The organism is Streptomyces sp. NPDC088147 (assembly GCF_044741565.1).
Taxonomy (GTDB): domain Bacteria; phylum Actinomycetota; class Actinomycetes; order Streptomycetales; family Streptomycetaceae; genus Streptomyces.
The window spans coordinates 1,084,258-1,141,928 of sequence record NZ_JBIUSY010000001.1 but is presented as its reverse complement, the minus strand read 5'-3'; the positions used below and the strand labels follow the sequence as shown (position 1 = coordinate 1,141,928).

At 71.0% G+C, this 57,671-nt stretch carries 42 protein-coding genes (2 of these 42 only partly in view); 20 read left to right on the top strand and 22 right to left on the bottom strand.

The features are described 5' to 3' along the window. A protein-coding gene (locus ACIOGX_RS04110; RefSeq protein ID WP_401910107.1) for an FAD-binding protein crosses the window boundary here: on the top strand, positions 1–1,013 show its 3' portion. 565 nt of this gene lie to the left of the window's left edge; 1,013 of the gene's 1,578 nt are visible here — the last part of the coding sequence; its start codon lies off the left edge, out of view; the stop codon is at positions 1,011–1,013. Between the two features lie 149 nt (positions 1,014–1,162). Here the strand turns inward: ACIOGX_RS04110 and ACIOGX_RS04105 are convergent, their stop codons facing one another. The 4 genes from ACIOGX_RS04105 to ACIOGX_RS04090 all read right to left on the bottom strand — a co-directional run bounded on the left by ACIOGX_RS04105 (position 1,163) and on the right by ACIOGX_RS04090 (position 5,173). Further along, positions 1,163–1,690, bottom strand: coding sequence for a DUF4142 domain-containing protein (locus ACIOGX_RS04105; protein ID WP_356510713.1), 528 nt, complete (start codon positions 1,688–1,690; stop codon positions 1,163–1,165). Between the two features lie 172 nt (positions 1,691–1,862). After that, positions 1,863–2,615, bottom strand: a complete 753-nt coding sequence (locus ACIOGX_RS04100) for an SDR family oxidoreductase (RefSeq protein ID WP_356510711.1) — start codon at positions 2,613–2,615, stop codon at positions 1,863–1,865. A 106-nt stretch (positions 2,616–2,721) separates the two neighbouring features. Then, positions 2,722–3,153: an Rrf2 family transcriptional regulator gene (locus ACIOGX_RS04095; RefSeq protein WP_383963519.1), complete on the bottom strand. Its 432-nt coding sequence runs from the start codon at positions 3,151–3,153 to the stop codon at positions 2,722–2,724. Positions 3,154–3,280: 127 nt separating this feature from the next. Then, positions 3,281–5,173: a helix-turn-helix domain-containing protein gene (locus ACIOGX_RS04090; protein WP_401910102.1), complete on the bottom strand. Its 1,893-nt coding sequence runs from the start codon at positions 5,171–5,173 to the stop codon at positions 3,281–3,283. Between the two features lie 214 nt (positions 5,174–5,387). Between ACIOGX_RS04090 and ACIOGX_RS04085 the strand changes: the two genes are divergently transcribed. Beyond that, positions 5,388–6,863, top strand: coding sequence for a TIGR00366 family protein (locus ACIOGX_RS04085; RefSeq protein WP_356510705.1), 1,476 nt, complete (start codon positions 5,388–5,390; stop codon positions 6,861–6,863). Positions 6,864–6,905: 42 nt separating this feature from the next. Here ACIOGX_RS04085 and ACIOGX_RS04080 read toward each other — a convergent pair whose 3' ends face one another. Then, on the bottom strand, positions 6,906–7,862 hold the full coding sequence (locus ACIOGX_RS04080) for a hypothetical protein (RefSeq protein WP_401910100.1): 957 nt from the start codon (positions 7,860–7,862) through the stop codon (positions 6,906–6,908). Positions 7,863–7,999: 137 nt separating this feature from the next. Between ACIOGX_RS04080 and ACIOGX_RS04075 the strand changes: the two genes are divergently transcribed. The 3 genes from ACIOGX_RS04075 to ACIOGX_RS04065 all read left to right on the top strand — a co-directional run bounded on the left by ACIOGX_RS04075 (position 8,000) and on the right by ACIOGX_RS04065 (position 12,061). Continuing rightward, on the top strand, positions 8,000–8,689 hold the full coding sequence (locus ACIOGX_RS04075) for a transcriptional regulator (protein ID WP_401910097.1): 690 nt from the start codon (positions 8,000–8,002) through the stop codon (positions 8,687–8,689). Then, complete coding sequence (locus ACIOGX_RS04070) at positions 8,686–9,819, top strand: aminotransferase class I/II-fold pyridoxal phosphate-dependent enzyme (protein ID WP_401910094.1); 1,134 nt, start codon at positions 8,686–8,688, stop codon at positions 9,817–9,819. The genes ACIOGX_RS04075 and ACIOGX_RS04070 overlap by 4 nt, the downstream gene beginning before the upstream one ends. A 196-nt stretch (positions 9,820–10,015) precedes the next feature. Next, a complete protein-coding gene (locus ACIOGX_RS04065) occupies positions 10,016–12,061 on the top strand; it encodes an ATP-binding protein (protein ID WP_384774997.1) in 2,046 nt (681 codons plus the stop codon). Between the two features lie 48 nt (positions 12,062–12,109). On the opposite strand, the gene ACIOGX_RS04060 is transcribed toward ACIOGX_RS04065, so the two are convergent. Then, the gene (locus tag ACIOGX_RS04060) at positions 12,110–12,739 is read right to left on the bottom strand and encodes a hypothetical protein (RefSeq protein ID WP_356510697.1); all 630 of its coding nucleotides are present in this window, start codon (positions 12,737–12,739) and stop codon (positions 12,110–12,112) included. A gap of 143 nt (positions 12,740–12,882) precedes the next feature. After that, positions 12,883–13,317: a subtilase-type protease inhibitor gene (locus tag ACIOGX_RS04055; RefSeq protein ID WP_383963537.1), complete on the bottom strand. Its 435-nt coding sequence runs from the start codon at positions 13,315–13,317 to the stop codon at positions 12,883–12,885. A 360-nt stretch (positions 13,318–13,677) separates the two neighbouring features. On the opposite strand from ACIOGX_RS04055, the gene ACIOGX_RS04050 reads away from it, so the two are divergent. Both ACIOGX_RS04050 and ACIOGX_RS04045 read left to right on the top strand, forming a co-directional pair. Next, positions 13,678–14,841: a hypothetical protein gene (locus ACIOGX_RS04050; RefSeq protein WP_401910091.1), complete on the top strand. Its 1,164-nt coding sequence runs from the start codon at positions 13,678–13,680 to the stop codon at positions 14,839–14,841. After that, positions 14,838–16,031 carry a hypothetical protein gene (locus tag ACIOGX_RS04045; protein ID WP_401910088.1) on the top strand — a complete coding sequence of 398 codons (1,194 nt, stop codon included), beginning with the start codon at positions 14,838–14,840 and terminating at the stop codon, positions 16,029–16,031. The genes ACIOGX_RS04050 and ACIOGX_RS04045 overlap by 4 nt, the downstream gene beginning before the upstream one ends. Positions 16,032–16,136: 105 nt before the next feature. Here ACIOGX_RS04045 and ACIOGX_RS04040 read toward each other — a convergent pair whose 3' ends face one another. Next, positions 16,137–17,486 carry a M14 family metallopeptidase gene (locus ACIOGX_RS04040; protein WP_401910085.1) on the bottom strand — a complete coding sequence of 450 codons (1,350 nt, stop codon included), beginning with the start codon at positions 17,484–17,486 and terminating at the stop codon, positions 16,137–16,139. A 396-nt stretch (positions 17,487–17,882) separates the two neighbouring features. On the opposite strand from ACIOGX_RS04040, the gene ACIOGX_RS04035 reads away from it, so the two are divergent. From ACIOGX_RS04035 to ACIOGX_RS03990, 10 genes are all read left to right on the top strand, one after another. Further along, complete coding sequence (locus tag ACIOGX_RS04035) at positions 17,883–19,091, top strand: S8 family peptidase (RefSeq protein ID WP_356510687.1); 1,209 nt, start codon at positions 17,883–17,885, stop codon at positions 19,089–19,091. Positions 19,092–19,409: 318 nt separating this feature from the next. After that, complete coding sequence (locus ACIOGX_RS04030; protein ID WP_356510685.1) at positions 19,410–19,802, top strand: hypothetical protein; 393 nt, start codon at positions 19,410–19,412, stop codon at positions 19,800–19,802. Positions 19,803–19,935: 133 nt separating this feature from the next. Further along, on the top strand, positions 19,936–20,988 hold the full coding sequence (gene pstC / locus ACIOGX_RS04025; protein ID WP_401910082.1) for a phosphate ABC transporter permease subunit PstC: 1,053 nt from the start codon (positions 19,936–19,938) through the stop codon (positions 20,986–20,988). Positions 20,989–21,031: 43 nt separating this feature from the next. Next, positions 21,032–22,348, top strand: a complete 1,317-nt coding sequence (pstA, locus tag ACIOGX_RS04020) for a phosphate ABC transporter permease PstA (RefSeq protein WP_401910079.1) — start codon at positions 21,032–21,034, stop codon at positions 22,346–22,348. After that, entirely contained in the window at positions 22,345–24,075 is a 1,731-nt protein-coding gene (locus ACIOGX_RS04015; protein ID WP_356510679.1) for a phosphate ABC transporter substrate-binding protein PstS, read from the top strand. Before pstA ends, ACIOGX_RS04015 begins: the two co-directional genes overlap by 4 nt. Continuing rightward, on the top strand, positions 24,072–26,594 hold the full coding sequence (locus ACIOGX_RS04010; protein ID WP_401910076.1) for a hypothetical protein: 2,523 nt from the start codon (positions 24,072–24,074) through the stop codon (positions 26,592–26,594). The genes ACIOGX_RS04015 and ACIOGX_RS04010 overlap by 4 nt, the downstream gene beginning before the upstream one ends. Positions 26,595–26,871: 277 nt before the next feature. Continuing rightward, positions 26,872–27,873 carry a hypothetical protein gene (locus ACIOGX_RS04005; RefSeq protein WP_401759654.1) on the top strand — a complete coding sequence of 334 codons (1,002 nt, stop codon included), beginning with the start codon at positions 26,872–26,874 and terminating at the stop codon, positions 27,871–27,873. Between the two features lie 176 nt (positions 27,874–28,049). Continuing rightward, positions 28,050–29,510, top strand: coding sequence for an Ig-like domain-containing protein (locus tag ACIOGX_RS04000; RefSeq protein WP_401910074.1), 1,461 nt, complete (start codon positions 28,050–28,052; stop codon positions 29,508–29,510). A 116-nt stretch (positions 29,511–29,626) separates the two neighbouring features. Continuing rightward, on the top strand, positions 29,627–30,577 hold the full coding sequence (locus tag ACIOGX_RS03995; RefSeq protein ID WP_401910072.1) for a sortase: 951 nt from the start codon (positions 29,627–29,629) through the stop codon (positions 30,575–30,577). Positions 30,578–30,598: 21 nt separating this feature from the next. Beyond that, the gene (locus tag ACIOGX_RS03990; RefSeq protein ID WP_401910070.1) at positions 30,599–31,435 is read left to right on the top strand and encodes a phosphate ABC transporter ATP-binding protein; all 837 of its coding nucleotides are present in this window, start codon (positions 30,599–30,601) and stop codon (positions 31,433–31,435) included. A gap of 85 nt (positions 31,436–31,520) precedes the next feature. Here the strand turns inward: ACIOGX_RS03990 and ACIOGX_RS03985 are convergent, their stop codons facing one another. Further along, entirely contained in the window at positions 31,521–32,708 is a 1,188-nt protein-coding gene (locus tag ACIOGX_RS03985; RefSeq protein ID WP_401910067.1) for a serine hydrolase domain-containing protein, read from the bottom strand. A 143-nt stretch (positions 32,709–32,851) separates the two neighbouring features. On the opposite strand from ACIOGX_RS03985, the gene ACIOGX_RS03980 reads away from it, so the two are divergent. The 3 genes from ACIOGX_RS03980 to ACIOGX_RS03970 all read left to right on the top strand — a co-directional run bounded on the left by ACIOGX_RS03980 (position 32,852) and on the right by ACIOGX_RS03970 (position 36,289). Then, entirely contained in the window at positions 32,852–33,697 is an 846-nt protein-coding gene (locus ACIOGX_RS03980) for a GNAT family N-acetyltransferase (RefSeq protein ID WP_401910065.1), read from the top strand. 112 nt (positions 33,698–33,809) lie between these two features. Next, a complete protein-coding gene (locus tag ACIOGX_RS03975; RefSeq protein ID WP_401910063.1) occupies positions 33,810–35,723 on the top strand; it encodes an MFS transporter in 1,914 nt (637 codons plus the stop codon). After that, complete coding sequence (locus ACIOGX_RS03970) at positions 35,723–36,289, top strand: MarR family winged helix-turn-helix transcriptional regulator (protein ID WP_401910060.1); 567 nt, start codon at positions 35,723–35,725, stop codon at positions 36,287–36,289. Before ACIOGX_RS03975 ends, ACIOGX_RS03970 begins: the two co-directional genes overlap by 1 nt. Positions 36,290–36,505: 216 nt before the next feature. On the opposite strand, the gene ACIOGX_RS03965 is transcribed toward ACIOGX_RS03970, so the two are convergent. The 13 genes from ACIOGX_RS03965 to ACIOGX_RS03905 form a co-directional block, all read right to left on the bottom strand. Then, complete coding sequence (locus ACIOGX_RS03965; protein WP_383963579.1) at positions 36,506–37,387, bottom strand: peptidoglycan-binding protein; 882 nt, start codon at positions 37,385–37,387, stop codon at positions 36,506–36,508. Between the two features lie 31 nt (positions 37,388–37,418). Next, the gene (locus ACIOGX_RS03960; protein WP_401910056.1) at positions 37,419–39,029 is read right to left on the bottom strand and encodes a DUF6519 domain-containing protein; all 1,611 of its coding nucleotides are present in this window, start codon (positions 39,027–39,029) and stop codon (positions 37,419–37,421) included. A gap of 83 nt (positions 39,030–39,112) precedes the next feature. Continuing rightward, the gene (locus ACIOGX_RS03955; protein ID WP_401910053.1) at positions 39,113–41,305 is read right to left on the bottom strand and encodes a hypothetical protein; all 2,193 of its coding nucleotides are present in this window, start codon (positions 41,303–41,305) and stop codon (positions 39,113–39,115) included. Beyond that, entirely contained in the window at positions 41,302–45,120 is a 3,819-nt protein-coding gene (locus ACIOGX_RS03950) for a putative baseplate assembly protein (RefSeq protein ID WP_401910050.1), read from the bottom strand. Before ACIOGX_RS03950 ends, ACIOGX_RS03955 begins: the two co-directional genes overlap by 4 nt. Beyond that, entirely contained in the window at positions 45,117–48,314 is a 3,198-nt protein-coding gene (locus ACIOGX_RS03945) for a putative baseplate assembly protein (RefSeq protein WP_401910048.1), read from the bottom strand. Before ACIOGX_RS03945 ends, ACIOGX_RS03950 begins: the two co-directional genes overlap by 4 nt. Continuing rightward, positions 48,311–48,679: a GPW/gp25 family protein gene (locus ACIOGX_RS03940; RefSeq protein WP_356510649.1), complete on the bottom strand. Its 369-nt coding sequence runs from the start codon at positions 48,677–48,679 to the stop codon at positions 48,311–48,313. The genes ACIOGX_RS03945 and ACIOGX_RS03940 overlap by 4 nt, the downstream gene beginning before the upstream one ends. Continuing rightward, positions 48,676–49,011 (bottom strand): hypothetical protein, encoded by a 336-nt coding sequence (locus ACIOGX_RS03935; protein ID WP_401910045.1) that lies wholly within the window; start codon positions 49,009–49,011, stop codon positions 48,676–48,678. The genes ACIOGX_RS03940 and ACIOGX_RS03935 overlap by 4 nt, the downstream gene beginning before the upstream one ends. 86 nt (positions 49,012–49,097) lie before the next feature. Next, positions 49,098–49,622 carry a phage baseplate assembly protein V gene (locus tag ACIOGX_RS03930; protein ID WP_356510645.1) on the bottom strand — a complete coding sequence of 175 codons (525 nt, stop codon included), beginning with the start codon at positions 49,620–49,622 and terminating at the stop codon, positions 49,098–49,100. Positions 49,623–49,640: 18 nt separating this feature from the next. Beyond that, positions 49,641–50,780, bottom strand: a complete 1,140-nt coding sequence (locus ACIOGX_RS03925) for a hypothetical protein (protein WP_356510644.1) — start codon at positions 50,778–50,780, stop codon at positions 49,641–49,643. Then, positions 50,773–51,135, bottom strand: coding sequence for a hypothetical protein (locus tag ACIOGX_RS03920; protein WP_401910041.1), 363 nt, complete (start codon positions 51,133–51,135; stop codon positions 50,773–50,775). Before ACIOGX_RS03920 ends, ACIOGX_RS03925 begins: the two co-directional genes overlap by 8 nt. A gap of 6 nt (positions 51,136–51,141) precedes the next feature. Beyond that, positions 51,142–51,834, bottom strand: a complete 693-nt coding sequence (locus ACIOGX_RS03915) for a hypothetical protein (protein WP_401910038.1) — start codon at positions 51,832–51,834, stop codon at positions 51,142–51,144. Beyond that, a complete protein-coding gene (locus ACIOGX_RS03910; RefSeq protein ID WP_401759606.1) occupies positions 51,831–52,292 on the bottom strand; it encodes a HEAT repeat domain-containing protein in 462 nt (153 codons plus the stop codon). Before ACIOGX_RS03910 ends, ACIOGX_RS03915 begins: the two co-directional genes overlap by 4 nt. Positions 52,293–52,430: 138 nt before the next feature. Continuing rightward, positions 52,431–57,671, bottom strand: the 3' portion of a protein-coding gene (locus tag ACIOGX_RS03905) for a DUF4157 domain-containing protein (protein WP_401910035.1). The gene runs 1,413 nt beyond the window's last position; only the last 5,241 of its 6,654 coding nucleotides appear in the window; the start codon falls outside the window, past its right edge — the gene reads right to left on this strand; the stop codon is at positions 52,431–52,433.

Genomic DNA, 57,671 nt, shown 5'->3' with positions numbered 1-57,671 from the left:
GGCTGATCATCGAGGAGGGCCGCGTGATCGGTGTCGAGTACGCGGCCCTTCCCCCGGGGCGTGCGGCCCGCGTCCACAAGGTGGCCTCGGCGCGGCTCGCCAAGCTCAACAACTACTTCCCGCCGGGCGCCGCCCCGCTCAACCGCCTTGTGGAGCGTCTTGAGGCGAGGCATGCGAAGACCTATCGCGTCAGGGCGCGCAAGGGCGTGATCGTCGCGGCGGGTGGTTTCGTCTACAACGGACAGATGCTCGCGGAGCACGCCCCGGCCTACCTCGAGGGGCAGCCGCTGGGAACGATCGGCGACGACGGCTCCGGTATCCGTCTGGGCGTCGAGGCGGGCGGCGCGACCGGCCACCTCGACCGGGTCTCGGTATGGCGCTTCTATACGCCGCCGGCCTCTCTGGCACGCGGCGTCCTGGTGAACCGCGAAGGCGAACGCATCTGCAACGAGCTTCTGTACGGCGCGACGATCGGCAGCGAGATCGTCACCTCCCACAACGGACACGCCTATCTCGTCATCGACAAGGCACTCGTCGACACGGCGTGGAAGGAGATGCGCTCCCAGACCGTCTTCTTCCAGCGGGCGCAGATGAGTTACCTGTTGACGATCGGCCACAAAAAGGCGCGCACGATCGAGGCGCTGGCCCGCAAGACAGGCATCGACCCGGCGGGTCTGCGGGCGACGGTCGAGACGTACAACTCCCTTGGCACAGACCCCCTGGGCAAGCCCGATGCCTACCTTCACCAGCTCGGCCAGGGCTCCTACTACGCCTTCGACGTCTCTCTGCGGAGTCCCCTCTTCTTTCCCAGCCCAATGATCACGTTGGGCGGCCTGACGGTGCACGACGACACCGGCAACGTCCTCACCGAGGGCGGAGCGGCCATCGAGGGCCTGTACGCGGCGGGACGCAGTGCTGTGGGCGTCGCTTCCCACTCGTACGTCAGCGGGCTGTCGATCGCGGACTGCATCTTCTCCGGCCGTCGCGCGGGGGCTGCGGCCGCTGCTGCTTGAGCCCTCCCGCCACCGGCCGGCCCGTGTACGAGCGGCGCATCGGAAGGGCCGCGGGGCTGTCGTCGACTGCCCCGCGGCCCTCGCCGCCTGTCGCGGCCGGCGGCCGGGTCCCCGAGGCCGCCACCAGTCTCCGTCGCTGTCCGCGGGGGTCACGACGGGGTGACGCGCGCCTCGCAGGCACGGATCAGTTTCAGGTGCCTGGCCACGACGGGGCGTGCCGCTTTGGCCGCCGCCTTGACCTCGGCGTTGCCTCCCTTGGAGACCTCACGGTCGATCAGGGCCAGCGTCTCCTCATGGCTCTTGGCCTCCGTCTTCAGCCAGGAGGTGTTGTAGGCGCTCGTGCCCACCTGGCCCTGCAAGGCCGTCATCGTCTTCTCCTGCGCGGCGGACGGCGAGGACGGCAGTGTGACGTCCAGTTTCTTCGCCAACGCCTTGACGCCGACGTCCAGCTTCCTGTGGTCGCGCACCAGGGTGGCGCCGACCGTCTTCACGCACGTGGCCGTCGCGTTCTTGCGGGCGCTCTGTCCGGCCGCGATCTCTGCCAGGTTGCCCTGGTGAATCGCCTTCAGGAACGGCGCGTCATCGGTGGCCGCGGAGGCGGCGTATGCGGAAGGCGCGGATATGCCGGCCAGCGCCGCCAGCACCGCGGCAGCGGCTATGCGTCGCACAGCGATCATCTGCGTGGCTCCCTTCGCCCGGTCCGGACCGCACACAGGTCGGCATCGGACCGGTCGCTGGACGGGCACGCGAGTCGGTGCCCGGAGCCCATGCATTCCCAGGAGGAACGGGCCGGTCACACCATCGCTTCGGGTTCACACGAATGGCCGTCGACTCACGGGTGCGGGACGGTCAGATCTGGGCGAGGCCGCCGTCGACGAAGAGTTCCGCGCCGGTGGTGAAGGAGCTCTGATCCGAGGCGAGGAAGACGGCCATCGCGGCGACCTCGTCCGGGCGGCCGATCCGGCCCAGCGGGATCTGGGCCGAGAAGCTGTCCTTGAGCTTCTGCCTGGCCTGCGTGTTGTCGCCGGCCAGGCCCTCGATGCCGGGGGTCTCGATCGGCCCCGGGGCGATGGCGTTGACCCGGATCCCGCGGCCGGCCAGCTCCGCGGCCCAGGAGCGGGCGAGGTTGCGGATGGCGGCCTTGGTGGCGCTGTAGACGCTCATCGCCTCGATGCCGAGCGAGGCGTTGGTGGAGGAGAGCACGATCACGGACGCGCCGTCGGGCAGCAGCGGCAGGGCCTTCTGCACGGTGAAGATCAGCCCCTTGACGTTGGTGTCGAAGGTGGAGGCGTAGTGCTCCTCGGTGATCTTCCCGAGCCGTGCGAGTCCGCCGCCACCCGCGTTGGCGACGACGATGTCCAGCCGTCCGCTGCGGGTCCCGATCGTCTCGAAGAGCGTGTCGAGATCCCGGAGGTTCGACACATCGTTCTGTACGCCGACGGCCCGCTCCCCGATGGCTTCCACCGCGGCGTCGAGTTCGGGCTTGCGCCGCCCGGTCAGATAGACGGTGGCGCCTTCCTCGGCGAACCGGCGTGCGGTGGCGAACCCGATGCCCGTCGAGCCGCCGGTCACGAGGGCCACCTTGTTTTCCAGCTGTCCCATGACATCCATCCTTGAGGTAATGAGTTTTGTTACATTAAAGAGTGCGAAAAACGACATGTGCGCGCACTCGCGGTTCGACGCGCCGACAGCGCCTGTAGTGCCTGTCCTAGCGGGCGGTCAGCACGTTCTGGAGGACATCGGCCAGCGTGGTGCGGGCCAGTTCATCGCGCAGGACGACATCGATCCCGTCGTACACGTCCTGCATCGTCGGCCGGATCCCGAAGCCCACCGGACAGTCCAGGTTGGGTTCGGCGCGGTGCATGGCGAAGAGGGGGCTGGGCTCCACGGCGTCGTAGACGTCCAGCAGGGTGATGGCTTCGAGGCCGCGCGTCAGATTCCAGCCCGCGCCCGCGCCACGCCGCGATGCGACGATCCCGGCCTCGCGCAACTCTCCGAGCAGGCGCCGGATGACCACGGGGTTGGTGTTCACGCTTCCCGCGATCTGTTCCGAGGTGGCGATCTCGTGCCCCTGGCGCCGGTGGAGCTCCATCCAGGTCAGCGCGTGGGCCGCGATCGTCAGCCTGCTGTTCGCGCTCACTCGTCCGTCACCTCCCGTGTCCTCCCCTGCCCTGCCTCCCGCGCTCTTCGTGCCCCCGATAGTCGCAACGGTAAGTGTTACGACGCGTGGGGTCAATGGCCGGTCCGGTCCGGGGGAGGGCCGTCCGTCAGTGGCTCAGAACGCTCCTCAGCCGCAGGGCCAGCTGCGTCTCCAGCGCGTGCTGCGGGGTGTTCCACTGCTCGCCGAGTATCTGTCCGACACGCTCCAGCCGCTGCGTGACGGTGTTGACGTGCACGTGCAGCGCCGCACTCGTACGGGCCAGGCTCTGTCCGTGCCGGAAGTACGACTCGACGGTGTCCAGCAGGCTCGTACCCCTGCGGTCGTCGTAGTCCGTCAGAGGGCCGAGGGTGCGCCGTACGAAGCCGTACGCGTCGGCGTGCCTGCCGAGGACCAGCCCGAGGAAGCCGAGATCGCCCATGGCGGCGGCGGAGCCGGCGCGGCCCAGGGCCTGGAGGGCGCCGAGGCACTGGACCGCCTCGGCGTGGGCGTCTCGTACGGCCGTCCCGGACAGCGGACCCGCCGCGCCCACGGTCACCGGTCGCGTGAGCGCGGTACGCAGCCCCGCCTCGACCGCGCGCGCGACGGCGGAGGGATCGTCGCCCGGTACGAGCAGCACCGTACGGCCCTCGTGGCGGCCGGCCAGGCCCCGGCGGGCGCTCGCGTAGGCACCGGCGGCGGCGGACATCCGCTGCGTGGGGATGTCGTCGCCGGCGACGACCGCGACGACGTGCGGCTTGTCGAGGTCGGTGCCGAGACGGCGGGCCCGCTCCCGTACCGCGAGGGAACCGCCGTGGCGCTCGGTCAGCAGATCGGTGAGCAGGTCTCCGCGTACCCGCTCCTCGGCCTGGGCCAGTGAGGAACGGAAGAGCAGCAGCAGCGCGGTCACCAGGGCGCCCCGCTCCAGGATCAGCCGGCCGGTCTCGTCGAGCTCCTTCACACCGGATATCACCAGCGCGCCCAGCGGTTCCTGGTCGGCCGCCACGGCGGCGACCGTACAACCGCCGCAGTCGACCGCGCGGCCCTGCGCCCGGGAGCGGGCCATGGCCTCGGCCACGCTCCCCTCGCCGGGGTATCCGTCGGCCGGGCGCGTCGCCCCGGCCCGGCTGAGCGGACGGGCGTCGGGCCCGACGACGACCACGGAGCCGTCCAGCGCCTCGCCGATCGCGTGCGCGATGTCCTCCACGCCTCCGCCGCGTACGACGAGACCGGTGAACCGTTCGTACGCCGCCGCGGCCCGCTCGACGGACGCGCTGCGGCGCTCCACGAGACGGTTGGCGGCGTTGAGCTCCGCCAGGGCCGTGTGCGTCTCCTGGAGCAGCCGTGCGTTGTCGAGGGCGACGGCGGCGTGCGCGGCCAGCGAGCCGAGCAGACTGACCTCGTCGCGGGCGAAGCCGCGTTCGCTGCGGTCCGCCGCATACAGCACACCGATGACGTTCCCGCCGAGCCGCAGCGGGACGCCGAGGATGGCCACGAGGCCCTCCTCCGTCACCGCCTCGTCGATGTCGTGGGTGTGCCGGAACCGCGCGTCGCCCAGATAGCTGCTGCTGAAGTACGGCGAAGCGGTCTGCACCACGAGCCCGCCGAGCCCGGCGCCCAGCGGCATCAGCAGCTGCTGGAACTTGGCCGAGACCGAGCCGTTGGTCTCGCGCATGTACGCGCAGCCGCGCTCCGCGTCGTACAGGGCGAGATACGCGGTGTCGGTGCCGAGCAGCGTGCGCGCCCGGCGCACGATCGCCTGGAGCACGGCGTCGACATCACGCAGCGCCACCAGATCGCCCACCGTCTCGTACAGGGCCGACAGTTCGGTCTCCCGGCGACGGCTCCTGTCCAGCGCCGCCCGCACCCGCAGGGCGAGCAGCTTCGACCGCTCCAGCTCGGCGAGGGCCGCGGGGCTCTCCCCGGCCGCCCGCGCGACGGTGACCGGCTCCTCGAATTCGGCCGCGGGTGCGTCCCGCGCCAGCAGTTCGAGGAACATCCGACCACTCTTCTCCAAGGTCACGGAGCAGACGGTACTGAGGCGCACGTCCCTTCGGAAGTCGATTCACCACATGATGTGCCCGCGCGCTATGTGGATCACCTCCATTGTCTTCAGGCCAGGAGCAGCCCAAGATCCTCGGCACCGCACACCTGGACGCGCGGACCCCTGAACCCCGGAGCCATGGCCCCGGGTTCCCGGACCGTCGCGGCCAGGACGCCCGACAGGAGGACATCCGATGACCACAGCGCCCCCGCGGGAGCCGGCCCCACCGACCGGCAGGGAGCCCTGGCCGGCGCGCATGGCGCTGCGCTTCACCGCGTTCTCCGAGAGATGGCTGCCCGACGCGCTGGGCTTCGTGCTGGTCGGCACGTTCGCGGTCTTCGCACTCGGCCTCGTGACGGGCGAGGACCTGTTCGGCGCCCCGTCGGATCCCACGGCGACGACCGGGTACGGACTGGTGGACGCGTGGGGCCAGGGCTTCTGGTCCCTGATCACCTTCACGCTCCAGATGGCGATGATCATTATCGCCGGGTACGCGGTCGCGGTCTCACCACCGGTCGGCCGGCTGATCGGCCGGCTCGCGCGGGTGCCCCGTACGCCCCGTGGAGCCATCGCGTACACCGCCGCCGTCGCGATGGTGACGTCCTATCTGAACTGGGCCTTCAGCCTGATCTTCACGGCGATCCTCGCCAAGGAGATCGCGCGCAGGGTCTCCGGCGTCGACTACCGGGCGCTGGGCGCGATGGCCTTCCTCGGGCTCGGCACCGTATGGGCCCAGGGCCTGTCCGGATCCGCGGCCCTCCAGGTGGCCAGCGAGGCGTCGAGTCCGCCCGCCGTGCAGAAGGTCATCGAGGAGGGGCGCGGCAGCGGTCTCATCCCCCTCACGGACACCATCTTCCTCTGGCAGGGCATGGTGGCCACGGCGATCGTGTTCGTCGTCGCCGTCGGCATGGCCTGGTTCCTGTCGCCGTCGCCGGAGCGTGCGAAGACCGCCGGACAGATGGGTGTCGAGCTGGGTCCCAGCGTGGCGGACGAGCGTACGGAGCTGCGCCGGGGCCGGCCGGGGGAGTGGATCGAGTACAGCCCCGTCTTCGCGATCCTGCTGTTCGCGCTCGGAGTGTGGTACCTGGCACGGCACTTCGCCCGCGCGGAGGGCAGCGCGCTCAACGCCCTGGACCTGAACACCGTCAACCTCATCCTCATCCTGCTGGCGCTCATCCTGCACTGGCGTCCGGTGCGGCTCGCGCAGGCGGTCAAGGAGGGGACCCCGGCGGCGTCGGGCGTACTGCTCCAATTCCCGCTGTACGGCGGGATCTTCGGGATGATCGCCTTCACCGGCCTGAGCAAGACCATCGCCGGCTGGCTCGTGTCGGTGTCGAACGAGTTCTTCTACCCGGCCTTCATCGCCATCTACAGCTGTGTGCTCGGCGTCTTCGTCCCCAGCGGTGGCAGCAAATGGGTCATCGAGGCCCCCTACGTCCTGGACGCGGCCAATCAACTCCATGTGAACCAGGGCTGGGTGGTCGTGGTGTACGACCTCGGCGAGGCGAGTGCCAACCTGCTCCAGCCGTTCTGGATGCTGCCCACGCTGACGATCCTCGGGCTCAAGGCACGCGACATCATGGGCTACACCTTCGCCATGTTCCTGGTGTGCTTCCCGGTCGTGCTGATCCTCGTCACCCTGTTCGCCCGCACGCTGCCCTTCCCCTGAGCGGCGCCGCCCCGGGCGGACTCTCGCGGACGCGCGGCGGCGTCAGGCCGTGAACCCCACGTGCACGTGGTCGTGATGGGTGTTGTCGGTGAAGAACTGGCCCGGCTCTCCTCCGGAGAGCCGGACCGGTCCGCCGACGTTGTACGAGCCGGCCGCCGCCGCGTCCCGCATGAACGACTCGACCAGGCGGCGCGAGGTGGCCGGATCGACGACCTTGTGCCCGTCGATCTGCCAGACGTCGAACGCCCGGCCGCGCGGATGGTCACTGGGCCGGCTGGTGCCGAACACGTCCAGCGGATGGCCGGAGCGCACCACACTGACGTACATCCGGTACGTACCGGCCAGCCCCGACAGGGCGCGCAGCACGCTGGGACGGACCTTCCCGCTGCGGATGTCCGCCTCAGCCGCGGGAGGCAGCCGGATCCGTGACTCGGCCAGTACCCGCCGCGCGGCGTCCGGCAGCGAGGCGGCGGCGGCGCCGGGCCGCGCCGGGTGGAGCGCGGTCACGTCCCAGCGTGGCCGCGCCCGGCTCAGCCGTACGTCGACGGTCGTGCCGCCCGCGTGCCCCGGCGTCCACTGGCGGCACACCACCAGCACGCTGGCCGAGTCCGCCAGGATCCCGCCGTACTGCGCGTCGATCACCTGGAGGGCGGCCTGGGGCGCGTCCGGCAGCAGCGCGCCCGCCTGGTCCACCAGTGACGGCGCCGCTCCGAGCGCGGCCACCCGCTTCTTCGCCGCCGCCGCACCGCCCCGGCCGGGGGCCCAGGCGCCGATCGCCTCCACGACCTGTACGGCACGCAGTTTCACGGCCGGGTCCACATCGTTCCGGTCGGGCCGCCACGGTGTGGTCGCGGGCAACGAGGAGGACGGCGAGGGCGGCACGGACCCCGAGCCGGACGCGGAGACGGGTGCGGACGGGGGCGCCGAGCACCCCGCCGCTCCCAGCAGCAGCCCGCCCGTTCCCGCCAGCAGCGTTCGCCGGCCGAGTGGTTGTCCCATGGGGTACCTCGCTCGTCTTCCCGGCTCTCCGTCTGCCCCCAGCCTGCGGCGGCGGGCGCCACCGCGCACGTGGGCCGAGGCGAACGCGGCAGCGGCGCGGCTGGACGTTCTGTCCGATCTGGAATTACAGTCCAGGCATGGAGAGCCGGACAAGGACGAGCGACGAGGCCGACCCACGGGTGCGCGTGTGGTCGCCCGTGTGCGAGGCGGTGGCCCTGCTGCTGGGCCCGTACGCCGAGGTGGTCCTGCACGACGTGCCGGAGGACCGGGTGCTGGCCATCTGGAACCCGATGACACGCCGGGGCCCCGGCGATCCCTCGCTGCTCGGGGAGCTCGACCGGCTGGGCCCCGTCCCGCCGGGATCCGGCGGGCAGGGCCCGGATCCGTCCGCCGCCGATGTGTACGGGCCGTACGAGAAGCTGCTCGCCGACGGGCGGCGGCTGTCCTCGGTCAGCGCCGTCCTGCGCGACGCGGACGGCGAGCCGTCGGCCGTGCTGTGCGTGAACCTCGACCGCACACCGCTGGAGCAGGCGGCGGCCGTGCTGGCCGGGTTCGCCGCGCCGACGGCGCCCCGGCCCGAGCCGCTGTTCGAGCAGGACTGGACCGAGCGGGTGCACGGGACCGTCGGGGCGTTCGTCCGCGCCCGGGGCCGCCCCGTGAACCGCCTCGGGCGGCCGGACCGCCTCGCCCTCGTGGGCGAACTCGACCGGGCGGGGCTGTTCGAGATCCGCCGCGCCGTCCCGGTCGTCGCCGACGCCCTCAAGGCGTCCCGTTCCACCGTCTACGCCCTGCTCGCCGAGCACAGAGCCCAAGAGGTACGTACATGACCAGGCTGCCCGACTTCCGGCTGGAAACATACTTCTCCCGCTGGGAGTTCACCGCCCGCCACCATCTGACCGCCTCCGACGCGCAGACGATGAACATCGGCGAACTGCTCGCGCTCGCCGACGACCAGGATCGGCACGCCTGGGAGACGCTGTCCTTCGGCTACACCGAGACCTTCGGTGATCCGGCCCTGCGCCAGGCGATCGCGGACACCTACACCCACGCCGAAGCCGATGACGTGATCTGCTTCGCCGGCGCGGAAGAGGGCCTCTACCTGGCCATGCACGCCCTGCTGGGGCCCGAGGACCACGCGCTGGTCATCACCCCGAACTACCAGGCCGCCGAAACCGTCCCGCTGTCGCTGTGCCAGGTCAGCGGCGTGGCCCTGGACGCGGAGCGGGACTGGGCCCTGGACCTGGACCGGGTGGCCGCGGAGATCCGGCCCCATACGCGGGTGATCTCCGTCAACTTCCCGAACAATCCGACCGGGAAGGTCATCGACGCCGCCGACTTCTCCCGGCTGGCCCGGCTGTGCGACGAACGGGAGATCCATCTCTTCAGCGACGAGGTCTACCGCGGTCTGGAGCGCGACACCTCCCGCACCCTGCCGCAGGCCGCGGACCTCTCGGAGCGCGCCCTCTCCCTGAACGTCACCTCGAAATCCCTCGGGCTGCCCGGACTGCGGATCGGCTGGATCACCTGCCGCGACCGGAGGCTGCGCTCCCGCCTCGAACGGGCCAAGCACTACACCACCATCTGCAACTCGGCTCCCAGCGAGGTCCTCGCACGGATCGCCCTCAAGGCGCGCGAGCGGATCCTGGCCCGCAACCGGGCCGTCATCGATGCCAATCTTCCGGTCTTCGAGAGCTTCTTCGCGGAGTTCGAGGAGCTTTTCTCCTGGCGGGCACCGGACGGCGGCTGCGTGGCCTACCCCCGCTACCGGGGTGCCGACGGAGTCGAGGAGTTCTGCGCGAGGCTCGTCGAGGAAGCCGGCGTCCTGCTGCTGCCCGCGAGCATCTACCGCTCCGAGCTCACCGCCACGCCCGCCGACCGCTTCCGGATCGGCATCGGGCGCACCGATCCGGCACCGGCCCTGGACGCCTTCGCCGCGTGGCTGCGCGACCGCCGCTGACCGTCACCCGTACCGCCGGTCCCGACCGCGGTGCTGTCGCGCGCACCGACGCGGTGCCCGTTGGATCACCGGAATTGCCCGTTCGTGGCAGAACGCGTGACTGGCTGATTGTTCTGGGCCCACTCACGGCCGATTCTGGCCGTTTCCGACCAGGGGTGTAGGCCATCTACCGCAACAGGGCCAGGATATAGCCGTGGTGGGCAACCTTCCCGTCGTGACGACCAGTTTCGTTGGCCGAAACAGCGAGCTGGGCTGGATCGAACGGGCACTCGCGGAGCACCAGTTGGTCACTCTCACGGGCAGTGGCGGTGTGGGAAAGAGCCGACTGGCACTGCGTGCTGCGGAGCGAGCGGGCGACGGCCTGTTCCCGGACGGGGTGTGGTGGGCCGATCTGTCGCCGTTGTACGACGAGAGGCTGCTGCTCGGGACGGTGTGTGACGCCGTCGGGCTGTCGGACCATTCGCTGCGATCGCCGGTGGAGGCGTTGTGCGAGTGGCTGGCGGGGCGGCGGTTGCTGCTGGTGCTCGACTGCTGCGAACGGACCGTCACGGAGGTCGGGCATCTGGTCGGGGAACTGCTGACCGCCGCGCCGGGGCTGACCGTTCTCGCCACGAGCCGGCAGCCGCTCGGGGCGCGGGGCGAACACCGCCTCGACGTGCGGCCGCTGTCCCTGGAAGGCGATGACCAGGCACTACGGCTCTTCCGCGACCGGGCGGCCCATACCGCGCCCCAGGTGTCCCTGGATGACCCGTGTACGGCAGCGGCGGCGGTCCGGATCTGCCACCGCCTCGAAGGCATTCCCCTCGCCGTCGAACTGGCCTGCGCCCGGCTGACGGATCACTCCGTCGAATACGTCGCGGACCTGCTGACCACCCGGCTCGATGTCCTGGTCGACGACACGGTCTGGCCCCGCCGCCATCGTGCGCTGCGCACGGCGATCGGGTGGAGTCATGAGCTGTGCGAGCCGCTGGAGCGTCTGCTGTGGGCCAGGCTCTCGGTCTTCCGCGGTGACATCGAGGAGGAGGACGCGCGGGCCGTGTGCGCGGGCGGTCCGCTGACCCCCGACGCGGTGACCACCGCCCTGGACGGACTCGTCGCCAAATCCGTCCTGCGCCTGGACGGTGGTGGCGACGGCGGCCGGTACCGCATGCTGGACACGATCCGCGAGTACGGCGCCATGTGGCTGAGCGAGCTGGGCGAGGAGAGGGTCCTCGCCGACCGGCACGGCGCCCACTTCGCCGCCCTCGCCCGCCGGGCGCACGCCGGCTGGCTCGGCCCGGAACAGGTCGCCTGGTACCGGCGCATCGCCGACACCCACGCCGATCTGTGCGCGGCCATCGACCATCTCCTCGACCACGACCCCGAACAGGGCGTGGAGATGGCGGGCCGCACCGGACTCTTCTGGAGTTGCTGCGGCCATCTCCACCAGGCGCGCAGTTGTCTGGAACGCGCCCTGCGCCTCCACACCGGCGGCGGACAGCACCGTACCCGCGCGCTCTGGGCACTTGGCATCACCCTCGCGCTCCAGGGCGACCATGAGGCCGCCCGCCGGGTCGGTGAGGAGTGCAGCGTCTCCGCCTGGCACGACAACGACCCGGAATCCCTGCTCTCCGCGGCCCATGTCGTCGGCTTCAACTGCCTGATGATGGGCCGTCCGCTCGCCGCGTACACCGTCTGCGATCGCGCGCTGCGCAATCTGCCCGGCGACCCGCTCGACGCCCCGTCGCAGCTGCGGTGCCGGGTGATACGGCTCTTCGCGCTCACCGCGCTCGGCCGCCTCGACGACGCGCGCGAAGAGGCCGCCGGGCTGCAACGGCTCAGTCTGCGCTACGGCGAGCGCTGGGCGCGCGCGTACGCCGATCACCAACTCGCCTTCATACACCTCTTGCAGGGCAGGCCGCGCGATGCCGAGAGCCACGCGCGGGCGATGCTCGCGGGCAAGTACCAGCTGCACGACAGCCTCGGGATCGCCCTCGGGCTCGATCTGCTCGCCGGAGCGATCGCGGTCCAGGGCGACGGCGTGGAGGCGGCCCGCACGTACGGCACGGGGCACGCGTACTGGCGCATGATCGGGCACCCCCATCGCGGCACCCCCGAACTCGGCGCGCTCCGCGCGGAGTGGGAGCGGCGGGCACGCGAGGCCGCGGGCGACCCCGCCTACGAGAGGGCGTACGACCGGGGGCTGGCGGACGACGCCAGGAGCGGGCTCGTCCGCGCGCTCCAGGGCCATCCGCCGTTGTAGCGACCCGGCGGCGGCCGTCCGGAAGGACCGTCGACGCCGTGACGAATCTCAGGGCTGGAGTGTGGTGGACCAGGCGGCGGTGACGGACTCGTAGGCGGTCTGTCCCGTATCGTCCAGCGTCCGCACCGTCCCGGTCTCGCCCGCCTCCCTCGCTTCCTCGTCGGTCATGACGACCGCCAGCGTCCGTACCGCGAAGGTGTCGAACTCCAGCACCGCCACCACGCGTTCGAGCTGCGAGACCAGACATCGCGGTGAGCGCGGCGGGTCGCCCCACTCGGCACCGGCCTGTCCGACGAGGTCCAGGAGCCCTTCGGTGCCCGGTTCCTCGTCGAGGGCGCGGTGCAGCCGGGTGAGGACCTCCCACAGCGCGTCCAGGTCATCGCACTCCACCACGAGGGCGTGCACGGTGGGCTGCGGCGTTCCCGTGGGCGAGAGCAGGAGACCGAGACCGCCTCCGGCGCGTGCCGGAAGCATGGAGACGACGCGGTCGCACGCGGTCGCCGCCTCCGCGTAGGGGGCCGCGGGGAGTTCCCACGGATCGTCGTCCAGGGCGGCGGCGGCCGCCAGATGATCGAGCAGCCGGTCCCCCATGGTCCGCAGATCGCGCAGCCAGTCCTTGTCGTCGGGCAGCACACACCACCGTCGGCCCGGCCCCAGTGTCCTCGCGCTCTCGTTCATTCGTCCAGCGTTCCAGCACCGGGCCTCCGCCCGCAGGCACTTGTCCGTGCCTGGCGGAGAACGTGCGGACGCACCGGATGTACGGCACGCCCCGGACGGAGGCCCGGCGCCGGGTTCAGCGGCTCGCGCGGGGCACGATCGGATCAGAAGGCGAAGACCGTGCCGCTGCCGTTGTCTCTCGCACACGGGTTGCTGAAGGTGTGGACATACGAGTAGCGCTTGCCCTCCCAGACGCCCTCGGCCGTCACGGTCACCGGGTTCCACTCCCTGGTACAGGAGACGTGCGGGGCCGGGGTGGTGATGGCGTCCAGCAGGCCCTGGGCGGACCGGAGTTCGGCGCAGGCGCCGGCCGGGTCCGGGTGCGTGCCGCTCGCCCGGGGCGCGCAGCTGAGAGTGACCGCGCGCAGCACCGTCCCGGTCGTCGTGTCGGCGCCCTCGGTGACACTGAGCACGAGGGCGGAGGGTGCGTACAGGCTGCCGGACACGGCCTGTTCGGCGCTCGCCGTACCGGTGCCCGGCAGCGCCATGAACGCCAGTGTGGTGGCGGTGAGCGCCAGACCTGTTGCGATGGACCGCATTTCAAACACTCCCTGAGTCGAAGGTTCTGTGAAGCATGGGCAGTCTTGCCGCCTTCGACGGAGGAGGGGTGCCCCTCCCATCACTTTCGGTCGCTCCGTGTGATGGTATGAGTGCAGGTTGTGGTCATGGGATGGGGCTTGACCTGTGGGGGAGCTGTTGCCCGATTAGGCCGAAGAAAGCCGTAACCGATGGTTGATCAAGTGAATTTAAGGCTCGTAAATCCTTGAACCATTGAATGCCAGGGATGGCGCGTTTCCGCCCTGCGTTGCGCCGGTCCATGTGTACGCCGTGACACCCGCCCGTACGCGTCGGGACCCGCCCGATACGATCAACGGCCTTACGGGGACAGGGGGAAGGGCATGGCGGACGGGGACGTACAGGCCGGTCGCGGTCAGGGCCGGGCGCGCCGGCTGTCGTGGTTCGTACGGACCCGGCGCGGGGGTGTGGTCGTGGGCACCGCGGTCGTGCTGGTGGCCGCGGGGCTGGGGACATGGGCCACGGGCAGTGGGCCGTTCGGCCGCGAGGACCGGTACTGCTGGGGGGCCTGGGAGGCGAACAGCGGGCCCGGGTTCCTGAGCGACACGGTGTTCGAGGGCGACGACCAGGGCGCTCGTACGTCCGAGGAGACCGCGCCGACCCCGCGGCGGCCGGCCGGCCGGTGCGAGGTCGCGCTCCGCTCCAGCTACACGGGCGGCGACGGCGGGAAGACCTCCTGGAACACCCGGATCACGCTCACCTACGGCCCGGCGCCCAAGGACGCCGCGGAGCGCATGGAGTGGATCGGCGCGTACCTCGGCGATCGCGCCGTACCGCTGCCCGATGGGCTGCCGGGGGCCAGTGACGGACGCCGCGGTCTGCTCGTGCTGCCCGAGCGGTGCGACACGCGTGACGGCCGGCCGGCCGCGGTCACACTCGACTCCGACGCGCGGACGACATGGGGCGAAGGCGGTTCCATGCGGGCCAAAGCGGGGCTCGGCGGAATCCGTTCCGTGGCCGGATTGCTCGTCTCCGCCGCCAACCGGGGGATGGAGGCGGCGGGTTGCGCCCCCGCGAAGCCACTGCGGGTCTCCTCGCCCGTGCTCCTGCTGCCGGAGGAGGAGACCGGCCTGTTCTCGGGCGCGTGCCGGATCAAGGGCCTGGAATTCGACGAGGTGACACGCAAGTCCCTCGCCTACCAGGTCGGCGCGGTCACCCGGGATCTCCAGTCCTGTGCGGTGCGCGTGGAGCAGGGCGACAGCCGGTACTTCGACGCCCTGATGGTCGCCCAGCCGAGGCTGGCCGCGCTGTTCGACGGTACGACGGGAAGCGGAGCGCCCGCGGACGGCTGGCGCGGTTCCGGCGTCTTCGCCGACGACTACAAGGTCGTACGGGCCGACTGCGCGGGACGGCCCGTGACCCTGCTGATGGTGGACGACCTCACCGAAGAGACGACGCCGTACTTCACCGCCTTCACCAACGCCGTGACGGCGAGGCTCGGTTGCGCGCCCGTCGCGCCTGTCGCCTCCGGGGGTTCGGAACGATGAGTGACACGCACGACGACGTCCGTTCCGGCGCCGACGCCGATGTCCATGCCGATGTCCGTGCCGATACCCGCGCCGACGTCCACGCCGACGCGGTCTCCGCGCCGCGCCGGCCCTGGTGGCACTGGCGGCGGCTGACGCGCGGCCGGCTGCGGCCCGCGCTGGCCGCCGCCGTGGCCGGGGCGGTGCTCGGCGGCGCGGGAGTGGCCTGGCAGACGGGGACCGGCCCGTTCACGGACGAACGGGCCTGCTGGGGTGCGCTGGGCAAGGACGATGTGGCGGCGCTGTTCGGCGGGAAGACGGACATCAGGGCGTCCGAGGTGCAGCTCGGGCGGGACCGCGTCAATACCGGAGCGCCGTCGGGGCAGTGTCGCCTGCAGTCGCCGCGGGGCCGCCGGATCACCGTCCAGGTCCATCAACTCGACGTGCGGCAGGGCGGCTCGGGGGAGCGCTGGGCCGATGAGTTCCTGTCCGCGCGGCTGACCCCGCTGGGCGGCGGGCTGCTGGGGATGGCCTCCGACACCCGGGCCTGGCTCGCGGTGCCCGACGGCTGCACCGGCCGGCCGGAGGGGACCGACGGCCCGCTCGTGTTCGACATGGAGACGGGCTGGACCGTCTACGAGGACGAGGTCGGGACCGGGCAGCGCGATCAGCTCGCCCGCGCCGTGGTCACGCTCGTCAACGGCTTCCTGGCCGACGAGGGATGCGAGGGCGTCCTCGCCGACCCGGTGGCACGGATGGCGGAGCCCGCGCGGTTCCAGGACAGGGAGGCCGAGGACCTGTGCGGCATCGAGGGGCTGCGTCTCCCCGGGAAGGGGAGGAGCACGTTCGACCGTCCTCTCGTGACCAACGGCGAGGGGCCGGTCCGCACCTGCGACAGCGATGTGGTGTTCGACCGACCCGGGCTGCGGCTGATGACGGTGGAGGACCCGCGGCTGTCCGAGCTCTACAAGGGGTCGGCCCTCCGTGAAGGCGAACGGATCGAGGCCACCGGCGGAACCGGCGGACGCGGCTTCATCAGCGACGACCTCGGGCTCTACCAGGCCGCGTGCCAGACCGGTGACGTGACCTTCCTGGTCCGGAGCGACGAGGAGAGCAGCGCGGCCGACATCCGCGCGTTGCTCCCGCGTTACGTGGCGGCGGAGGCCGACCGTATCGGCTGCGGTCCGTTGCGTCTCACCCTGCCCGGCTGATCGGGCACGGTGACCTCGGCGCGCAGCGGCGGCGGGGGCGTCTCCGTCGGAAACGGAGACGCCCCCTCGTGAGCCGGCCGGCGGGGAACCGTCGGTGGGCACCGGTCAGCAGTACTGGGCTTCCTTGCCGATGGACCGGTACATGCAGTCCGCGTTCTCCAGCAGTTGCAGTACGGCGTCGCGGTTCCGGCTCGTCTCCCGGTTGATCACCTCGTCCGGCGGGTAGAAACCGCCGCCGCCCGAGGACGGATACATCTCGAAGGTGTACGCGAAGACCTTGTGCGTGCCCCACAGCCAGTCGTCGATCGAGCCGTCCGTGATGTAGAGATCACTGGCCTGCTCGGGCGTGTAACCGTTGCTGGCGGCCATCTTCTGGCCGATGGCGGCGAAGGCGTTGCGGTCGTCCAGGGTCATTCCGGTGGTGGTGTCGGCCGTGGTGTAACCGAACGGCCAGAGCACCAGCTCGCTGTAGGTGTGGAAGTCGATCGCGGCCTTGATCTGCTGCGTACCGCCGACGACCCGGCCGCGTACGAAGTTCGCCACGACCTTCACCTCGGGCGCGGACTCGGCGGCGCCGCCCCGGTAGGTGTCCGACGAGGGGCTGCCGGAGGAGCCGCCGCAGCAGCCCCAGCGGTAGGCCCAGTTGCGGTTGAGGTCCGTACCGACCGCGGTGGAGCCCGAGTTGGGCTGCCGGTTCTTGCGCCAGCTGCGGTAGGAGCCGGTGGCGATGTCGTACTCGCCGCCGTCCGGGTTGAGGTCCGGGATGATCCAGATCTCACGGCTGTTGACGATGTTCGTGATGCGTGTGTCGGTGTTGTGACCGGCGGTCAGCTGCTTCAGCAGATACAGCGCCATCTCGACGGTGAGGTGCTCGCGCGCGTGCTGATGGTGGGTGAAGAGGACCTCGGGCTCGTTCTCGTCGGTGCCGACGTTGTCACTGATCTTGATGGCCGTGATGTTCCGGCCCTGGTACGTGGTGCCGATGACACGCTGGCTCGCGATGCCCGGGTTCGCGGAGACGATGGAGTTGATCTCGCTCGTCATCTCGGCGTAGTTGTGGTAATTCGAGTCGGCCGAGGGGAAGTCGAACGGTGTGACGGCGCCGTTCAGGGTGCGGTCCGGGGCGGCGCCCAGCGGCGTCGGCGCGTAACCGAGCGAGCGGAGCTTCCTCACCTGCGCGGGGTCGGCGGACACGACCACGCTCTCGCTGTCGGACGCGTCGATCGTCACACCGGTCCTGGCGAGCGCGGTGCGCGTCGCGGACGTGGCGTGCGTGACGATCTCGTACTGCTGGATGTCCTCGTCCGCGGCCGTGGCGGCGGACGCGGAGGGAGTGGAATCGGCGCTGGTGGCCGTGGCCGTGGCGGTGACACCGAGGGTCAGGGTCAGCGCGACGGCCAGGGTGGCTGTCCGTCTGTGAACGCTGCCGCCGCTTCCGCGTATTCGGAGCCGCATGAAGTCTCCTGGGTGGGGAGTCGTGGGGGTGTGGGCACGCAGTACGTGCCCCCGGGGTCATCGTGAGGCTTTGGCATGATCGGGTCAATAGCGCGCATGTGACGGGCAAAGGGGGCGTCACGCCGCCGCGCGCGGCACGGCGCCTTCTGTCTTCAACTGCCTTGACGCGATGCCCAGTTGCTCCCCCGGTGGGCGCGTCCTCGCTACGGGGACATTGCGTGGCCATGTCATGGATATGACATCGCGTCGGGGCTCTTGTCGTCTGACGTTGTCTCAGCGAAGGTCTTTGGAGGGCGGCCCCAGGAATCACACGGTCCGCTCATCACGCATACGTCTCGTATGTACCCCCACGTTGCGCACGCACCCCAGCGCACCCGATGAGGAGGATCCCTCACGATGGCAGTGTTGCGTACCACCAAGACACGGATCGCCGCGGCGATCACGGCGGCAGCGGCGGCTGCGGCCATGACCGCCCTCGCCGTTCCCGCCCAGGCGGCCCCCGCCGTGGGTACGGTCGTCGGCGCCGATGCCAAGGACGCGGTGCAAGGCAGCTACATCGTCACACTCAAGGAGACCGCCGGTCTCACGTCCGCCTCGGCCGCGGGCCGGAGTGTGGTGTCCGAGTACGGCGGGACCGTCAAGCGGACGTACACGGCGGCCCTCAACGGCTACGCCGCCGAACTCTCGCCCGCGCAGGCACGCAGACTCGCGGCCGACCCGGCCGTCGACAAGGTCTTCCAGGACCGTGAGGTGCACGCGCTCGCCACCCAGACCAACCCGCCGTCCTGGGGACTCGACCGGATCGACCAGGCGGCGCTGCCGCTGAACAACAGCTACACCTACCCGGACACCGCCGGTGAGGGCACCACCGTGTACGTCATCGACACCGGCGTCCGCATCACCCACCAGGACATCGCGGGCCGGGCCTCGAACGGCTACGACGCCGTCGACAACGACAACACGGCGCAGGACGGCAACGGCCACGGCACGCATGTGGCCGCCAACGCCGCGGGCACGGCCTACGGTGTGGCCAAGAAGGCCAGGATCGTCGCCGTGCGCGTGCTCAACAACGCGGGCTCGGGCACCACGGCCCAGGTCGTGGCCGGTATCGACTGGGTCACCAACAACCACGCCGCTCGGTCGGTGGCGAACATGTCGCTGGGCGGCGGCGCCAACGCCGCGATCGACACCGCCGTGCAGAACTCCATCAACAGCGGTGTGACCTACGCGGTTGCCGCCGGTAATTCCGGAGCGAACGCCCAGAACTACTCGCCGGCCCGGGTCGCGGACGCGATCACCGTCGGCGCGACGACCAGCACCGACGCCCGCGCCAGCTACTCCAACTTCGGCGCGCGCGTGGACCTCTTCGCTCCGGGCAGCGCCATCACCAGCGCCTGGAACACCTCGGACACGGCCACCAGCAGCATCTCCGGCACCTCGATGGCCACACCGCATGTGGCCGGTGCCGCCGCGGTCTACCTCGCGGGACACCCCACCGCGACCCCGGCCCAGGTCGCCGCGGCCCTGGTGAACGGCGCCACCAACGGAGTCGTGTCCAACCCGGGCACCGGCTCGCCCAACAAGCTCCTGCGTATCGTCCCGTAACTCCTGGTCCCGTAACTCCTCGTTCCGTAACCCCTGGGACGACCCTCGGGACGACCTGCCGGACGACCGTCCGGACAATCTGAGAACGTGACGCCCGGCGCCGGTCACATGGCGCCGGGCGTTGCGCCTGCCCGCCGCCGGCTCACGCGCCCCGGGAGAAGAGCCGGTGGCCTAGAGGCAACTTCCGGACGAATCCTGTCGGCAGGCAGTCGTTTGGATCCCGCCCCTCACGATCGCCTCAATAAGTTGCATCTGCCGCTCCACGGGCCGTACGTGCGGTCCGACAGGGACGAGCGGCAGGGGTGGGGACGTGGGGACATGAGATCGGCCGATGAGAGCGGAAGATTACGGAGCGCCGCCGGGCTGCGCTGTCAGACCGACATCGACGCGGACGGGTGCTACCGATGGCGGGTGGTGGCACAGAACGGGCGGGTCGTCGCCGTCTCGGCGCTCGCCTTCACCTCGTACGAGCGGTGCCGGGCCGCGTTCGAGGAGGTGTGCCGACGGCACGCGGCCCTGACCGGAGGGGTCCAGCACACGGTGGAGGCCAACGGCTGGATGTGGATCGTCCGGGACGAGAGCGGACGCCGGACCATCGTGTCCGCCCGCTCCTATGAGCGGTACTCGACCTGCCGGGTGGCGTATCACCGCTTCCGTGAGCTGCTGCGGGAGCTGGGGGAGAGCGGCGAGGTCCCGTGGAGCGGGAGTTGACGCCCCGGAACCCCGGCGTCGGGGGCCTCCGCACGCTACGCGCACACACTCGTCATCCGAAGTTGCCCCTAGGAGGCGCGTTGTTCAGATAAAGGTGCGTGCGTGTCAACCGCGCCCCGTGAGCGTCATGGGTGTGCTGAGACGAACAGGGGAGCGAACCACCGCCGCCCAGCGGTCCGTTGGGCTCGCGACCGGGGAACCGGCCGCCGCCGAAGGGGCGCGTGGGCTCTACGCCGACCCCGGGCTGCCCGACCGGATCTTCCGGGGCGTGGCCCGCGGCGGCGGCGGACTCGTGCTCGCCGTGATGCTGCTGGTGGGCGGCTTCCTGCTGTACCGCGCGTGGCAGGCGCTCGACCGGGCCGGGTGGTCCTTCCTCACCACCGCGGCCTGGGAACCGGACGCGGGCCGCTTCGGTATCGCCGCCGTCATCGTCGGCACCGTCCTGATCGCGCTGGTGGCGATCGTGGTGGCGGTGCCGCTGGCGGTGTGCGGGGCGCTCTACATCTCCGAGTACGCGCCGCCCGGGATGCGCTCCACACTGATCAGCGTGGTCGACCTGATGGCGGCCGTGCCGAGTGTCGTCTACGGACTGTGGGGGCTCTTCTTCTTCGAGGGCGCCGTACTGCCCACCGCCCGCTGGATCGCCACCTACCTCGGCTGGTTCCCGCCCCTGGGTGTCGTCGGAGCCGATCCGCGCGATCCGCTCGCCACCGAGACCGTCTACACCTCCTCGACCCTCATCGCGGGCATCGTGGTGGCGTTGATGGTCGCGCCGATCATCTGCTCCGTGATGCGCGAGGTCTTCACCCAGGCGCCGGCCGGTGAGCGCGAGGGCGCCTACGCGCTCGGCGCCACCCGCTGGGGGATGATCCGCAGTGTCGTCCTGCCGTTCGGCAAGGGCGGCATGATCGGCGGCACCATGCTCGGACTCGGCCGCGCGCTCGGCGAGACCATCGCCGTCTACCTGATCATCTCGCCGGTCTTCCAGATCCAGTGGCATGTCCTCCAGAGCGGCACGAGTTCCGTCTCCTCGCTGATCGCGCTCCGGTACGGGGAGGCCAGTCCGTTCGGGATGTCCGCGCTCATGGCGGCCGGACTCGCGCTCTTCGTGATGACCCTCATCGTCAATTTCATCGCCTCGTCCATCGTCGCGCGCAGCCGCTCCGGCGCGGCCAGCGACGCCTAGACCCTGTCCTGCCTAGACCCTGTCCTAAGGGGACCCGCCCGTCATGACCCTCGCACCCGAGTCGCCGCCGTCCGTCGCGGAGGAACGGCGTACCGTCCTGCCCGCGAGCCGGCCGCGGCCCGTGGAGCCGGCCGGGGAGCGGCGGCGCTCCCCGGCGCTGAGGCGCGCCACGGACACCTACGCGCTGCTCGGCTCCGGCGCCGCGGCCGTCAGCCTGACAGCGCTGCTGTTCGTATGGCTGCTGCCGTTCAACGGGGTGATCGGCTTCCTGATCGTCGGATACGCGCTCTTCCTCGGGCTCTACGCGCTGCTGGTCTCCTTCGACGAGGACGGGCCCACCGTCCGGGACCGGCTCGCCGGGGTCGTCGTGCGCACGGTGGGCCTGGTCATGGTCGTCGCCCTGGCGTTCGTGATCGTCTACACACTGTGGGAGGGCCGCAGGGCGCTGCCCCATCTGAACTTCTTCACCGAGGACATGACCCTCGCGGGCCCCCTCGACCCACTGAGCGCCGGCGGCATCCTGCACGCCATCGTCGGCACCCTGGAGCAGATCCTCATCGCGCTGGTCCTCACCGTCCCCGCCGGTCTGGTCTGCGCGGTCTTCCTCAACGAGGTGCCCGGCCGGTTCGCGCGGTTCGTCCGTACCATCGTCGAGGCGATGACGGCGCTGCCGTCCATCGTGGCCGGCCTGTTCATCTACGCGACCGCGATCCTCGCCCTGGGCATCGGGAAGTCGGGCCTCGCCGCGTCCCTGGCGCTCGGTGTGATGATGCTGCCGATCATCATCCGAGCCTCCGACGTGGTGATCCGGCTGGTGCCGGGCTCGCTGCGCGAGGCGTCGTACGCGCTGGGCACCTCGCGCTGGCGCACCGCCTGGCATGTGGTGCTGCCCACCGCCCGCTCCGGGCTGACCACTTCGGTGATCCTCGGCACCGCGCGCGGGGTGGGCGAGACTTCCCCGGTACTGCTGACCGCGGGCTTCACCGCGGAGATGAACGCCGATCCGTTCAACGGGCCTCAGGTCTCGCTGCCGCTCGCCACCTTCGAGTTCGTCAAGTCGCCCGAACCCGCCATGATCGCGCGCGGGTTCGGCACCGCGGCGACCCTGATGGCGCTGGTGCTGCTGCTGTTCGTCGTCGCCCGGCTCATCGGCGGGCGCGCACCGGGCAAGCTGACACGCCGTCAGACACACCGTCGCGTGCTCGCCTCGCGCCGCGATGCCGAACGCTTCGCGGCCCGTACGAGCGGCCACGGCCGCGGCGGCACGCACACCGATACGCGGGGCGCCGCTGCCGCCGTCGTCCCGCCCGCACCGACTTCCCCCGCACCCGTCGTCAAGCCCAACAGGAGTACCCCGTGAGACCCGCGACCGTCTCCCGACTGGCCATGGGGCTGGCCGCGCTGCTCTGCGCGCTGCTCGCCGTCGGCCCGCCGCCCGCCTGGGCGGTGACCTATCCGAAGATCAACGGTGCGGGCTCCACCTGGAGTTCCAACGCACTGGACCAGTGGCGCCGCAATGTCGCCTCCAACTTCGGTATGACCGTCAACTTCGCGGCGACCGGCTCCTCCAACGGGCGTGAGCAGTTCAGGAACGGCTCCGTCGACTTCGGTGTCTCCGAGATCCCCTACGGCCTCAAGGAGGGCGGCGTCACCGACGCCCCGCCCAAGCGCGGCTACGCCTATATGCCGATCGTGGCCGGCGGTACGGCCTTCATGTACAACCTGAAGATCGGCGGCAAGCGGGTCACCAATCTGCGGCTCTCCGGCGATGTCCTCGCCAAGATCTTCACCTCCAAGATCACCATGTGGAACGCGGCCGAGATCAGGGCCGACAATCCCGGCCTCACACTCCCCGCCCGCCGGATCGTGCCGGTCGTACGCTCCGACGGCTCCGGTACGACGGCGCAGCTGACCACCTGGCTGTCCAAGCAGCACGCCGCGGCGTGGAACGACTACTGCGCCCGCGCCGGACGCGCCACCCCGTGCGGTCTCACCTCGTACTTCCCGGTGGTGCCCGGCACCTCCACGATCGCCAAGTCCGGATCGCTCGGTGTCTCCGGCTATGTGAAACAGAGCCAGGCCGAGGGCGCCATCACCTACGTCGAGTACTCGTACGCCATCTCGACCGGCTTCCCGGTGGCGAAGATGCTCAACGCGTCCCAGTTCTATGTGGAGCCCACCGCGTCCAGCGTCGCCGTGGGGCTGCTCGGCGCGCGGATCAACCCGGACAAGAACTCCACGAACTATCTGACGCAGATCCTGGACGGTGTCTACGGCTCCCGCGACCCCAGGGCCTACCCGCTCTCCAGCTACAGCTACATGATCCTGCCCACCTCGCTGGCGGGCGAGCAGAACCCGATGACCAAGGAGAAGGGCCTCTCACTGGGCACCTTCGCCAACTACTTCCTCTGCGACGGCCAGCAGATCGCCGAGGAGCTGGGATACTCCCCGCTGCCCAGGAACCTCGTCCAGGCGGGCTTCGAACAGGTACGGCGCATCCCCGGCGCGCCCACGGACAAGATCAATATCAACTCCTGCCGCAACCCCACCTTCTCCTCGGACGGGACCAACACCCTCGCCAAGAACGCCCCGCAGCCGAAAGCCTGCGACAAGAAGGGCGCGACCCAGTGCTCCGACGGCACGGCGGGCGCCAAGGGCCAGAAGACCCCGGTGAAGCCGTCGGCCCAGGGCGCCAACGGCGGCTCGGGCAACGGCGGTTCGGGAGGGCCGGGCGGGGGAGCCACGGGCGGTTCCACCGCGGGCACCGGCGGCTCGGGGGGCACCGGGGACACCGGCGGAGCCACGGGCGGCGCCCCCGGCTCCCCGGAGTCGGCCGCCGCGGCGGCCGGAGCGTCCGGCGGTGTCATCGACCCCGACACGGGCGAGCTGATCAGCGGGGACGGATCCGGCGGCGGTGACTCCGCGGTCGTCGGGAACCCGGTCACCCTCGCCTCCAACGAGGCGACGGGGCTGCGCGGCGCGCTGATGGCGCTCTCCGCGCTGCTCCTCGTCGGTGTGGTCGTCGGGCCGCCGCTCACCGCACGCGCGCTCGCCGCACGGGCCCGCCGCAGGGAGGGATCGATATGAGTGGCCGTCATTTCCGGTCACGGACCGGCGGATCCCGGGTGTCCCGGCGCGTGGGCGTCGGCGTCGGGGCGCTTCTCGCCGCTCTGCTCCTCGCGCTCGTACCGCTGCCCCCGGGCACGGACCGGGCACAGGCGGCGGAGGCGGGGAGCGGTACGGAGGCCGCGGCGGCCGAGGACTCCGCGATGACGCTGACCGGCCGCAAGGGGCCGTACGACGACTTCTCCGGCCTTGAGGTGACCGTCCACCAGACGAGGAACCTGCGGGCCCAGGGAGTCGATGTGACCTGGAAGGGCCGCGCCGCGCCGCCCGTGGACGGCTTCCGCAACTTCCTCCAGATCATGCAGTGCTGGGGAGACGACCCGGCGGGCCCGGACCGGGAGCAGTGCGAGTTCGGGGGAAACCGCGGCGGCACCCACTGGATGAGCCAGCGCACCCTGCCGAAGGGCACGGACCCGCTGGAGAAGGAGTACGCGGACGCCGGCGACGACAACCCGTTCGTTCCGTTCCGGCCGCTACAGGGCGACCCGACCGACTCGCCCTCCGACGCCACCTACTTCAGCAACAACGACACCAACGCCCAGCCCTGGCTGAGCACGCGCACCGACGGCACCGGCGAGGCGGTCTTCGAGATGAAGTCGGCGATCGAGGCGCCCTATCTGGGCTGCGGAGACGTCGGCAGCGGGGCCGGAGCGAAGCCCCGGAAGTGCTGGCTGGTCGTCGTCCCCCGCGGCGAGCACGACCCCGACGGCACCGTCAACGCCGCGGAAGGCGTACACACCTCGCCGCTCAGCCAGTCCAACTGGGACCAACGGCTGGTGTTTCCCATGGAGTTCGGCGCGGTCGGCAACACCTGCCCGGCCGACAAGGCCGAGCGGCGCGTCATCGGGTCCGAGCTGCTGACCGACGCCATCACGTCCTGGCAGGCCAGGCTGTGCGCGGGCGCCGACGCCCGGTTCACCTTCAGCCAGGCCGGCGAGGACTACGCGCGTCGCCTCATCGCGAAACCCACGGCGACCTCGCCCGGGATGGGGGTCACCGTGGCCCCGGTCGAGGGAGGCGCGGGCCTGGTCTACGCGCCGGTCGCGGTCAGCGCGCTCACGGTCGGCTTCTTCTGGGAGGACGGACAGGCAGGCCAGGTGCGCGACCTGAAACTCAGCCCACGGCTGCTCGCCAAGCTGGTGACCGGCTCCTACCCCTACGACGTCCGGCAGATCAGCTTTCAGAATCCGGTGCCCGACCATTTGAAGGGGAACGCGGAATCCATTGTCGTCGACCCGGAATTCAAGAAACTGAATCCCTATTTCGACCGCCCGACACAGCCGCAGCTGGGTCCTGGCGGAATCCTCCTCCAGGCCGGTAATTCGGATGGCGCCAACCTGCTCTGGCGCTATCTCCAGTCGAACGCGGAGTCGCGGGACTTCCTCCGGGGCGAGCCGGACCCGTGGGGGATGAAGGTGAATCCCTTCTACCGGTCGCTGGGCCTGGACGCGGACGCCCCGCTCGACTATCCGAAGGCCGACACGACCGAGACGCGCATGACGCTGCCCGACAACGGCGTCGAACGCGCGATCTCGTACGGCCAGCTGGAGAAGTCCCCGTACGCCAACGACATGCACGACGGCGCGCTGCGGGTCAGGCGCGGTGCCACCGGAGCGACGTTCCTCGCCGCACTCGACGCCAACTCCCCGCAGGGCATCAAGCTGGTGGCCTCGGACAGCCTCCCCGGGTCCCGGCAGGCGTACGGCATCGTCGACGCGGCGTCCGCCTCCCGGTACGAACTCGACATCGCCGCGCTTCCGAACGCCGACGGCGCCTACGTCCGTCCGACCGCCGACGCGATGCTGAAGGCCGTCGCCCGGATGCCCGACTCGCCGGTCGCGGGGGTGAAGGCGCCGAGCCCCGCCACCGCGAAGAACGGGGCGTATCCGCTGACGGCGGTCGCCTACGCCATGGCCCCCGTCGACCAGCCCGCGGACGCGCGCCAGGACTACGCGCGGCTGATCCGGTACGCGGCGGGCACCGGACAGAGCCAGGGCCTCACGCCCGGGGAACTGCCGCCCGGATACGCGCCGATGCCCAAGGACCTGCGCGACCAGGCGCTCTCGGCCGCCGACCAGCTGGTACGCGGCAAGGTGGCCGAACCCGTCGGCCCCCCGGCGGCCGGTGACGGTGCGGCGGGCGGTACGGCGGCCGGCGGGTCCACCGGCGGCGGGGACGGCGCCGGAGCAGGGGCCGGAGGAACGGCCGGGGACGGGTCCGGGTCCGGGGGAGCCACCGCGGGCGAGGGAGCGAACCCCTCCCCCACCGCCGCCTCGCCGGGCGCGGGGGCGGGCGCCGCGGGCCCCGCGGCCACGGGCGGACTCGCCGCCGGCGGACTGACCCCCCGCGAGGTACTGGGCGTCGTGCGCTGGGTGCTGCTCGGTGTCCTGGTCGTCGGCGGTGTGGCCGCGCTGGCCGGTCCCGTACTGCTGCGGCTCTCCGCGCGCAGGGCGGCGACGGCGGCGGGCGGTCCCGGGTGACATAGGACGAGAGGGAGAGCAGGGCACGCCCGCCGGATGAAGGGGGATGACCCGGAGCGGCTCACCGCCCTCCGGGAATTCCCCATAACCATCGGCGAGTTCTCCAGGTGTCTCCTTGGAAATGCCCCCGTAACCTTATGATCCGGCGGAGTTGGTGGTCCCGGACTGTGCATATGCGGAAATGTTCACGGCGTCGGCCGACGGGTCGACGGAACGAAATCCGGATTCTTCTTGACAGTCCATTCCTCGAAATCCGTATTCACGGAGGAGAACAGAAGTGAACGTCAAGTCCCGTGCTCGCCTCGGTGCCGTCGTCGGCGCTGCCGCACTCGGTGTGGGCCTGCTGGCCCCCGCAGCCTCCGCCGACCCGGCGGTCGGTGAGTACCGCCAGCTCGTCGGCGTGGGTTCCGACACCACGCAGGACATCGGCAACCGCCTCGGCGCGGTCATCCCGGACCCCGACGGTGTCCCGGACGGTCAGCTCATCGCGTCCTACAACGCGACGGGTTCCACCACCATCAAGACCCGCGCCGCCGGCTGCACGATCAACCGGCCCAACGGCTCCTCGGCCGGCATCGACGCGCTGCGCAACGCCGTCCTCAACAGCACCGGTTGCATCGACTTCGCCCGCTCCTCCCGGGGACCGGCGGACACGACGACCACCAAGCTGACCTGGATTCCGTTCGCCAAGGACGCGGTGACCGTCGCCGTCCGCTCGGACAGCGCGCTCAACAGCGGCCTGGACCTGACCACCGCCCAGCTGCGTGACATCTACACCTGCGTCAAGACCACGCACAACGGTGTCACCCTCACGCCGCTGCTGCCGCAGTCCGGCTCGGGCACGCGGACCTTCTTCCTGGAGAAGATCGGTGTCACCGAGGCTCAGGTCGGCACCTGCGTCAACAGCGCCGTCCAGGAGCACGACGGCACCGCGCTGGACACCGCGGGCGACATCGCCCCGTACTCCGTGGCCCAGTACATCGCCCAGACCAACGGTGTGGTGGCGGACCGCCACGGCGTCACGGTGCTCGGCAAGGTGAACGGCGTCGCGCCGCGCAACACCAACGGCACGCTCAACACCGCCTTCCCCTACAACCGTGACGTCTACAACGTCGTCCCGACCCCCAAGATCACCGGAACCACCGCCGATGCCAACATCGTCAGCGCGTTCGTCGGCACCGCCTCCAAGGTCTGCGGCCAGACGTCGCAGATCCAGGCGTACGGCTTCGGCTCGCTGGGCACCGCCTGCGGCGCCACCGCCCTGAAGGGCGAGCGCTGATCACCGTCCCTTCCCATCACGCCAAGGCCGGGCACCCTCCAGGTGCCCGGCCCCGGGGCGTATCCCGTTCCCGTCCCGTATCCCGCTGACACCGACACCGACACCGACACCGAGTCCGGCACCGACCGCGACACCACTACCGACCGCGACACCAACACCCTGTGGGGGACCCGACCATGACACGCCTCGCCCGAGCGAGATCACTCCCGGCGCTGCTGCTGTGCTGCGCCCTGCTCATGGGCGCGGCCGCCGCCGTGCTCGGTGCCGCGGCCACCGCGAGCGCGGCAGGCCGGCTCGGCGATCTGACCCTCGGCCGGACCACCGGCAGCATCACGGACAACCCGCTCGTCCCACGGGTCACCACCGACACCGCGTGCCCGGAGGGGCAGGGCGGCGCCGTACGGCTCAGTGTGATCCACCCGACGGACAGCGCGGCGACCCCGGCCCCCGTGGGCAACGCGACGACGGGATCGTACGACGCCGGTCCCATCGACACCGAGATGCCGGAGAACTTCCTCACCCTCTTCGACGCCCTCACCGGGTGGTACGGCGACGAGCCCCATGACGGCACGTACGAACTGCGGCTGAACTGCGTCAACATCCTCGACCCGAACGTGCCCCCGGCCTTCTTCACCACGAACATCGAGGTCACCGGCGACACCTGGGCGCTGGCCGCCGCCGAGACGACCAGCGTGGAGCTGACGGCGGCCCCGGAGGACCACCCTGTCGTGGGCAGCGAGGTGACGATCACGGTGAAGGTGACCCCCGAGACCGCGGCCGGTGAGGTGACACTCACCTCCGAGCGCACCGGTGAGGAGCCGGTCGCCCTCGGCGCGCAGGCGGTCGAGAACGGCACCGCCGTGTTCAGGACGACCGAGCTGCCCCAGGGCGTCCAGAACATCCACGCCCAGTTCACCCCCACGGATCCCGACGCGTACGCCGGTTCGAGCAACACCATCAACGGCTACACGGTCGACCAGGCCGGCACCCCGCCCGGCGGTTCGCCCAGCGGCTCCCAGGAGCCCACCGGCGAGCCCAGCGAGCCCGCCGACCTCGATGTGGTGGACGCGGACGGCAACCCGCTCGAAGCGAACCCGAACCTGGAAGCCGGCCAGAAGGTGACGATCACCGCACGCGGTTACGCCAAGGACGCGACCGTGAAGGTCACGCTGGCCGAGAGCGACGCGCCCTTCGAGGACGCCACGGCGGACGCGGACGGCACCGTCCAGGCGTACGCGTTCACCGTCCCGGCGGAACTCGCCGACGGCGACCATGTGCTGACGCTCGCCGAGGACACGGCGGACGGCCACAGCGTCGCCTTCGCGTTCACCACGGGCGAGATCACGGAGCCCACCCCCGAGCCCAGCGACTCCACGGGCGCGGACGGCGGCGCGGCGGCGGGCGCCTCCGGTGGCGACACGGGCGGTGACTCCGGCGCGGTGACCGGTGGCGGCGCGGCCGGAGGCAGCGGTGGCGGCTCCGGCGACGGTGGCTCCCTCGCCTCGACGGGCACCGGCGTCGCCTCGATCGCCCTCGCCTCCCTGGCGCTGTGCTGCGTGGGCGCCGCGTTCGTGGTCGGCGCGCGCCGCAGGGGCCTGCTGACCTTCGCCACGCCGTCGGGCACGCCGGGCGACTGACGCCGACGATCCCGGGCGCCACTCCACGTCCACCCATCCTCACCCGGCACCCCCACTCCCAATCCCACTTCCACTCCCTCTCTCTCCCGATCCAGCAAGCGAGGAGCGCAGCCACCGTGGCCGTTCTGACACCGCCGCCGCCCGCCCCCTCACCGCCCGCCGGATCCGGGGGGCGCGAGAAGCCCCCGGGCGGCCGGGGACCCCAACGGGCCCCCGCCCGCCCGGGGCTGGCGCTGGCCGGGGCCGCGCTGTGCGTCCTCGCCGCCGTACTGCTCGGCTTCGCCGCGAACCTCACCGTCGTCGGACATCTCCAGCACGCCCGCGACCAGCAGGTCGCCTACGACGAGCTGCGCGAGCGACTCGCCGAGGGCACCGCACCGGTGGGCCCGCTCGACAACGACGGCAGGGAACTCGCCCTGGGCGCCCCCGTCGCACTGCTGGACATCCCCGCCCTCGGTGTCCACGAGGTCGTCGGCGAGGGCACCACGTCCGGTGTGCTGATGTCCGGCCCCGGGCACCGGCGGGACACCGCGCTGCCCGGCCAGCCGGGCACCGCGGTGATCATGGGCAGGCAGTGGGGGTACGGAAGCCCGTTCTCCCGTCTCGACCGGCTCCCCGACAACGCCACGATCACCCTGATGACGGGGCAGGGCAAGGCGGAGTACCGGGTCACCGGCAGCCGGCGCGCCGGTGATGAACTGCCCACGCCCAGCGGCGGCCGGAACCAGGGCCGGCTCACCCTCATCACCGCCACCGGCGCCCCGTACACCCCCTCGGGGGTGCTGCGCGTGGACGCCGAACTGACCACGCCCGTACAGCCCAGCCCGCCACGCGAGCGCCGTGCCGGATGGATCGGTCCTGCCGAAGAGGCGCTGACGGGGGACAGCGGCGCCTGGCTCGCCGTCTTCCTGTGGACCCAGGGGCTCTTTCTCGCCGCGCTCCTCGCCGCCTGGGCACACCGGGTGTGGGGCCGCTGGCAGACCTGGATCTGCGCCGTGCCCGTCCTGGCCGTGCTCGGTCTCGCCGTCTCCGGCGCAGCCACCCGCCTTCTGCCGAATCTGCTCTGACCGAAAGGGAGTTGCCCCATCATGACGGTGACGCCGCCCCAGCTCGCCGACACCCTGGTCCAGCCCGCGGTGGTCAGCGACACCGCCGCCACACTGCGGGCCGATTCCGTCTCCGCGTGGTTCGGCGACCACAAGGTGCTCGACCGGGTCTCGCTGACCATGCCCGCGCACGAGGTCACCGCGCTGATCGGCCCCTCGGGCTGCGGCAAGTCGACCTTCCTGCGCATTCTCAACCGTATGCACGAACTGATCCCGGCCGCCGCTCTCGCCGGACGCGTGCTCCTCGACGAGGCGGACATCTACGACCGCGGACGGCGCATCACCCATGCCCGCCGCCAGATCGGCATGGTCTTCCAGAAGCCCAACCCGTTTCCCGCCATGTCGCTGTACGACAACGTCCTGGCCGGGCTGAAGCTCAACGGCATCAAGGCGGGGCGGGACAGCAAGGACGGCCTCGTCGAGGAGTGCCTCACCAAGGCCGGGCTCTGGCGCGAGGTCAAGGACAGGCTGCGCCAGCCGGGCGGCGCGCTCTCCGGCGGCCAGCAGCAGCGGTTGTGCATCGCGCGGTCACTGGCGGTGCGGCCGAGGGTGCTGCTGATGGACGAGCCGTGCTCGGCGCTCGACCCGACCTCGACGCGGCGCATCGAGGAGACGATCGCCGAACTGAAGACGGAGGTGACGATCGTCATCGTCACGCACAACATGCAGCAGGCCGCGCGCGTCTCCGACTCCTGTGCCTTCTTCCTCGCGGAGCAGGGAACACCCGGGGTGATCGTCGAACACGGCGACACGGACGCGATGTTCAACGCGCCCCGGGACCCCAGGACCGCCGACTACGTCAACGGCCGGTTCGGCTGAGCGGGACCGGAACGAAGATCGTCACCCCGACGGGGGGTGACCGGCGCACCGGTCCCCCCCCCAGGCAGTGAGCGGCGTCGCCCGGTCAGCCGCAGAACTCCGCCTCGACGACCTTCCCGGTGTCACCCGCCCAGTCCGCGTTGAAGTTGAAGGCGATCGCGTGGCGTCCGTCGCGGGTCATCGCGACCGCGGACACCGAGCCGCGCGTATCGCCGCTGTGGCCCCAGATCTCGACACCGCACGGCAGTTCCTGGCGGAGCAGGCCCAGCCCGTAGCCGTACGCGGCCGGTACGCCGGTGCCCATGCCGACGGTGTCCGTCATCGCGCCGAGCTGCTCCGCCGGGAGCAACTCGCCCCGGAGCAGCGCGCGGTAGAAGCGTTGCAGATCGGCCGAGTCGGAGATCATCGACCCTGACGCCCCCGCGACCGTCGGGTTCAGCTCGGTCACATCGTGGATCTCCGCGGCGGGATCCGGCGACAGCAGCTTCGAGTAGGCGCGGCCCGAGGGGCGGGGCATCCGTACATCGGTCCCCGGCGCGCTGGTGGCACGCAGTCCCAGCGGGCGCAGGATACGGCGCTCGATCTCGGTGCCGTACGGGCGTCCTGTCACCCTCTCCACGATCATCCCGGCGAGGATGTAGTTGGTGTTGGAGTAGTGGAAGCCCGAGCCGGGCGCGAAGTAGGGCGGATGAGTCATGGCGAGGGCGATCAACCGCTCCGGCCGCCAGGTGTCATAACGGTGTGTCAGGAAACCGTCCCCGGCGACCTTCTGGCGGAACTCCGGGTCCGAGTTGTAGTTGAAGATCCCGCTGGTGTGATTGAGCAGCCGGCGCACGCTGACGGTGCGCCCGTCGTGGCCATTGCCCCGTACCACCCCCGGCAGCCAGGACTCGACGGTGTCGTCCAGGTCGAGTCGGCCCTCGGCCTCCAGCTGGAGCAGCACGGTGGCGACGAAGGTCTTGGTGATCGAGGCGACGCGGTATCTGTCCTGGGGCAGCCGCTCGCGGCCGGTGGTACGGTCCGCGACCCCGGCGGCGCCGGTCCAGACGCCGTCGTGGTCCGTCACCCGCGCCAGCGCGCCGGGGACGCCGTCCCCGACGGCGGCGTCCAACTGCCGCTGGGTGGCCTGGTGACCTCCCGAAGCGGTCGAGGCGGTCGAGGCGGCCACGGCGGGTCCGGTGAGCGCGGTACTCACCAGGGTGACCGCGGCCAGCGCGCCCGTCCACGCACGCCGCACACCGCCGCGGTGCGCCGGTCTCGTACGTATGGCCATGTGAACTCCCGTGTCAGTGCGTACGTTCGCCGGACAGACGCGCGTGCCGCGCCGAAGGTTCTCGCATGGCCGAGAGTTGATCCACTTCCGGTCTTCCCGGGTCCGGGCTGTGCCAAGGTGTGAGCCCACCGCACTGGAGGCCGATGGTGACGTTTGAGATTGTGACCGCGAACGCCGACGACATCGAACAGCTCGCTACCTGGGCGGACGAGGAGGGCTGGAATCCAGGTGAGTCCGACAGACACTCCTTCTTCCCGACCGATCCGGGCGGCTTTATCTTCGGACGCCTGAACGGAGAGCCCGTCGCCTCTGTCTCCGCCGTGCGCTACGGCGCCGATTTCGGATTCATCGGCTTCTACATCGCCCGGCCCGCCGTGCGCGGACAGGGGTACGGAATCCAGGTCTGGCGTGCGGCCATGGCGCGGCTGGCCGGCCGGAACATCGGGCTCGACGGCGTGATCGACCAGCAGGAGAACTACCGCAGGTCCGGCTTCCGCAAAGCCTGGAACAACATCCGCTACGAAGGCGTTCCGGCGGCCACCGGAATTCCCGGCGGAATCAGGCTGACCGACGCCCGCCGGATCTCCTTCGATCAACTCGCCGCCTATGACCGGCGATTCTTTCCGGCGGAGCGCGACGCCTTTCTCGCCTCGTGGATCGGGCTGCCCGACCGTACGAGCCTCGCCGCCGTGCACGACGGCGAACTGCGCGGCTTCGCGGCCATCCGGCCCTGTAGCGGAGCCTCCCGTATCGGACCGCTCTACGCCGCTTCCCCGGAGATCGCCGCCGCGCTGCTGAGCGGGCTGGCCGCGACCGTCCCCGGGGCACCCGTGGCGATCGACATCCCGGATATCAACGCGCCGTCCGTGCATCTCGCGGAAGAACTCGGACTGACACCTTCCTTCGAGGCCGCGCGCATGTATACCGGCCCCGTCCCCGAAATGGATCTACCGGGTCTGTACGCCGTCACCAGTCTTGAGCTCGGATAATTCGCGGGCACTGGCCTCATCGCCCGACCAGGATTAGATTGGTTGAGGTCAAGCAAGTAAATCCGTCGATGGCGTGCGACGGGAGTTTCGCGCGCGACGGGAGTGATGCCCAGTGCGGTGGACAGTCGCGAAACCGGCCGGCTCGGAGGCCGGCACCGACCATGAGCCGGGACCGCACTACAAGTGGATCGCCCTGTCCAACACCACGCTCGGCGTACTGATCGCGACGATCAATATGTCGATTCTGCTGATCGCGCTGCCCGACATCTTCCGCGGAATCGGCGTGGATCCGCTCCGGCCCGGCAATACCAGTCTGCTGCTGTGGCTGATCATGAGCTATCTGGTGGTGACCGCCGTGCTGGTGGTCAGCTTCGGGCGGCTGGGCGACATGTACGGCCGGGTCCGTATGTACAACCTGGGATTCGCGGTCTTCACCGTGTTCTCCGTACTGCTCTCGGTGACCTGGCTGCACGGCACGGCGGGCGCGCTGTGGCTGATCGGGATGCGTGTGCTCCAGGGCGTCGGCGGCGCGATGCTGATGGCGAACTCCAACGCCATCCTCACCGACGCCTTCCCCACCCACCAGCGCGGGCTCGCCCTGGGGCTGAACCAGGTGGCGGGCATCGCCGGATCCTTCATCGGGCTGATCCTCGGCGGTCTGCTCGGGCCCGTCGACTGGCATCTGGTGTTCCTGGTGTCCGTACCGATCGGCCTGTTCGGCACCGTATGGGCGTACCTCAAACTGCGGGACACCGGCATCCGCGCCCCGGCCCGGCTGGACTGGTGGGGCAATCTCACCTTCGCCATCGGTCTGATCGCCGTCCTGTCCGGCATCACCTACGGAATCCAGCCCTACGGCGGTCACACCATGGGCTGGTCCAACCCTTGGGTGATCACCGCGATCGCCGGGGGACTGGCGATGCTGGCGGTGTTCTGCGTGGTGGAGACGAGGGTCGCCGAGCCGATGTTCCACCTGGCGCTGTTCCGGATCCGCGCCTTCACCGCGGGGAACGTGGCCAGCCTGCTCGCGTCGCTGGGACGCGGCGGACTGATGTTCATCCTGATCATCTGGCTCCAGGGGATCTGGCTGCCACGGCACGGCTACAGCTTCGAGCAGACCCCCCTCTGGGCCGGTATCTACATGCTTCCCCTGACCATCGGATTCCTGATCGCGGGCCCCTTCTCCGGCTGGGCCTCGGACCGGTTCGGGGCGCGGACCTTCGCCACCGGCGGCATGCTGCTGGCCGCGGGCACGTTCGTGGCGCTGAAGGAACTCCCGGTCGACTTCGGCTATCCGATGTTCGCCCTGATCCTGCTGCTGAACGGGCTGGCCATGGGGCTGTTCGCGTCGCCCAACCGGGCGGCCATCATGAACAGCCTGCCGCCCGACCAGCGCGGGGTGGGCGCCGGGATCAGCACCACCTTCCAGAACTCCGCCACGGTGCTCTCCATCGGCGTCTTCTTCTCCCTGATGATCGCGGGCCTCGCCGGGTCGCTGCCCGGGGCCCTCACCCACGGTCTGACCGCGCAGGGCGTGCCCGCGGCCGACGCGGCGAGGGTCGCCGCGCTGCCGCCGGTCGGCGTGCTGTTCGCCTCGCTCCTGGGATACAACCCGGTCCAGACGCTGCTGGGGCCCCATGTGCTCGCCCAGCTGCCGGCCGGACACGCCGACTATCTGACGGGGCGCGCCTTCTTCCCGGCGCTGATCTCCCAGCCGTTCGCCGACGGCCTCTCCGTCGCCTTCGACTTCGCGATCGCCGCCTGCCTGGTCGCGGCCGTCGCCTCGCTGCTCCGGGGCGGACGCTACGTCCACGGGGACCGGTCCCCGGCCGCGACGCCCGCCGTGGCGGGACGGCAGCGGGACACCTCGGCCTCGTCTGTCCCGTCTGCCTCGTCTGTCACGTCGGCCCCCGCGCCGCTGCCGTCCGCGCAATCGTCCGGGCAATCGTCCGGGCAATCGTCTCGGCGGCCGTACACGCGGCCATCCCCCGGACCTCCGCCACCGCCCTCGTCCGAGGGGCCGTGATGACCGGACCCGCGCCCGTCCCGGACTCCGCGCCGGTACCGGACTCCGCGCCCGTCGCGGACTCCGCTGAGGTCCCAGACACCGCTGCGGCCGCTGCGGTCGCTGAGGTTGCTGAGACCGCCGAGATCGCCGGACGGCTCCGGCTGGCGATCCAGCACCTTCTTCCCGTGCTGCGTGCCCGCAGCGCCCCCGGCGACCTCACCCCCAGCCGGCAGGCCGCCCTGGCCGCGCTCGCGGCCCATGGCCCGCTGCGCATCAGCGAACTCGCCGCCCGCATGGGCATCGCCCTGTCCACCGCCTCCCGCATGGTGGATCTGCTCGACAGCACCGGCTGGATCGCACGGCATCCCGACCCACAGGACCAGCGCGCCAGCCTCGTCGCCCTCAGCCGTGAGGGCGGCGCCGTACTGGAGGCCAGGCGCCGCGAGACCGCCGCACGCCTCGCCGAGCGGATCGCCCTGCTCACGGACGGGGAGCAGCGGGCCCTGTACGCCGCGCTGCCCGCGCTGGAGGCCCTGTCCGAGCGTGCCGCGACGTACCCCGGCGAACTGCCCCGGGGCATCTGACCAGGGAAGAACTCGGTCCGCCGGGGAGACGCAACCGCGCACAGGCCGGATCCCCTCGGACCCCGGGCCCTGATGTCACAGGGGCATCCGGCCGGTGCGCGGTGCCGTGCGGTGCCGTCGGTGGCTCAGCTCACCACATCGGCTCACGGCGTCAGGTAGCCGCATCAGGGTGCCGCCGCGGGTGACAGCGTCAGCTCACCGCCTCGGAGCAGCGGATCAGACGTTGGGCACCTTGAGCTTGTCCCAGCTCGTCTTGCCCGGCACGCCGTCGGCGTCGCTCCCCGAGTAGCCGAGCTTGCGCTGCCAGGCCGCGTAGGACTTGCGGTCGGCCTCGGTCCATTCCGGCCCCGGGCCCACCTCGTACCGTCCGCACCCCTCCGCCACCAGCCGCTTGCCCATCGCCGTGATCACGGCGCTGCGCCGGCCGACGGCGAAGAACGCGGCCCCGGGGAACGGTTCGAGCTTCGCCGGGGGTTTGGGCGGCGGAGTCGAGGGGCCGTCCGGCTTGCCGCCGAGCCGGTCTCCTATCCGCTGGCGCATCGATTCCATCGTGAAGCCGCGCGGGTCGATCTTCCCCGGCTGCCACTCCTTATGGCCGATCACCGAGCGCTGCGTCCAGCCGTGTGCCCGGCAGATGGCCGCCGCGGCCTTCTCTATCGCCTCCAACTGGGCGGCCGGCCACGGGTCCTTGCCGTCGCCCAGGTTGACGCACTCGAAGCCGTAGAAGTAGCGGTTGCCGTCGGTGTTGGCCTCGTTGTCGGCGGGCAGCCCCGACTCGTTGATCACCGCGCGCAGCACATCGTCGTCGCCGAGCCCGGCGTGGTTGGCCCGGCCGTTGCCGACCAGATAGACCGTGCCGTCCTTGGCGATCACACCGTGGCACAGCGGGCCCGGCAGGCTCGAATGGCCGTTGTAGCAGAGCTCCACGGAACTCTGCGCACCCGACGTCACGGTGTGGTGGACCATCACTCCGTGCATCGGCCCCCACGGACCCTTGTGGTTGCGGTTGTGCGTGCGCCAGCTCCGGTGCTCGACGACGCGCAGACCTTCGTTACGGAGTACTTGCAGCAGTTTGGTGGCGGACAGAGGTGTTGCCATCGTGGCGCTCCTTCGCTTCTCTGACGTTCAGTCAGTTCTCTTTCTGTTCCTCGCTGTTCTGTTCCCCGCTGGGCTGTTCCGACGCAGGCCCCGCGGTGCCGTCCGCCGCGGCCAGTTCGGCGGCGACGGCCTCTTCCTCGGCCGCGGTCTCCGCCGCCAGCTCGGCTTCGTCCGCCGCGGGGATCGCGGTGGCCAGCGGAGCGAACGCCAGCCGCAGATCGGCGGCGGACCCTTCGCCGAACACCCAGGCGAGCGGCGCGTAGTGGTACCGGACCCCGCTGGGGGCGCGGAGCAGCGGCCTGCGGGCCGCGTCCCTGGGCCACTCCACATCGCCGGTGGCGGTACGCGCGGGAACGGTCCAGAAGTCACCGGAGCGGTACGTCCTCCCCGGCTCGAAGTAGACGAGAACGCCGTCCTCCAGCGGCAGCCAGCCGCCCTCCTCGATCCGCAGCGCGCCGTCGCGCGGCTGCGCGGCGCCCCGCTTCGTACGGCCCGACCGGCCCGTGCCACCGCTCTGGTGCGATGCGGGCCGGTGGTCCCAGCGGCGCAGGAACGGGTGCAGCTCGGGCCGGCGTCCCACCGACGGGTCCGGTTCGGCGGAGAGCCGTACGCGCCGTCCCGGCAGGTCGACCTCCTCCACCCTGAGCAGCGGCAGCGGCTCGCCCCTGCTCAGATACGCGGTGTCGGCGAACTCGACCTGGTCGCCGACGTTCAGGTCGAGCTTGTCGTCACCGCCGAGCGAGGCCAGCTCCACCCACGTACCGTCGAGTCCGTCGACCGGGAAGGTCACCGAACCGTTCTCCCTGGACCACTTGAACGTCGCGTCCTTCGCCGCGCCGCCCTGATGGATCTCCACCCGGTACAGCTGGTTCTCCGGGCCCCGGTACCGCGCGTCCGGCTTCACCAGGCACGGGTCCTCGTCCGCGTGCTCGGGCCGCCGGCCGCGCGCCGCCATCCGTGCCGTCGGCGCCTGCGCCGCCGCCCATTCGGTGAACGCCGCGCGGGCCTGCTCCTGCGGCGTTCCGTCCGCCGGATCCAGCTCCAGCCGCTCGCCCGGAAGCGGCAGCACCTGCCAGACGACCTTGAGCCTGGCCGCCGTGTCGGGCATCGCCGAACCCAGCGCGACCTCCCGCAGCACCGGGTCCTCGGCCGCCGTGACCGAACGCTCCCACACCTTCAGATAGGCCAGATAGGGGAATTGGGTGGGCAGCCGGTCGCCGGGCCGCTCCGGGTCGCGATGGGCGTCGGGCTGGTCCCAGTATGTCCAGGTGGCCGGTGCCGCCGGCGCCGCCGGAGCGTCCTGGTCACCGTCCTCGGCCGGGGCCGCGTCATCCTCGACGGGCACGCCGGGCGCCGGACGTGTCGCGTCCACCAGGATGCCGTCCACGTAGTAACGGCCGCCCGCGATGGACAGATCGTCCAGCTCCCGGCCGCCGCCCACGAAACCCAGCGCGAATCCCGTGGCACCGCGCGGACCGCCGTGCGCCCCGATCAGATCGGCGGCGAGGGTACGGGCCTGGTGCAGCTGGATCGCGGCCTGCTCATTGGCGTCCGCGTCGAGCTGGACGCGGCCCTGCTGGGCGATCACCGCCGAGTAGTGCCGGTCGGGCCGGAAGGTGTTGCGGGAGATATCTGCGTGCATGGGAAGGGGTCCCCCTCGGAAGTTCGGCATTCGGTCGCGCGGGCTACGGGGTTACTGCACAGGGCACATGGACGAAGGAGGGATCAGGTCACGGTCACGATCCCCGCGTCGGTACCGGCCGGGGTGTACTCGGCGAGCCGCGCCCGCAGACTGTCCAGGCGCTGCGGCTCGTAGAGATCGTGGAAGGCGCCCATCTCGGAGCCGTCCTCGGCGCCCCGCTTGATCTCCTCCGCGCACCCGGCCGCCAACTGCCCATAGGCGGGCGTGCCGTACCGCTCACTGGTGAACAACGGCCGTACCCGCGCGGCCTCTTCGCCGCCGACCAGATCCGGCTGGCAGCGATGGCGGCGCGGAGTGCGCGAGCCGGGCGGTACATACGAGAACCGCACGCACCCGACGCCCCGCCTGGCCACCCGCAGCGCCCCGGTGAAGACGGAGTTCTCGGCGATCCGCACCGCGTGCGTGTGGACCTCCCCGATGACGGTGGTGCGGTGCGCGTGCAGCACGGCGTGGGCGTGCCGGCAGTCCGGGGCGGACAGGGCCGGCCGGTCATGGCCGGTGGCGTCCAGGACACTGTCACGGATGTGGAGGGGCAGCGGGTCGTGCCCCACCTCGTCGCCGATCACCTCGATGGTGCCGAGGACACACCGTTCGATCTCCACGCACGCGGTGGTCCTGTCCAGCACCAGACTCGGTTCCTCGGGGGAGTGCGGCGCGCAGTGCGGCTCCAGCGACCAGCCGGGTACGAGCGTGCAGTGCCGCAGCACGACCGCGCCCATGGGACCGGCGACATGGAGCCCGCGCCCGGTGATCAGCAGACCGTCCAGCACGATCCGGGGAGCCGGGCCCGCGTCCTCCCGCCCGTCGTCGTCCCGCGTCCGGGCCTCCTCCCGCGCCCGGATGTTGAGCGCGTCGGGCCGGTTGCTGTACCAGTCGAGCAGCCGGATCACCGGCCGGGTGCCCTCGGCCGCCCGCACCTCCAGCCGGTCGCCGGGGTCCAGATCGAAGTCAAGCTGCTCCTGGTAGGCGCCGCTGTGCGTGATTTCGATCAGCCCGTCGGGCCCGCCGTGTCCGGCCCGCCGGTCCGAGCGCCACTGCCCGTACGCGTCCATGATCCGCTGGTACGGCTGGCCGGGGCCCACCCGGTAGACCGCCGCGGACGCCGGTGTCTCCCGGTCGCGCGGGTACTCACCGCCGCCCGTGTCGTCCGCGAACGCGTGGTGGTACGTGACCCACACGCCCTGGCGCGGCGCGGAGCGCGAGCCGAAGGCGATCCGGCCCAGCTCCGGATCGACGGCGACCTGCCCGCGCTTGGGCCGGTAGCGCCAGTCCGTCAGATCCGCCACCACGAGATCCGCCGGCGCCACCGGCTCGTCCTGGCCGTCGCGCCACACCGTGAAGCTCCTGCCGGGACCGTAGTAGTCCGCGAGCCGGTCGGCGAGCTGTCTGCGGCGGATGAAGGCGGGGACGTTGTCGAGGGTCGCGACATGGGTGGCCGACGGCTCCGGCACCGGCTTGGTGACCAGTGGGGTGTCATTGCCCAGGATCGAGAACGTGTAGAGGTGACGGGCCCGGTCGACGCAGTACGCGGGCGCCTTGGTCAGGTGGTACGGCTTCAGCCGCCACACGAACAGGCCCACCCCCGCCGGGGAGTGGCCGCCCGGCGTACGCGCGGAACCGGCCCGCCGTACGTCCACCGACCGCGCGACCGTGCCGAACGGGCCGCCCGCGAGATCCAGCGCCGCGCCCTCCCGTACGTCCACGAGCCGGCCGCGTTCCAGCCGGCGCGCGTTCACGGCCGCCGTCCCCGATCCGTACAGCCTGACCGGCTGCTGGTACGCGAGGAGCCGGGAGAACTCCACGGCCCGCGCGGGCAGGCCCGCCACGTCCTCGGCCAGCTCCTCCAGCAGGGCCAGGGTGCCCTTGCGCCGCCGGTTGGCGACGGTCGCGGCGACATCGCCGCGCGGCGCCAGGGCCTCGGCGAGCCGGTCGCGCGCCTCCTCGGCGCTCCCGCCGCTCTCCAGCCCCTCCGCGAGCACCCGCTCGTAGCCGGGCATCGGGGTGTAGCCGACCAGATCGCCGAGATAGGGCAGCACCCAGGGCGCCGCGGTCTCCACGAACCAGTCCTCATAGCTCTGTTCGACGCCGTCGCGGACCAGGTCGACCTGCTCGGCGATCACCGCGAGCAGCGCGCGCAGCGGCTCGCCGCCCTCGGCGTCGCGCAGCCGGTGCCACTGCGGGAGCAGCTCCGCGAGCCCGTCCGGTTCCCTGCTCATGCGGTGACCTCCGTCAGAATCAGCGTGTCCGCGACATGCGGTGACAACAGAGCGAGCCGGGCCGGCCTGATGCCCCGGAAGACGGACACCGCCCGGCCCTTCGCGAGCCGTCGCGTATCGGTGATGTCCGGGTTCAGCCGCAGCAGCCCGGCCAGCGGGATGCCGTACCGGCCGGCGATCCGGGTGAGCGTCTCGCCGTCCGGCTCGGTGACCACGTGCACGTCCTCGTCGTATGTGGCGAGCCGCGCCGGGACCGTCTCGCGCGGCCGGTCCAGCCGCCCCGCGAGGGCGATCAGCTCCTCCGGGGTGACCGACGCCGGTACCCCGGTGAAGACATCGACATCCACATAGTCCACACCGGGCACCCGGTGCGCCGTCGCCAGCACGTCCGAGAGCCGGGCCGGTCGGCCCAACTCCCTCCGGCCGCTGCCGAATTCGCTCAGCAGCGCCTGGCGCAGCCGGGGTTCGACCACACTCCAGGTGTGATCACGGGCCACCTTCACCCGCGCGGCGAGCAGCAGCAGCACCAACTCGCGTACGTCCACCCGCACGGGCAGGCGCGAGTCGCCGTAGCGGGCGAGCGAGGACCGCAGGGCGCCCAGCACCTCGGAGTCCTCGGCGATCGCGATGTCATCGACCCCGGCGACCGTCATATGCAGCACCCGTCGGCGACCGTCGAAGATCTCGCGGGCGGCGGCCCGGCCGATGCCCGCCCGGGAGCGGGCGAAGTCCTCGTAGTCCCTGAGGGACACGAGCCGGTCCAGGGCGGAGACCGCGAGCGGGATCGTGCGCCGCGTCAGACCGGGACCGTCGGCGTCCGCGCCGCCCGTGGCGGGCTGCGGATTGGTGACGGCCGTGATGCCCAGGGGCCGGGTGACGGCCTGGGTGATCCGGTCCGCGGGGACGTTGGCGGCGCTGCCGGTGCCGAAGCGGTACCGGGCCCGTACGTTCTCGTGCCCGGAGGGCAGCCGGGCGCCGAACACCCCGTCGCCGAAGGTCACCGTCGTCCGCCCGTCCGCGGCTGTGCCGGTGACATACACGCGGTCGCGCGGACCGCGCCCGGCCAGGCTGTCCACCGCGTGCCAGAGCAGACCGTCGACCCGCACTTCGAGGGTGGGCGTGGCGCCCAGCGGATTGTCGGCCGGCAGCCAGGTCAGCGGCGACTGCCAGAGAGGGAACGTCTGGTTGATCCGGTCGGCGTCGCCGCTGCCGATCGGCTCGTCGCGGCTCTCGCCGTGCGACGCGGGCACCACATTGCCCTGGACGCGCACCGTGTCACGGCGGTAGCGGTGGGCCAGGTCCGTGGTGAGCGTGAGCTTCGTATGGACATGGTCACCGGGCAGCCGGGGGTCCAGCGCCTGTTCCACCGCCGCGATCACGGCCAGTTCGGTGCCCCGCACCCCGGCCGTGTGCGGGATGTCGGTGCGCTCGCCCGACACGATCAGATACCGTCCCGGCAGCAACCCGTCGTACAGCTCGGCGAGTTCGAGTTCATTGCCGTGGACATCCTCGCCCAGCGGTTCGTCGGCGAGCCGCAGCGTCTCACCGCCCGCGTGCACGGTGGTGTCACGGATCGTGGAGAGCAGGACGTCGTGCTCGTCCAGCCAGGGGTCGGCGAGCGTCAGTTCGGTGCCCCGGCCGGTGATGCCGTAGTTGGTGTACGCGGCGGTGCGTACGGCGGTCACGCGGGTGGTCAGGAACGCGAGCTTCCTGTCGCCCGGGATCCCGTCGGGCCCCTCGGCGCCCTTGCGGGGCCGCTCGACCGCGACCCAGCTGCCGACCGTGATGCCCTCCTGCACGGAATCGAGCGGCAGGATATGGCGGTTGGCCTGCTCGGGAACGGTCGCGAGACCGATCTCGACGTTCGCGGGCTCGCTGCCGACGGTGTACCGCACGGTCAGTTCGAGCCCCGCGTGGGTCACCTGCTTGTGCTCGCCGGGAGCCAGCCACCACTCCAGGGCCTCGCCGTTGTGCACGGCGACATGGACCCGGCCGTCCTCGCCCGGCCGGGAGACGAAGAGTGTCCGCTCGGGAAGACCGGGCAGCAACTGGGCGGTCACGCCCGGCTCCTGGGAGTCGGCCGGGCGCCGGGAGAGCCAGCTCAGATCACGGTCCTGGGCGGTACGCGTCACCAGCGAGACCCGGCCGGGTGCCAGATCGAAGGTGATCTCGGCGGGCAGGTTCTCCGACCGCTGAACGGACGAGCCGGTCTCCGTGTGCTGGAACTCGGCGCGTACCGGCACCCGGCCCGCGGCGTCGTACACGATCCGCATGGTGGTGAGGGACGAGCCGCCCAGCGGCCAGTCGGTCTGCCGGATGACCCGCCCGCGCTCGTCCTGGACGGGCTTGAGCGGCGCCGTCGCCCCGAACGGCGCCCCGGTCACCCGCATCGCCTGAAGCTCGCGCAGCAGCGCGGGCACGGCCGGGGCGGCATGGCGCCACGCCGTGTACATCCCGTCCGCGACGCGCGGGTCGAGAGCGGAGAGCAGCCGCGCTGCGAGGTCGGAGCCCGGCGCGAGGAGCCGCGCCGGGTCGTGCGGGAGCGCGCGTGCCCCCGACCGGGGTGTGACGACCCGGGAACGCAACGCGGGCAGCACGGCGCCGAGCGCCCGCATGGCGGGGGAGTCCGCCGCCCCGGCGTGCGCGGGCGTGTGCACGGGTGCGCTCGCCGTGGCGCGCGTGGTGGCGCCCGCGGGGGTCGGTGGCACGGGCTGCGAGGGCTCCAACTCGGCCGCCCTCTCCCTCAGTTCGCCGACCACGGCCTCCAATTGCTCGAACCAGGCCACGACCTCCTCGTACGGAGCCGCCACGGCCTGCGCCTCGGCCAGCCGCTCATGCGGATCCGCGAGCCGCCGGGCGAACGCCGCCGGGGACGCGATGCCGTCCAGATCGGCGCGCAGCGGCGCCAGCACCTGGGTGTCGAACTCCTCGATGATCAGGCTGACGGGGCGCGGATTGGGGTTTTCGGGGGTGGGATCGCCCTCCTCCGCCTCCCGCCCGTCCTCGGTGATCCACTCGCGCAGCTCCGCCACCAGCTCGGCGAGCGACGGCGGCGCCGACTGCGGCAGCCCGATCGCCGTCACCTCGTCGTCCCGGTCGATCCGGACCCGCGCGACCGGCAGCAGCAGCCGCTGCCCGGCCGTCTCGCCGTCCGTGCCGAAGACGAACAGCAGCTTGTCCCCGGTCCGGAGCGAGACGTCCGTCCCGGACACCTGGATCTCGGACCGCTCGCGCAGATCGTCCGGGGTGAGCAGGGCGGGCCGGCGCCGGCGTACCGCCAGCTCGTTCCACGCCCACCGGGCCGTCAGGTCCTCATCGGTCTCGAACGTCCGCGACTCCTCGTCCGCCGAGGCCGGCACGCTGTTGCTGCGCGCGCCGCGCGGGATCAGCACCGGCAGGTCCCCGGCGCGCGGATCGCGGTCCAGGGTGTACGCGAGATGGGTGTCGGCGGCGATACCGGGCCGTGGCCGGTGCCCGACCAGCCGCCCCAGCAGGGCCAGCGACCGGTACTCACGTGCCGTACGGAGATACCCCTCCTCGGCGATCCGCTCGGAGTGGAACGTGAGGAGATCACCGACGACCGCCCAGGAGTCGAGCAGCCCGATCGCCGGGTCGTCCGGGGTACGGACGGTCAGCCCGCGCAGCGCGGGATAGGCGGGGGAGGCCAGCCGGTCGAGCATGGCCGCGAGGAACGAGCCGTACTCACCGACCCGGTAGTCGAGGGCCGTCCGGCCCGGCGGGTTGTACAGCGGCGGGGGCGCGTGGCGCTCGTCGTGCCCACCGCAGCCGCAGCCGCGGGTGCGGGTGTCGCTCATCGTGCGCCTCCGGCCAGTTCGATGGACAGCCGGCCGTTCTCGGGCCGGTCGGGGTCGTTGTCGCAGCGCGCGATCTCCAGCGGGCCGAGCCGCAGCACGCCTTCCTCCAGTGCGGTGTCGTCGTCCGGGCTCTCGTCGAAGGGCCGGATCAGCCGAGTCACTCGTACGCTCTCCACGCCCTGAACGGCCGCCGCGACGGCCACCAGCCTGCTGAGCCGCACCGGTTCGCCGAAGGTCAGGGCATCGGGATGGAAGAAGCCGAGCCGGCCGCCCGGCAGCCGACGGCTGCCCAGCAGCCGGTACAGCTCGGCCAGGATCTGCCCGTGCTGATGGCCGGGCGCGGCACACACCGTGAGAGCGATGTCCAGCGGCACGTTCCTGGCGGGCCCGACGACCAGGTCGTGGCCGATCCGGCGGTAGCTCTCCAGGGCGTACGACACCGAGTCGAGCAGCTCGGGGGAGGGATCAGCGGTTCCCAGCGCGTCGACGGCGACCTGCGCCTCCTGGACACTGCCCGTCCAGCGGATCTCCGCCGCCGCGCGCCGCACCCCGGGGAGCCTCGTCGCCAGCGCCGCGTAGTCCTCGGCGGTGACGGCGCGCAGCCGCGAGCGCTTGAGGTCGAGCGGCGCCAACTGGCGCACCTGATCGATGGGTTCGGGCTCCGTGCCGCCGACGGCCGGCAGCGGATTGCGCACCCCCGCCACCGGCATCGGCTCCCCGGCGTCGGACGCGTCGGGATCACGGCTCAGCACCAGATGGTTGATGGCCTCCGCGCCGACGTTGCCCGCCGTGCCACCGCCGAGCCGGTAGTGCAGCTCCAGCCGGGCACCCGGTCGCGGACGCGCACCGTACCGCCCGTCGCCGAACCGCAGGGCGATCCGCCCGTCGTCCTCCAGCTCACCGACGAAGTGCCGGTCGCGCGGGCCGCTGGAGAGCAGATCCCGCCGGGGCGTCCAGGACGTGTCGCCGTCCGCGACACGCACCGCGGGCAGCGCGGCCCGCGGATCCTGGACGAGGGCCGCGGCGGGCCCGCGCAGTTCCGCCTCACCGGGATGCAGTCCGACCGCGTACGCCGGGCCCCAACTGTGCGCGATCTCCCAGGCGATGGTGCCGTCGAGCACCGCGCCCGCCCGCGCCCGCGCCCCCAGCACCTCGAGCCGCCGCAGCTTCGCGGCGAGCAGACGCTCGCCGCGGTGCAGCAACTCACGCAGCGCGCGGACCGGATGGCGCCGCAGTTCGAGACGCTCCAGCAGCCGAAGCCCGAACAGCACGGTCAGTTCGGCGATCTCACGGTCCGTCAGTCCGTCGTGGTCGCGGGCACCGCGCCACAGCTCCACCAGCCGTTCCCGCACCCGGCCCCCGATCGCCGCCAGCCTGTCGGCCTGTCCGGCCGAGACATGCCGGGGCTCCGGGAACGGTACGGACTGGACGACGGGGGAGCGGTCGAGCACCGGCCGGAAGCGCGGCCGGATGCCCGGATAGGTGACCTGCGCCAGCAGGGTCGCCAGCACCTCCGCCTGGGCGTACGCGGTGCCGGGGACGACCTTCTCCCGACGGCGCCCCGCCAGCTCCAGTGTGAGTCCCGCGCGTACCGTCGCGTCCTCACCGACGACGGTGAACAGCTCACGAACCTGTTCGGCCGTCAGTGCACGGCCACAACGCGCCTGTTCGATACGGGTGTTGATGAGCGCGGCCGTCGCGTTCCCGGCGTCCCCGTCCCAGCAGCCGAAGCCCGACGGCGTACAGGAACCGAGGACAGCGGGCGCCTGCGGGACGGTGACCGTCTGGGCCGTGCCGCCGTGGAAGGTCAGCGAACGGCCGTGGTCGACGAGCACGACGTTCCCGCGCGCCACGCTCACATCCTCGACCGGCTCGCAGCCGGGACCACCGCGTGTGGACAGACAGAAGGGGAGGACGAGCGCGTCCTCCCGCGCCCAGGTGACCTCCAGGACGGGCTGGTCCGTCAGCCGGTCCACGCCCGGGGTGACGGAGGTGAGGCGTACGGCCTGCCGGTGCGCCGGATCGGCGTCGCCGGGCGTACCGGAGCGCGGCCCCCGTACCTCCTCGATCAGCAGCAGATCGCCCGGGGACAGCTCCAGCGTCCGGGACACACACTCCTTGTCCGCCCACGCGTCGCGGAGCGTGGCGGCGGTGGCTCCCCTCGGCAGCGCGCACACCTCGTCGCCCCAGGTCCAGAAGCGGATGGTGTTGTGCTCGGGGGACAGGACCAACGGGTCCTCGGCGACGACCGGTTCGAAGACCTCCACGGAACCGCGTTCGTCCAGCACGGCCAGATCCCGGTCGTCGATGACCGTACCGATCTCGGGCCGGTCACGCGGCCCCAGCGTACGGACGTCGACGGCGGCGAAGCGGAACGTACCGGGCGGCAGTGTCAGCCGGCGCGCGGTCTCGACGGTGACGAACGCGCGGGCGTTGACCCCGTCGTGCATCGGATAGTCGATGAGCCGCACATGGCGGCGTACGGACACCCGGCGCCGCGCCGTGTCGAGATACGCCTCGGTCGCGACCGCGTCCTGCTGATGACTGATCAGGTCAGCGGTGTGTGCGAGGAGTTCGACCAGGGTGGTGCCGAGATCGGCGGCGTTGCGCTCGACCCAGCCCGGGGTGGTCAGCGCCAGCCGGTCCAGAATCAGGCGGCGGATCGTGTCGTAGTCCCGTGCGGTGTAGTCGATGACGGGTGCGGGTGCGGGTGCGGGTGCGGGTGCGGTCGTGTGCGGGGGCGCCGCCCCGTCGGCCCCCTCGTCCTTCTCGCAGTCGAAGGGGGTGGGACAGTCCGCCCGGAAGTCGAAGTCGGCCCGGAAGTACCGCTGGTCGAAGCCGGGAAACGGCTCGGTGCCCGGCCGCCCGTACGGATCCGTCCCGACCACCGAGAGCCGGTAGCGGGAGGTGTCGCCGGTGCGGTCGAGTGTGACGAACAGCCGGTCGTCCAGCTCCGGGTCCTCCTCACGCTCCACCGACACCTCGACGGCCTCGATCCCGGTGATCCGCCGTCCGCCGTCGATCCTGATGTTCTCCGGGCAGAGCCCGTGGGGCGCCTTGCCGAGGAACGTGACGGTGAGGGTCAGCCCGTCGTCACCGACCTCGACCGCGTCCACACCACCGAGCCGTGCGGCCCGTACCTTCGTACGCCTGCCGTCCGTACGGCAGACCAGCTGATCGCTCGGCTCGCTCATACCGGGCCGCTCCCCTCGAACACCTCGTCGCGGCGGCTCGCGGTGGAGCGCACCACATAGCGCAGATACACCCGCACCACGTTCTCCTCGCTCACCACGTCCAGCGCCTCCACCTCGATCAGTTCGCCCAGCCAGCGCTGGAGCGACGCCTGTACGGACAGCTCCAGGGCGGAGGCCAGTTCCGGGCTGTTGGGTGTGAAAACCAGATCGAGCAGACCGCAGCCGAAGTCGGGGCGCATCACGCGCTCGCCGGGGCTGGTGAAGAGCAACTGCTCGATCAGATCCCGCACATGGTCGTCGTAGCCGGCGTGCGCGGTGCGCCCGCGCCGGTCGGTACGGAAGGGAAAAGCGATGTCGCTCCTCATCGGCTGGACACCCCCCGGGCCGCGGGGGTGACCACCGGCGGTCCCTGCGGCACCAGCGCGGCGCTGAAGCAGAGCGCGGACGTGCTGTCGAGCAGCGCGGGCACGCCGTCGATCAGCACACCACCGCGCTCGGGCGTCCAGCGGACCGTGACACACGGATGGGGAACCCCGTCGATGTGGTGCGGGCAGCCGGTGACGGTGAAGACGTCGGTGGCGGTGGGTACCGGCAGGCCGTCGATCCGTACACCGGACGACCGGGCGGAGGCGGGTACGACACGGCCGCCGTGCGGACAGCTGATCGTGGACCCACCGTTCACAACATTCCCGGACAACAGACCTCTCCCCGTTCTGTTCGTCGTCATCGTGATCGTCGTTGTCATTGCCATCGCCATTGCTGTCGCCATTGCCGTCGCTGTCGCTATCGCTTCTTCGGGACGATCAGCCGGCCCTCATTGATGCTGACCTCGTCGCCGATCAGCACGATGGACGCCCCTTTGCCGTTGCCGATGGTCACGCCCTTCTCGTCGATCTGGACGTACGCACCGCCCTTGGCCTCCAGCAGGATCCCGTCGCCGCCGGGCACGTCCGACATCACCAGCTTGTGGGCGCCGGGAGTCTGGATCACCACCGGCTGCGAGGCGGGCAGCTCCGCGCTCGCACGCGGCGGCAGCTCGGACGCGTCCCCGTACCAACACCCCGTCCATACAGGGAAGCTGGGATCTCCCTGCTCGAACTCCACCCACACCCCGGCGCCGATCTCCGGGACGGCGTACTGGCCCGACTGGCGCCCGGTGAACGGCAGGCAGGGCAGCGCCCAGGTCGACGCCTCGTCGCCCAGCACATCCGGCACCTGGGCCGTGATCCTGCCGATTCTGAGCGGATCCTTGTTGTCGATCACGCGGCCCCGGAACTTGCCGAGGAAGCGGTTGTTCGGTGCCGCCATACGAAATTCTCCTGGTCCCTACGGGCGAACGGTCGTGCCGCGGGCGATGAGGCCCTCGCGGGAGAGCGTGAAGTTCTGCTGGTACGAGCCGGGCCTGAGGTTGTGGGTGACGCTCTTGACGTAGTAGTCGCCGTCGTAGGTCACCCCGGCCCCCCGGACCCCCACCAACTCCCTTGGCCGCAGCACATATCCATGCCGATTGACATCCAGCGACCCGGAGCCGGAGATCGCGTCCGCCGAGGTCGCGGCCCTGGCGAGGGCCTCCGCGCTCGCCTGCCCAAGGTCCTTCTTCGCCGTACCGGAGAGCGTTCTGCGCTTGAGCGCCGGGGTGGCCCGCCGGCCGAGCGGGGGCCGCAGCGGACTGATGTCGGGCTGGGCGAGCAGTGTGGAGTCGCGCGACGCGGGGTCCTGCACGCGCGCCTGCGGCTCCTCGCGGGCGGTCCCGTCGTACGCGAACGTCAGCTGGTCGACGGTCGAGTTGTTGTCCATATTCACATTGAGCGCGTGCTGACGCTGCCCGAGCCGCTGCTCGGGCCCCCAGAACGCGCTGGACCGTCCGGGCACGGGCCCCGGGTCGAGATAGAACGTGTACCCATTGGCCTTGGCCAGCTCGTTCACATACTGGAGATCGGTCCCGGTCTGGTAGTCGACGCGGTACTGCTCGCGGGCCGGCTGCTGAATCTGCTCGCGGATGATGCGCGCGTCGATCCCGTAGTCGGCGTACTTCGCGAGAATCCGCTCGACGCGCTGCGAGGGCGCGAGATTGGGATACCGGTCGGTCCGCTCCTCAAGGTCCATCAGCAGGGTGAGGTCCTCGCCGGTGACCGTGAGCGTCGTCTGCCCCGGCTGATTGCTGGCCCCGACCTCCTGACGCACGATCAGCCCGTCGAGCAGCACGGTCGTGGTCCCCTTGACGGAGGCCGCGACGATCACCCGCGTCCGCGGATCGAAGAACCCCTCGGGCAGCAGCCGTCGCGTGATCACGCCGGTCTTCGTCAGATCGAACGCGATCTGAAACCCGCTCCGTTCCCCGGACGTGGTCGTGATCTGAGCGGACAGCAGCGCCTCGGTCACCTCCGCGGGCACGGGCCGGGTGAGCTTGGGCCCCATATGGAGGGTGAGATGGACGGGCCCGGTCCCGATCGGCTCATCAGCCATGGCCGTTCCCCACGGCTCCGCCGGGCAACGGAATCCCGATCACCCGCCCCGGTTCGTCGGTCAGCTCGCGTGGATCGAGTACGGGGTTGGCGTCGGCGATCTGCCACCACTGGCTCGGATCGCCGAAATACCGCTGCCCGAGATGGTCGGGCCGCTCCCCACCGCTGACGGTGTGCGGCGCGACACCGTCCCCGGCCGTCGGGAGCGGCGGCAGCAACCGCCGCTTGGTGTACCGCACTTCGGTGCCGTCCGGCTGTACGTACACCCCGATCTCGGCGTCGTGGTACCGGCTGCCGCGCGGATACGGATGGGCACCGGGAATTCCGTCCCAGGCGTTCTCGTAGGGCTCGATCATGGTCCGCTACCTCCCCATCGCGATTCCGCCACCGAGGCCACCACTCAGCCCCAGAGCCCCGAGCTGCCCCGCCCCCAGACCCCCTGCGAGCCGCTCCTTCTGCGCGAGATGCGCGAGATACAACTCGGCCCCGCGATGCCCGGCGGGCAGATCACTGACCGTCAGCACCTTCAGCCCGATGCTGAGCGAGGCCCGTATGGGGTTCAGATTGACGTCGAACGCCGACTCGTTGATCGACAGCTCGGTCAGCCGCACGGGCATGACGCGCTTGCTTCCCCAGGTGAAGAGAGTCAGCGGCGTCTCGATCGGACTGATCTCGATGGTCCCGTTCTGCGCCAGGCGGGACGCGGCCCGTAACTGCGCGGTGGTGGGCTGCACCAGCATTTCGAGGACGGCGAGCTGCGGATGAATCCCATCGGGCGCGGCGACATCCAGCTGATCGGTCGCGTCGATCTCGGCGGTGAACTTCCACGTCTCCTGCGCGGGCCCCTTGAGCCGCAGCGCCTCATTCCGATCCCCGCTTCCACTGCCCCCTCCACCGGAGTCCCCACTACCGCCGGCGGCCTGGGGCGCGACGGAGCGTTCGAGGGTGTCGGGATTGAACTGCAACACGATGATGCGCTGGGGCGTGCCGCGCTCGGGATCGACGATGACGATCCCGGACCGAATGGGCTTGGGAATATCCGCGTGGCGAGTCATGGCCCCTCGCTGGTAGCAGTGCCGTGGCGGCGGAGTCCGTCCAGTAGGACGCCTGCGTTGGTCCGTACATAGTCGACGGGGTCGGTACGATGGATTTCCTCCACCAGGGCAATGAGTTCCGGCCAGCCGAGATAGCCGGTTGCGATGACAACGGCTTGACGAATTCCAGCGTCAGGGCTGTCCACCATTGCGCGCAATTGCTCGACTGCGGCCTCACGATCAGTGGATGCTGCGGAGAGGGCGACTGCGTAGAGCCCGATCAGCGTGTCGTCGCGATCATCTGCGTGTCGTACGAAGGACAGGGCATCCGGGAAAGTCCAGGTCGGCACGGCATTCCTCAGATCCGTGACTACGGACTCGCAGTCCGTGCCATGGATCAAGAGATATCGCATGCCGATCGGTCGATCCTGCACAAAGCGAATTTCGGTGCCCCCGTTGAACGTCTGCCAGACGTCCACCGGAGTATCCGAGCTTCGGTCTCCGGCCTCGATGGCGTTCCAATTAGAGTCCCATGCGATGTCTTGGACATCTTCCCGTGTCACCTGCGGCCGCAGTACAACTCTTTGTGATTCGTGAAGCATTTACTGTTTCCTTTATTACGTTCCGTAGAATTTTGAAAGGGCGTCCCTCAGCTTATGGCGTCCCTCCTCGAATGCGCCTTCCTCCGTGTCGCCGATAATTCCCTGGTTGTTGGTGATGGCGTTCGCCCACTGCTGCGCGAGTTGTGTCTCGCGCCGTACCAGTTCTGCGCGTTCGGCACGAGTTCCCCCCTGCGAGGTGGTGCCTGGCGCGCGCCCGGCCGCTGTCGCCTCGACCCCACGCACAGCGCGCATGGCCTTGGCCATGGACATCGGGAACCTTCCGCGCCGCCCGGTGGTCTGCGTGTCTTCGTACTCGGCGAGTGCTTCGTGCCACGACATTCCTCCCCGATTTTGCCCGCGGCGTAGCAGGTCTAGGGTCATGGCCGAGAACCCGATATTCGCCGGGTTGCGCACCGATTCCCGGACCAGCATAAGCCAGGCCGTATTGCGCAGAAGACGCCGATTTCTTCGGCTGAGTCTCTTGGGGAGTTTTCCGGTCATGACGTACGTGCGCATGTAGTCAGCGATGTCCCGGTCCGTGAGTCCGCTGCCGGCCATCTTCTCTGCGATCTGAGGGTAGGCAAACACGCCTCGGGTGAACGCGTTGAGGAATCCGGGAGAGTTCAGTTCCAAGACTCTCTCGTGCTCTCTTCCGAAGATGTAGGACTCGTCCTTCCAGAGCGGAGGCTTGTAAGGGTCCATGGTATGTAACGCGCCGCTCGGCGTGGAGGTGTTCAAGTTGGTTCCACGCTCTCGCAGATAGCGCACGGCCGCAGGAATGTCGGGACCCTCCGCGACCTCCACCGGCTGTGACAGACGGAATCTGCCGAGCAAGCCGGACTTCGAACGCCGCATCCTCAGGGCTCGCTGCTGGATGTCAGGATGGTCCAGCAGTTCCTGAGAGATCTCGTGGACCAGCGCTCGAATCTCATCCCCTGTCAACCTGAAGCCGCCGCCTGCCAGCGCCTCTGGATTGAGAACAGCCCGGACGTTGAAGGACGGAAGGCCTTGGACACGGAGGTCCGTCAGCCGATACCACAGTCGCATCGCGCTGAGCGTTGAATCCAGCACAATGCCTGTGGTCCCGCGACGGAACATGCGCCGTAGTCTTGGCTGAATGCGGGCCACGATCCTGCGGAGCCTGTCGTCCTTCGACTCCGGGGAGTTCTCGTTTCGCCGCCGCTGATCCCGCTGCCGCTGGCGTTGTTCCTGGCGCGTCCTCTGCTGCTGGCGCAGCAAATCCCGGCGGCGCGCGTACGCGTCTCGCATGCGGCGGGCGTTGTTGTCGAGGTCTCGGCGGCGGCGGTTGTCGGTGTCCCTGCGGCCCAGGGCGTCTTTGGCCCTGCGGGTGCGGTTGAGGGCGGCCCGTACCGTCTGCCTGGCGCGGTTCATGGCCCTGGCCGCCGGCGACGTGGGGCGGCGGCGCTGGGTGGGCTTTGTGGTGTTTGGTTCGCGGCGGGGGCGGGTGCGGTCCTGGGGGGTGTTCTGGTCGGTGCGGTCGGCGTCGTTCCGGCGGTCGCGGTCGCGGTCGTTCGTGCGGTCGTTCGTGCGGTCCGGTCGCGGGCGCGTGGAGGTGGCGGGGGCGCTCTGGGGGCGGCGCGTCGTGGGGCGGGAGGTGGCGCCCCGGGACGGGCGGGGGCGTCGGCCGGGGCCGGTCTGCGGGCGCTTCAGTTCGTCCGCCGTGCGGCGGGCCTGCCGCTGGGCGTCCCGCGTCTCCTGGTTCCTGCGCCGCTGGTCGTTCGGCCTCGGCCGCTCCGTCGCCTGCGGCCTGTTCGGGTTGTTCGGGCGCGTGGGGTCCTGGGGGCGGGGCGTGGCCCGGGGCCCGCCCGGGGTATTCGGGGAGTTCGGCCTGGCGGGGTCGCGTCGGAAGCCTTCCGCCACTCCCTTCAGCCGATCGCCGACCTTCTTCACGTACCTGGCGACCCCGCTGAGCAGCGCCTGGTAGGCCAGTTCCAGCAGCGCCACCACACCCGACGCCACGGCCTTGGCGAACAGCAGGCCGGCGTTGCCGCCCTTGACCGCCTTCAGGTAGTCCATGAACGCGCCGAAAGCCTGGAGGATCTCGCTCAGCGCACCCCACGCGGCCTTCAGGGCGTCGATGATCGCCAGGACCCAGCCCGCGCCGGGGATGAGCTTGGCGATGATCTTGGTGACGACGATCTCACCGATGATGAACGGCAGTTGGGGCTGTGCCTCCTGCCAGGCCTCCTCGGCCATCTGCTCCTTGCTCACACCACCGTTGAGCAGAGCGTCGAAGATCGCCTTGGGGAGGCCCAGCACCTCCTGGATCTTCTCGTTGAACCAGTTCTTGACGGCCGAGACGATTTCCTGGAAGAGGTAGTTCCTGGCACCGTCCTCCGCCGAGGCCGCGGCGCCACTGATCCAGCCCCCCGGGTCGGTGATGATGTCCGCGGCGATCAACGCCCACTCACCCAGGGCGTTGAGCAGGCCCAGCGCGAAGTCCATGATGGCCCTGAGCCCGCTCATGACGGCGTCGACCGCCATCCGGAGACCTTCGCGCAACGCGTCAAGGAGGCCGCTGAGCATCTCGCCGAGCTCGTCGAGGAGATCGTTGACCATCTGCCGAAGCTCGTCGGCGATCTGGTTGACCAGGTCGATCGCCGCGTCGCGGATCTGGATGATGAGATCGCGAATCTCGTTGGCGATCTCAAGGAGGCCGTCGAGCAGGTCCTTGCCCAGCTGGATCAGGGCCTCGGTGAACTCCTCGAACTTCTCGATGATGAACTCACGGGCCTCCTCGATCCAACCGAGAACAGTGCCCTTGAAGTCCGTGATCAGGCTGGTGATCGCCTCCCGGGCCGCCCGGAAGACCCTGATGATGGCGTCTTTCAGCTCATTGAGCTTGTCCCGGATCCAGTCGAACGCCCGGGAGATCCAGCTGCCCGAGTCGTCCTTCGCGCTGTCGCGTTCGCTCCTGGCGCCTTCCTCCGCCCTGGTCCTCTCCCGTCCGATCTCCTCCTGATCCGTCGTCCGCCGGGTCTCGACGTCCTCGTCGGTCTGCTCCTCCTTGTCCTTGACGTCCTTGCGGATCTTCTCGATCTTGTCGCTCTTCTTCGTCCCGAGGGAGTCGAGCTCTCCGTCCTGTTCCGTCCTCCACCGCGCCCGGGACTCCTCGACCTCGGCCCTGGTCCGTTCGCGTTCTGTGGTCTGGGTCCTCGTGTTGGTCTCGATCTCGCTCCGGACGTCCTGCCTGTGCCGCTCCTGTGACGTCCTGAAGTCGTCGTCCTTGGCCTGCCGCTTGTCGGACATCGTCTTCTGGCCGTCGCTGTACGCGCTCTGGAGCTGCGGTCCGCGTTCGTGTTCCGCGACCTCCGAGACCGCCTCCGGCGGGATCCGCCCTCCGACCGCGGCGCCGCCGCCCTGGCCCGCGCCGCCGCCCTGCCCCTGGGCGCCCGGCACGTCCGCGGTCAGCGTCTCCTGCGGTACGTCGGGATAGATCTGGTCCTCGCCCAGCGACCGGCCGGCGTCGTCCCGCCCCGACGAGTGGAGCTCCTGGCCCTTGGCGTCGAGTTCACCGCCCTGCTCGTCGACGCGGCCACCGGTCTCCCCGTCGAGCCCGACGCCGGGTGCCGTGCCCACCGATGCCTGCGCGAGCATCTCGTCCTCGGTCGGCAGATCGAGAATCCAGCCGACGAGGGCGTCGGTGTCGATGAGGTCGCCGCCGCCGACGAGATTGCTGACTCCGTTCACGATCCCGGCGACAGCCTGCCCCCCGGCCGCCAGGCCCAGTTCGATCTTGCTGGGCTCCTCGATCTCCATCCCCGGGATCTCGCCCTCCGGGGTCTCGTCGCCCTCGACCTCCGCCTCCTCCCGCTCGGGGGCGTCGACCTGGGCTGCCGGATCACTGGAGTACTCGCCCGGGGCGGAGGTGCTCGGCGCGCCACTCAACGTCTGTGGGGCGCCCGACGGCCGTTCCGTCGTCGGCGGTGCGGCCTGGAGGGCCTGATGTTCCTCGCCGACGGTCCTGTCGACCGCGCCGTTGACACCACCCAGCGCCTCAAGGGCGCGGTGCGGCTTGAGGTTCGCCGCGGTGCTGAGTCCGGCCTCCGGTGACACCTGCGACAGGTTCGGCGCGGCCGGTTCGCGCTTCGCCCTGGCCGGGGCGGCGGCGCGTGAGCCCCCGCGGCCTCCGCCACCGCCCGAGGCGCTGCGCGTGCCACCGCCGCCCTTGACGGTCCGTGAAGACGCGGAGCCCGACGCACGCGCGTCGGACGGTGCTGCCGCCGGATTCGGCTCCGACGGGGGAGCGGCGGCGGGCTCGGGGGCCGAAGCCGGAGCTGAAGCGGGAGCCTCGGACCGCGTGGCCTCCGTCCCGGGGGCCGACGCACCGCCACCAGTGGTGCCCGCCGCGCTTCCCGTGCCCGAGACATGGCTGTCCCGGGCCGGGGAGGCCTCGGCCGAGGTGCCTGTCCCGGAGTCCTGCCCGTCCGAACGGCCGTCGCCACTCGGACGGGATCCCTCGGACGTGTCCGCGTCAGCGGTCGGCGCCGGGGACGTCACAGGGGCAGGAGAGGATGCGGTGGGTGAGCCGGTAGCCGTACTGGAAGGCGTGCTGGAGGCCGTACCGGACTGCGCCGTCCCACCCGCCGACGCCCGCGCGTCGCCTCCCGCCGCCGACGGCCGGCCCTGGTCCGTGCCCTGGTCCGTGCTCTGACCCTGGTTCTGTTCCGCCGTCTCGGATTCCGGAGCGTCCGGTTTCTGGTCCGGCTCCGATCGCTCTGTTTCCGGTGCCGTTGATTCCCGGTCCCTGACCTCGCGTGCCGGTTCCGACCCCGTACGGTCAGCGGCCGCACCGTCGGACGAGGGCGGCGGGCCCACCTCCTGCTCGACCGGCTTCTCGGCCTGGAGGGCGCTGGCCTGCCGGCCCTCCGCTTCGGCGCGGGCGGCCGGGGAATCATGCGCGTCACCGTCGGCGCCCGCCGATGCCGAAAGCTCGTCGTCCGCTGAGGCCGCCTCCGCCGCGTCCTCCTCGTCCCGTCGCGCCTGTACCTCTTCCGCCTTGGTGCCGGGAGGCTCGGGAAAACTGGGCATCGACGGGTTGGCGGCCTGGTCCGGGGTGATCTTGTCCGCGGTCGGTACGCCGGACACGTCGAGGTCGGAGGCGGGGAGGAAGTCCTCGGGCGTGAGCTGCGTGTTCCAGGCGCTGTCCCTGTCGAACGCCTCGTCCGGATCGAGCTCCTGCGCCTCGCCGCCCGTACCGGTCTCGGGGCCCGGCGGCTCATCCTCCAACTCCCC

Coding starts and splice junctions, on each gene's coding strand:
- ACIOGX_RS04045 (WP_401910088.1), top strand. CDS start 14,838: ATGAGTGACACGCACGACGACGTCCGTTCCGGCGCCGACGCCGATGTC.
- ACIOGX_RS04000 (WP_401910074.1), top strand. CDS start 28,050: ATGACACGCCTCGCCCGAGCGAGATCACTCCCGGCGCTGCTGCTGTGC.
- ACIOGX_RS03970 (WP_401910060.1), top strand. CDS start 35,723: ATGACCGGACCCGCGCCCGTCCCGGACTCCGCGCCGGTACCGGACTCC.
- ACIOGX_RS04050 (WP_401910091.1), top strand. CDS start 13,678: ATGGCGGACGGGGACGTACAGGCCGGTCGCGGTCAGGGCCGGGCGCGC.
- ACIOGX_RS04010 (WP_401910076.1), top strand. CDS start 24,072: ATGAGTGGCCGTCATTTCCGGTCACGGACCGGCGGATCCCGGGTGTCC.
- ACIOGX_RS03915 (WP_401910038.1), bottom strand. CDS start 51,834: ATGACTCGCCACGCGGATATTCCCAAGCCCATTCGGTCCGGGATCGTC.
- ACIOGX_RS04080 (WP_401910100.1), bottom strand. CDS start 7,862: ATGGGACAACCACTCGGCCGGCGAACGCTGCTGGCGGGAACGGGCGGG.
- ACIOGX_RS04070 (WP_401910094.1), top strand. CDS start 8,686: ATGACCAGGCTGCCCGACTTCCGGCTGGAAACATACTTCTCCCGCTGG.
- ACIOGX_RS03925 (WP_356510644.1), bottom strand. CDS start 50,780: ATGGCTGATGAGCCGATCGGGACCGGGCCCGTCCATCTCACCCTCCAT.
- ACIOGX_RS03990 (WP_401910070.1), top strand. CDS start 30,599: ATGACGGTGACGCCGCCCCAGCTCGCCGACACCCTGGTCCAGCCCGCG.
- ACIOGX_RS04030 (WP_356510685.1), top strand. CDS start 19,410: ATGAGATCGGCCGATGAGAGCGGAAGATTACGGAGCGCCGCCGGGCTG.
- ACIOGX_RS03940 (WP_356510649.1), bottom strand. CDS start 48,679: ATGAGGAGCGACATCGCTTTTCCCTTCCGTACCGACCGGCGCGGGCGC.
- ACIOGX_RS03985 (WP_401910067.1), bottom strand. CDS start 32,708: ATGGCCATACGTACGAGACCGGCGCACCGCGGCGGTGTGCGGCGTGCG.
- ACIOGX_RS03980 (WP_401910065.1), top strand. CDS start 32,852: ATGGTGACGTTTGAGATTGTGACCGCGAACGCCGACGACATCGAACAG.
- ACIOGX_RS04085 (WP_356510705.1), top strand. CDS start 5,388: ATGACCACAGCGCCCCCGCGGGAGCCGGCCCCACCGACCGGCAGGGAG.
- ACIOGX_RS04100 (WP_356510711.1), bottom strand. CDS start 2,615: ATGGGACAGCTGGAAAACAAGGTGGCCCTCGTGACCGGCGGCTCGACG.
- ACIOGX_RS04040 (WP_401910085.1), bottom strand. CDS start 17,486: ATGCGGCTCCGAATACGCGGAAGCGGCGGCAGCGTTCACAGACGGACA.
- ACIOGX_RS04105 (WP_356510713.1), bottom strand. CDS start 1,690: ATGATCGCTGTGCGACGCATAGCCGCTGCCGCGGTGCTGGCGGCGCTG.
- ACIOGX_RS03960 (WP_401910056.1), bottom strand. CDS start 39,029: ATGCACGCAGATATCTCCCGCAACACCTTCCGGCCCGACCGGCACTAC.
- ACIOGX_RS03950 (WP_401910050.1), bottom strand. CDS start 45,120: ATGAGCGACACCCGCACCCGCGGCTGCGGCTGCGGTGGGCACGACGAG.
- ACIOGX_RS03945 (WP_401910048.1), bottom strand. CDS start 48,314: ATGAGCGAGCCGAGCGATCAGCTGGTCTGCCGTACGGACGGCAGGCGT.
- ACIOGX_RS03920 (WP_401910041.1), bottom strand. CDS start 51,135: ATGATCGAGCCCTACGAGAACGCCTGGGACGGAATTCCCGGTGCCCAT.
- pstA (WP_401910079.1), top strand. CDS start 21,032: ATGACCCTCGCACCCGAGTCGCCGCCGTCCGTCGCGGAGGAACGGCGT.
- ACIOGX_RS04075 (WP_401910097.1), top strand. CDS start 8,000: ATGGAGAGCCGGACAAGGACGAGCGACGAGGCCGACCCACGGGTGCGC.
- ACIOGX_RS03955 (WP_401910053.1), bottom strand. CDS start 41,305: ATGAGCAGGGAACCGGACGGGCTCGCGGAGCTGCTCCCGCAGTGGCAC.
- ACIOGX_RS03930 (WP_356510645.1), bottom strand. CDS start 49,622: ATGGCGGCACCGAACAACCGCTTCCTCGGCAAGTTCCGGGGCCGCGTG.
- ACIOGX_RS04055 (WP_383963537.1), bottom strand. CDS start 13,317: ATGCGGTCCATCGCAACAGGTCTGGCGCTCACCGCCACCACACTGGCG.
- ACIOGX_RS03965 (WP_383963579.1), bottom strand. CDS start 37,387: ATGGCAACACCTCTGTCCGCCACCAAACTGCTGCAAGTACTCCGTAAC.
- ACIOGX_RS04035 (WP_356510687.1), top strand. CDS start 17,883: ATGGCAGTGTTGCGTACCACCAAGACACGGATCGCCGCGGCGATCACG.
- ACIOGX_RS04060 (WP_356510697.1), bottom strand. CDS start 12,739: ATGAACGAGAGCGCGAGGACACTGGGGCCGGGCCGACGGTGGTGTGTG.